The organism is Pseudomonas sp. GQ91, from assembly GCF_059758795.1.
In genome coordinates, this window is record NZ_JCAXED010000004.1 from 286,961 (window position 1) to 344,631 (window position 57,671).

General features: G+C 61.2%; 40 protein-coding genes and 1 pseudogene (2 of these 41 running past the window's edge). 12 read left to right on the plus strand and 29 right to left on the minus strand.

Translation table 11 applies throughout. The features are described 5' to 3' along the window. The 3 genes from AC6CIA_RS08210 to hglS all read left to right on the plus strand — a co-directional run. Positions 1–402, plus strand: partial view of a histidine phosphatase family protein gene (locus AC6CIA_RS08210; RefSeq protein WP_339532325.1) — the 3' portion only. 309 nt of this gene lie to the left of the window's left edge; the window shows 402 of its 711 coding nt (coding positions 310–711); its start codon lies beyond the left edge, outside the window; its stop codon occupies positions 400–402. A 56-nt stretch (positions 403–458) separates the two neighbouring features. Then, entirely contained in the window at positions 459–773 is a 315-nt protein-coding gene (locus AC6CIA_RS08215; RefSeq protein WP_084380048.1) for an SCP2 sterol-binding domain-containing protein, read from the plus strand. A 193-nt stretch (positions 774–966) separates the two neighbouring features. After that, positions 967–2,337: a 2-oxoadipate dioxygenase/decarboxylase HglS gene (gene hglS / locus AC6CIA_RS08220; protein WP_498311433.1), complete on the plus strand. Its 1,371-nt coding sequence runs from the start codon at positions 967–969 to the stop codon at positions 2,335–2,337. 192 nt (positions 2,338–2,529) lie between these two features. Here the strand turns inward: hglS and AC6CIA_RS08225 are convergent, their stop codons facing one another. The 7 genes from AC6CIA_RS08225 to AC6CIA_RS08255 all read right to left on the minus strand — a co-directional run bounded on the left by AC6CIA_RS08225 (position 2,530) and on the right by AC6CIA_RS08255 (position 10,428). Beyond that, positions 2,530–2,757 carry a DUF465 domain-containing protein gene (locus AC6CIA_RS08225; RefSeq protein WP_498311434.1) on the minus strand — a complete coding sequence of 76 codons (228 nt, stop codon included), beginning with the start codon at positions 2,755–2,757 and terminating at the stop codon, positions 2,530–2,532. A 113-nt stretch (positions 2,758–2,870) separates the two neighbouring features. After that, positions 2,871–5,969, minus strand: a complete 3,099-nt coding sequence (locus tag AC6CIA_RS08230; protein ID WP_498311435.1) for an error-prone DNA polymerase — start codon at positions 5,967–5,969, stop codon at positions 2,871–2,873. After that, the gene (locus AC6CIA_RS08235) at positions 5,945–7,360 is read right to left on the minus strand and encodes a Y-family DNA polymerase (protein ID WP_498311436.1); all 1,416 of its coding nucleotides are present in this window, start codon (positions 7,358–7,360) and stop codon (positions 5,945–5,947) included. Before AC6CIA_RS08235 ends, AC6CIA_RS08230 begins: the two co-directional genes overlap by 25 nt. A gap of 7 nt (positions 7,361–7,367) precedes the next feature. Then, the gene (imuA, locus tag AC6CIA_RS08240) at positions 7,368–7,985 is read right to left on the minus strand and encodes a translesion DNA synthesis-associated protein ImuA (RefSeq protein WP_498311437.1); all 618 of its coding nucleotides are present in this window, start codon (positions 7,983–7,985) and stop codon (positions 7,368–7,370) included. Beyond that, the gene (gene lexA, locus AC6CIA_RS08245) at positions 7,985–8,602 is read right to left on the minus strand and encodes a transcriptional repressor LexA (protein WP_498311438.1); all 618 of its coding nucleotides are present in this window, start codon (positions 8,600–8,602) and stop codon (positions 7,985–7,987) included. Before lexA ends, imuA begins: the two co-directional genes overlap by 1 nt. Positions 8,603–8,679: 77 nt before the next feature. Further along, positions 8,680–9,648, minus strand: a complete 969-nt coding sequence (locus tag AC6CIA_RS08250; RefSeq protein WP_498311439.1) for a Gfo/Idh/MocA family protein — start codon at positions 9,646–9,648, stop codon at positions 8,680–8,682. Positions 9,649–10,098: 450 nt separating this feature from the next. Then, positions 10,099–10,428: a hypothetical protein gene (locus AC6CIA_RS08255; RefSeq protein ID WP_498311517.1), complete on the minus strand. Its 330-nt coding sequence runs from the start codon at positions 10,426–10,428 to the stop codon at positions 10,099–10,101. A gap of 168 nt (positions 10,429–10,596) precedes the next feature. Between AC6CIA_RS08255 and AC6CIA_RS08260 the strand changes: the two genes are divergently transcribed. Next, positions 10,597–11,142, plus strand: a complete 546-nt coding sequence (locus tag AC6CIA_RS08260) for a hypothetical protein (protein ID WP_498311440.1) — start codon at positions 10,597–10,599, stop codon at positions 11,140–11,142. A gap of 48 nt (positions 11,143–11,190) precedes the next feature. On the opposite strand, the gene AC6CIA_RS08265 is transcribed toward AC6CIA_RS08260, so the two are convergent. The 6 genes from AC6CIA_RS08265 to AC6CIA_RS08290 all read right to left on the minus strand — a co-directional run bounded on the left by AC6CIA_RS08265 (position 11,191) and on the right by AC6CIA_RS08290 (position 17,531). Beyond that, positions 11,191–11,829, minus strand: coding sequence for a hypothetical protein (locus AC6CIA_RS08265; RefSeq protein ID WP_498311441.1), 639 nt, complete (start codon positions 11,827–11,829; stop codon positions 11,191–11,193). A gap of 120 nt (positions 11,830–11,949) precedes the next feature. Next, on the minus strand, positions 11,950–14,442 hold the full coding sequence (locus AC6CIA_RS08270) for a TonB-dependent siderophore receptor (RefSeq protein WP_498311442.1): 2,493 nt from the start codon (positions 14,440–14,442) through the stop codon (positions 11,950–11,952). 90 nt (positions 14,443–14,532) lie between these two features. Further along, a complete protein-coding gene (locus tag AC6CIA_RS08275) occupies positions 14,533–15,492 on the minus strand; it encodes a FecR family protein (RefSeq protein ID WP_498311443.1) in 960 nt (319 codons plus the stop codon). Then, entirely contained in the window at positions 15,489–16,031 is a 543-nt protein-coding gene (locus AC6CIA_RS08280; RefSeq protein ID WP_498311444.1) for a sigma-70 family RNA polymerase sigma factor, read from the minus strand. Before AC6CIA_RS08280 ends, AC6CIA_RS08275 begins: the two co-directional genes overlap by 4 nt. A gap of 144 nt (positions 16,032–16,175) precedes the next feature. Continuing rightward, positions 16,176–16,595, minus strand: a complete 420-nt coding sequence (locus tag AC6CIA_RS08285) for an SRPBCC family protein (RefSeq protein WP_498311445.1) — start codon at positions 16,593–16,595, stop codon at positions 16,176–16,178. Between the two features lie 162 nt (positions 16,596–16,757). After that, entirely contained in the window at positions 16,758–17,531 is a 774-nt protein-coding gene (locus AC6CIA_RS08290; protein WP_498311446.1) for an L-iditol 2-dehydrogenase, read from the minus strand. Between the two features lie 277 nt (positions 17,532–17,808). Here AC6CIA_RS08290 and AC6CIA_RS08295 point away from each other — a divergent pair, with 277 nt between their 5' ends. Next, positions 17,809–18,756 (plus strand): helix-turn-helix domain-containing protein, encoded by a 948-nt coding sequence (locus tag AC6CIA_RS08295; protein ID WP_498311447.1) that lies wholly within the window; start codon positions 17,809–17,811, stop codon positions 18,754–18,756. On the opposite strand, the pseudogene AC6CIA_RS08300 reads toward AC6CIA_RS08295, so the two are convergent. Next, positions 18,726–18,892, minus strand: a pseudogene (locus AC6CIA_RS08300) (aminoglycoside phosphotransferase family protein); the annotation flags it as partial. The gene AC6CIA_RS08295 and the pseudogene AC6CIA_RS08300 sit on opposite strands and share 31 nt — an antisense overlap. A 396-nt stretch (positions 18,893–19,288) precedes the next feature. Between AC6CIA_RS08300 and AC6CIA_RS08305 the strand changes: the two are divergent. Continuing rightward, positions 19,289–19,564, plus strand: coding sequence for a hypothetical protein (locus AC6CIA_RS08305; protein ID WP_498311448.1), 276 nt, complete (start codon positions 19,289–19,291; stop codon positions 19,562–19,564). A 44-nt stretch (positions 19,565–19,608) separates the two neighbouring features. On the opposite strand, the gene AC6CIA_RS08310 is transcribed toward AC6CIA_RS08305, so the two are convergent. The 3 genes from AC6CIA_RS08310 to AC6CIA_RS08320 form a co-directional block, all read right to left on the minus strand. Next, entirely contained in the window at positions 19,609–19,779 is a 171-nt protein-coding gene (locus AC6CIA_RS08310) for a metallothionein (RefSeq protein WP_084380072.1), read from the minus strand. 86 nt (positions 19,780–19,865) lie between these two features. Next, entirely contained in the window at positions 19,866–20,324 is a 459-nt protein-coding gene (locus AC6CIA_RS08315; RefSeq protein ID WP_498311449.1) for a DMT family transporter, read from the minus strand. A 3-nt stretch (positions 20,325–20,327) separates the two neighbouring features. Beyond that, positions 20,328–20,825: a DMT family transporter gene (locus AC6CIA_RS08320; protein ID WP_498311450.1), complete on the minus strand. Its 498-nt coding sequence runs from the start codon at positions 20,823–20,825 to the stop codon at positions 20,328–20,330. A 115-nt stretch (positions 20,826–20,940) separates the two neighbouring features. On the opposite strand from AC6CIA_RS08320, the gene AC6CIA_RS08325 reads away from it, so the two are divergent. Further along, positions 20,941–21,873, plus strand: coding sequence for a LysR family transcriptional regulator (locus tag AC6CIA_RS08325; RefSeq protein WP_498311518.1), 933 nt, complete (start codon positions 20,941–20,943; stop codon positions 21,871–21,873). A gap of 1 nt (position 21,874) precedes the next feature. Here AC6CIA_RS08325 and AC6CIA_RS08330 read toward each other — a convergent pair whose 3' ends face one another. Then, positions 21,875–23,194 (minus strand): Nramp family divalent metal transporter, encoded by a 1,320-nt coding sequence (locus tag AC6CIA_RS08330; protein WP_498311451.1) that lies wholly within the window; start codon positions 23,192–23,194, stop codon positions 21,875–21,877. Between the two features lie 38 nt (positions 23,195–23,232). Continuing rightward, entirely contained in the window at positions 23,233–24,789 is a 1,557-nt protein-coding gene (locus tag AC6CIA_RS08335; RefSeq protein ID WP_498311452.1) for a DUF726 domain-containing protein, read from the minus strand. Positions 24,790–25,108: 319 nt separating this feature from the next. On the opposite strand from AC6CIA_RS08335, the gene AC6CIA_RS08340 reads away from it, so the two are divergent. Continuing rightward, positions 25,109–26,917: a monovalent cation:proton antiporter-2 (CPA2) family protein gene (locus AC6CIA_RS08340; protein WP_498311453.1), complete on the plus strand. Its 1,809-nt coding sequence runs from the start codon at positions 25,109–25,111 to the stop codon at positions 26,915–26,917. A gap of 72 nt (positions 26,918–26,989) precedes the next feature. Continuing rightward, positions 26,990–27,571 carry a DcrB/PsbP domain-containing protein gene (locus AC6CIA_RS08345; protein ID WP_498311454.1) on the plus strand — a complete coding sequence of 194 codons (582 nt, stop codon included), beginning with the start codon at positions 26,990–26,992 and terminating at the stop codon, positions 27,569–27,571. A gap of 5 nt (positions 27,572–27,576) precedes the next feature. Here AC6CIA_RS08345 and cobF read toward each other — a convergent pair whose 3' ends face one another. The 8 genes from cobF to AC6CIA_RS08385 form a co-directional block, all read right to left on the minus strand. Beyond that, the gene (cobF, locus tag AC6CIA_RS08350; RefSeq protein ID WP_498311455.1) at positions 27,577–28,335 is read right to left on the minus strand and encodes a precorrin-6A synthase (deacetylating); all 759 of its coding nucleotides are present in this window, start codon (positions 28,333–28,335) and stop codon (positions 27,577–27,579) included. Positions 28,336–28,382: 47 nt separating this feature from the next. Further along, positions 28,383–28,949, minus strand: a complete 567-nt coding sequence (locus AC6CIA_RS08355; protein WP_498311519.1) for a histidine phosphatase family protein — start codon at positions 28,947–28,949, stop codon at positions 28,383–28,385. A gap of 117 nt (positions 28,950–29,066) precedes the next feature. Next, the gene (locus tag AC6CIA_RS08360; protein WP_498311456.1) at positions 29,067–29,534 is read right to left on the minus strand and encodes a chemotaxis protein CheY; all 468 of its coding nucleotides are present in this window, start codon (positions 29,532–29,534) and stop codon (positions 29,067–29,069) included. Positions 29,535–29,679: 145 nt separating this feature from the next. Next, a complete protein-coding gene (locus AC6CIA_RS08365) occupies positions 29,680–33,318 on the minus strand; it encodes a transporter substrate-binding domain-containing protein (protein WP_498311457.1) in 3,639 nt (1,212 codons plus the stop codon). A gap of 1 nt (position 33,319) precedes the next feature. Continuing rightward, a complete protein-coding gene (locus AC6CIA_RS08370) occupies positions 33,320–33,946 on the minus strand; it encodes a response regulator (protein ID WP_498311458.1) in 627 nt (208 codons plus the stop codon). Between the two features lie 329 nt (positions 33,947–34,275). Next, positions 34,276–34,992 (minus strand): MgtC/SapB family protein, encoded by a 717-nt coding sequence (locus AC6CIA_RS08375; protein WP_498311459.1) that lies wholly within the window; start codon positions 34,990–34,992, stop codon positions 34,276–34,278. 1,757 nt (positions 34,993–36,749) lie between these two features. Next, positions 36,750–38,087 (minus strand): lysine N(6)-hydroxylase/L-ornithine N(5)-oxygenase family protein, encoded by a 1,338-nt coding sequence (locus tag AC6CIA_RS08380; RefSeq protein ID WP_498311460.1) that lies wholly within the window; start codon positions 38,085–38,087, stop codon positions 36,750–36,752. A gap of 124 nt (positions 38,088–38,211) precedes the next feature. Beyond that, entirely contained in the window at positions 38,212–38,694 is a 483-nt protein-coding gene (locus AC6CIA_RS08385) for a sigma-70 family RNA polymerase sigma factor (RefSeq protein WP_498311461.1), read from the minus strand. Positions 38,695–39,009: 315 nt separating this feature from the next. Here AC6CIA_RS08385 and AC6CIA_RS08390 point away from each other — a divergent pair, with 315 nt between their 5' ends. Genes AC6CIA_RS08390 through AC6CIA_RS08400 form a run of 3 tightly spaced genes read left to right on the plus strand, consistent with a single transcriptional unit; the run spans position 39,010 to position 43,558 of the window. Further along, the gene (locus tag AC6CIA_RS08390) at positions 39,010–40,182 is read left to right on the plus strand and encodes an efflux RND transporter periplasmic adaptor subunit (protein WP_498311462.1); all 1,173 of its coding nucleotides are present in this window, start codon (positions 39,010–39,012) and stop codon (positions 40,180–40,182) included. Next, entirely contained in the window at positions 40,183–42,156 is a 1,974-nt protein-coding gene (locus AC6CIA_RS08395) for a MacB family efflux pump subunit (RefSeq protein ID WP_498311520.1), read from the plus strand. A gap of 7 nt (positions 42,157–42,163) precedes the next feature. Beyond that, positions 42,164–43,558, plus strand: coding sequence for an efflux transporter outer membrane subunit (locus AC6CIA_RS08400; RefSeq protein WP_498311463.1), 1,395 nt, complete (start codon positions 42,164–42,166; stop codon positions 43,556–43,558). Positions 43,559–43,645: 87 nt separating this feature from the next. Here the strand turns inward: AC6CIA_RS08400 and AC6CIA_RS08405 are convergent, their stop codons facing one another. Next, positions 43,646–44,605, minus strand: a complete 960-nt coding sequence (locus AC6CIA_RS08405; protein ID WP_498311464.1) for an alpha/beta hydrolase — start codon at positions 44,603–44,605, stop codon at positions 43,646–43,648. Between the two features lie 47 nt (positions 44,606–44,652). Further along, positions 44,653–57,671, minus strand: partial view of a non-ribosomal peptide synthase/polyketide synthase gene (locus AC6CIA_RS08410; protein ID WP_498311465.1) — the 3' portion only. The gene runs 1,912 nt beyond the window's last position; only the last 13,019 of its 14,931 coding nucleotides appear in the window; the start codon falls outside the window, past its right edge — the gene reads right to left on this strand; its stop codon occupies positions 44,653–44,655.

Sequence of the window (57,671 nt, forward strand, 5' to 3'; positions counted from 1 at the left end):
GAAGCCCTGGATATCCTGCGCAACGCCGCACAAAACCGTGGCGAATTTCAGCGCATCTTCGCGCTGATCATCGAGCGCTGGCTCAGCGGCACGTATGACACTCCGGGGCTGGAAAGCTGGCTGGGTTTTGTCGAACGGGTCCAGGGCGGCTTGCAACGCCTGCTCGAGACGGCCGACAGCACCCACAAGATCGCCGTGTTTACCTCCGGCGGCACCATCACCGCCCTGCTCCACCTGATTACCCGAATGCCTGCCACCCAGGCCTTCGAACTGAACTGGCAAATTGTTAACACCTCGCTCAACCACTTGAAGTTCCGTGGGCGCGAGGTGGCACTGGCTTCCTTCAACAGTCATACCCACCTGCAACTGTTGAAGGCGCCGCAGCTCATCACTTTTCGATGAGTTGCGGCCAACCGTGACCTCGAGGTCACTGGCACCACCCCTAAAAGGATCGAACCATGACTGACGTAGCTAAAGCCGTAGAAGCAATGAAAGCCAAATTCAACCCAGCCGCTGCTGACGGCCTGGACCTGGTGTTCGGTTTCCGTATCGATGACACCCAGAACTTCTCGCTGGTTGTTAAAAACAACACCTGCGAACTGCTGGAAGGCGAAAATCCTGACGCTCAAGTCACGCTGGTCATGGACGCTGACACCATGAAGGGCATCGTCAGCGGTGAAACCGACGGCATGCAGGCCTTCATGGGCGGCAAGCTGCGCACCGAAGGCGACATGATGCTGGCGATGAAGCTGAGCGAGCTGTTCCCGGCCTGATTCAGGGCAACCCTGGATCAACCAAATCCCGCCTGCCCAGGCGGGATTTTTTTTGCTGTCGAAAAACCTGCGAGCCTCACTCATTCATTTGCAGAATGAAGTCCAGAGGAATCTTCGTTTGCACCCAAAGGCGACGCCCAACAAAATCTGGCTGACGGCCCAATCCATCATTAGTGCAGCCAGGAATTTTTCTATGTCGACCTCTCGCCATGTCAGCCCCGACGACATTCGCAAAGGCTTCTCCAAAGCCATGTCCGACATGTACCGCGCCGAGGTGCCGCTGTATGGCGCGCTGCTGGATCTGGTGGCCGAAACCAATGCACAGGTACTGGCGACGGACACCGACTTGGCTCGGCAACTTCAGCGCAGCGGAGAAATCCAACGCCTGGACAGGGAGCGCCACGGCGCCATTCGCTTGGGCACCGCCTCTGAGTTGGCCACCATCAGTCGTCTGTTTGCGGTCATGGGCATGCAACCGGTGGGGTATTACGACCTGACGCCCGCCGGCGTACCGGTGCATTCCACCGCCTTTCGCGCCGTGCATGAAAACGCGCTACAAAGCAGCCCGTTTCGCGTCTTCACTTCGCTGCTGCGCCTGGAACTGATCGAAAACCTCGAGCTGCGGGCGTTCGCCCAGGCCGCTCTGGACCAGCGCTCGATCTTCACCCCGCGCGCCATGGCGCTGATCGAACAGGCAGAAACCGACGGCGGTCTCGACAGCCACGACGCCGATGAATTTATCCAGCAAGCACTGGAAACCTTCCGCTGGCATCACACCGCCACTGTCAGCGCTGCGCAGTATCAGCAATTGAGCGACCAGCACCGCTTGATCGCCGATGTCGTGGCGTTCAGGGGTCCGCACATCAACCACCTGACCCCACGCACCCTGGACATCGACCGCGTGCAAGCCGAGATGCCCGGCAAGGGCATCACCCCCAAGGCGGTGATCGAAGGCCCACCGCGCCGTCAATGCCCGATCCTGCTGCGGCAAACCAGCTTCAAGGCACTCGACGAAGTCATTACCTTTACCGATGCACAAGGCAGTCACAGCGCGCGTTTCGGGGAGATTGAACAACGCGGCGTGGCGCTTACCCCCAAGGGGCGGGCGCTGTACGACCAACTGTTAAATGCCGCACGAGATGAGTTGGGCGCCTTTCCCAATGAGGCCAACGCCGGGCGCTATACCGAGTTGATGGCGCAACATTTCCAGGCATTCCCGGATGATTATCGGTCAATGCGCGAACAAGGGCTGGCGTTCTTTCGCTACTTCGTCACCGACGCGGGCCGCGCCGCCCAAGGGCAACGACCGCGCAACCTGGACGGGCTGATCGAGGCCGGCCACGTGGATCTCGAACCCTTGGTATATGAGGATTTTCTGCCCGTCAGCGCAGCGGGAATTTTCCAGTCGAACCTGGGAGATACGGCGCAGTCTGACTATGGCGTCAAGGCCAATCAGGCCGAGTTTGAACACGCCTTGGGACGCCAGACAATCGATGAGTTGACGCTGTATGCAGACACTCAACAGCGCTCAATCGATACCTGCTTGAAAACACTGTTGGCGTAGCAGAAAAGAGTTCGCCCGACACCATTGCGCAATCCTTGCGCAGTCGACGTGCCCCAGGGTCGGGCGAACGGTGGGTATGATAGACAGCAGTAGCGCCGCTGTCCTTGTGACAATTCTGAACAAAACTGGGGGCTCCCCCCGTAGCCGTCACAGCGTATCGTTTCACTCGGTAGGCTACAGGGGAGAAGACACTCAGGCGCCGAGTTGATCGACGATCTTGTCTTTGATCAATAAGCGTTTCTTCTTCAGTTTTTCCACATCATCATCGTTGGCACTTGCGGATTCGGCCTCCACCACCTCCTTGTCGGCGGCATCGTATTGAGTGAGTAGCACATCCAAACGGCTGTTACTCATCCTGCGCTGCTGAACATCGTCTTTGTTCAACCCCAAATCCTGATACAGATCGTGTTTCACTGGCATGAAGTACCTCCGCAAGTGGCTCAATGACTGGTACAGGTTGAAGCTAGCCCATTCGACGGGTGCTTGTCATGTCCAGGGGCAATTCCTTTGCCCGCCCCTGCGTCGGGCCAGCCTCAGTGAAAATCCCGACTGCGCACATTGATCCCCGCCAGCAACGGCGTCAGGTCACTCAAGCGTCCGGCAATCAGGTGGCGAACCTCGCCCACCGCTTCCCAGCGACCCTCCACCTTGAGCAGACTCGAGCCCACCAGCACCTGGCGCTGACGTTCGGCCAGGTCGCGCCAGACCACCACATTGACGTTGCCGAATTCGTCTTCCAGGGTCACGAAGGTCACGCCGCTGGCCGTGCCGGGCCGCTGTCGCCCCGTGACCAGCCCGGCGACGCTGACGTTGCGGCCATGTTCCATCGTCAGCAGTTCCTGTGAACTGCGACAGCGCCTTGCCCGCAGCTCATCGCGCAGCAGCGCCAGCGGGTGTGGACCCAGCGTGGTCCCGACGCTGGCATAGTCGGCGCAAAGGTCTTCGCCCACGGTAGGTCGAGGCAGTTGGACCGGCGATTCCTCGGGGCTCGGCACCCCGGCAAACAGCCCCAGCTGTTTTTCCACGCCGGCCACTTCCCAGCGCGCCCGATACCGATGCCCGACCAACTCGCGCAAGGCACCGGCATCCGCCAATAACGCCTGGGCGCGCGCGTCCAGTTGCGCGCGTTCGCCCAAGTCCACAATGTGCCGAAACGCATAGGCCTGGCGGGCTTTTTCAATGCGCCGGGCATCCTCTTCGCGAAAGCCCGAGATCATCCGCAGCCCCATGCGCAGGGCCGGCTGCCGGCCCTCGAGCGGTTCCAGGCTGCAATCCCAGTCGCTGGCGTTCACGTCCACCGGGCGAATCTGCAAGTGATGACGGCGCGCGTCCTGCAGGATCTGGTCCGGGCTGTAGAAACCCATGGGCCAACTGTTGATCAAGGCACAGGCGAACGCCGCCGGCTCATGGCATTTGAGCCAGCAACTGGCATAGGTCAGCAAGGCGAAACTGGCGGCGTGGGACTCTGGGAAACCGTAGCTGCCAAAGCCCTTGATCTGCTCGAAGATCTGCGCGGCGAAGGCTTCGGTATAGCCATTTTTCAGCATGCCGGCACGCAGTCGGTGCTGATGCGGCTCCAGGCCGCCATGCCGTTTCCAGGCCGCCATCGAGCGGCGCAACTGGTCAGCTTCGCCAGGGCTGTAGTCGGCGGCGACAATCGCGATTTGCATTACTTGCTCCTGGAACAACGGAATGCCCAAGGTGCGCTCCAGCACAGTCTCCAGTTCGGGCGAAGGATAAGTGGCCAGCTCTTGCTTGTTACGCCGACGCAGGTACGGATGCACCATGCCGCCCTGAATCGGCCCGGGACGCACGATGGCGACTTGAATCACCAGGTCATAGAACTTTTGGGGCTTGAGTCGCGGCAACATGGACATCTGGGCCCTGGACTCGATCTGGAACACGCCAATGGTATCGGCGCGACTGATCATCGCGTAGGTCGCCGGGTCTTCCGCGGGCACCGTGGCCAGCGTCAGGTCGAGATTGCGATGCCGGCGTAGCAGGTCAAAGCAGCGGCGGATGGCGCTGAGCATGCCCAAGGCAAGGATATCGACCTTGAGCAGGCCCACAGCGTCCAGGTCATCCTTGTCCCACTGGATGATGGTGCGCTCGGCCATGGCTGCGTTTTCCACCGGCACCAGCGTGTCCAGCGGTTGCTCGGAAATCACAAAGCCGCCGGGGTGCTGGGACAGATGGCGCGGGAAGCCGATCAACTGCTGGGTCAGGCTCAGCACCCGTCGCAGCACCGGACTGTCGGGGTCAAAACCGCCTTCGCGCAGGCGCTCCAGGGGCGGCGCTTCATCGCTCCAGCGCCCGCAGCAGTCGGCCAGGGCGTTGACCTGATCCGGTGGCAAGCCCAGGGCCTTGGCCACATCGCGCACCGCGCCGGCGCCGTGGTAGCTACTGACCACCGCCGTCAGTGCGGCACGGGTCCGGTCATAGCGCTGGAATACGTATTGCAGCACCTCTTCACGGCGCTCGTGCTCAAAATCGACGTCAATATCCGGCGGCTCATTGCGCTCGCGAGACAGGAAACGCTCGAACAACATGTTCATCCGGCTCGGGTCGATTTCGGTGATGCCCAGGGCAAAACACACCACCGAGTTGGCCGCCGAGCCTCGTCCCTGGCAGAGGATCGAACGGCTGCGAGCAAACCGCACGATGTCATGCACGGTGAGGAAGTAACTTTCGTAACCCAGTTCGCCGATCAACGCCAACTCACTGTTGATCTGCCCAAGGGCCTTGGCATCAATGCCATCGGGCCAGCGCCGGGCGATGCCGACTTCGGTCAAGCTGCGCAGCCAGGACGCCGCTGTTTGTCCTTCGGGCACCAACTCCCTGGGGTATTGATAGCGCAACTGGCTGAGATCGAAACGGCAACGATGGGCAATTCGCGCCGACTCCTCGAGCAACTGCGGTGGATACAGTGCACGTATCGCCTCCAGGCTGCGCAAGTGTCGCTCGCCATTGGGGTACAGACGCTGGCCGGCCTCGGCCACCGGAACATGGTGGCGGATAGCGGTCATGGTGTCCTGTAAGGCACGCCTGCCCCGCACGTGCATATGCACATCGCCACAGGCCACGGCCGGGATTTGCAGGTGGGTGGCCAGGTCCAGGCAATGCGCCAGGCGGCGGGCATCGTCCTGGGCGCAATGCAGCTCCACCGCCAGCCACAGTCGATCGACAAAGGTCTTGCAGAGCCATTCGCTGTCGGCCTGGGTGTCCCTCTCCTCGGCCACCCACAGCACCAGCAGTCCCGGCACCGGGTCAAGAAAATCTTCGCGCAACAAACGATAGCGGCCTTTTTCAGCGCGACGACGGCCAAGGGTAATCAGCCGGCACAAGTGCTGGTAGCCCTCCAGACTCTCCACCAACAACACCAGTTTCGGGCCGTTTTCCACACGCACTTCGCTGCCGACGATCAGCTTCAGGTCGACGGCCTTGGCCGCCTGCCAGGCCCGCACAATGCCGGACAAGGTGCATTCGTCGGTGATTGCCAGGGCCTGATAGCCCTGCTGACTTGCGCGCTCGAACAATTCCCGTGCACTGGAAGCGCCACGCTGGAAGCTGAAATTGGACAGGCAATGCAACTCGGCATAGGGCTCGCTCATGCAAACCAGCCTTGCAGCCATAACCCGCTGTCTTCGCCCACGGTGCGGAAAGCCCAGCCCTGTTGACCGTTGCGGGTCTGGATCAGGTAATAGTCACGGCGTACATCGGCACCATCCCACCAACCTGACTCGATGCGTTCCGGGCCCATCAGGATTTGCACGCCCAGCTCGGCCAGCGCTGTCGGCTCGTTCAGCAGCCAACCGGGGCGCCGGACCTGGCTCAAGGGCTGACACGCACGGCTGTCGGCGCCAGGTTGCCAGGCGCACTCAGGACGATGGTCGGCGTGAAAGCGCACGCCCTGCACCGCCTCGTCCCCCAGGCGCGCCCGCAGGCGTTCGCGCAATTGCTCCCACGCCAGGGTTTGCTGCGCACGCGCGTCGAACAGGTCCTGGCGCTGGGGCACAAACACCGGCAGGTCCTCGGCCACCAGGCGCACGTTGCGCACCGGCGCGCTCACTTGCACCTGCTCCAGACGGCCACGGGCCAGTTCAAACAACATCGCCGGATCGCGCTCGGCACTCAGTAGGCCGACCTTGATTCGCGTATCCGGTGCTTGTGCATGCTCCAGGTGCAGATCAAAACGCTGCACGCCGCTGTCCCGACCGCAGAGAAAGGCTGCTAGATCGCCCGTCAAGCGACGCAAGGGAAACAACAGCGCCTGGTGCGACAGCACATCGAAATTCAGCTCGATGCGCAGGTCAAACCGCTCCGGCGGCTGGTAGAAGCCCAGGGCCAGGGGGCGCTGCCCGGATAACGCATCCAGATGCCTGAGCAACGTGGCGTCAAATCGCCGCGCCAGGGTATGCCGGGGCAACGCCTGCACCTGGGCCAGGGTGCGCAGCCCCATACGCGACAAGGCGCTGGCGATCTGCGGCTCGAGACCTGCGCGATCAATCGGGATGGGACCGAGGACTTGGCACAAACGCTGGTCGTCGGCCACGACAAGGCCATCGTAAGCGTTGGCAAGTACCCGTGCAGCCGCCGGATTCGGGGCCGCGACGATGCGATGGCGAAAGCCCAGCTCCGTCAGTTCCTTGCGCAACTGCGCTTCCAACAACGGCCAGGGTCCAAACAGGCCCAGGCTCGATTCGATTTCCAAGAGTAAGGCTCGCGGGTAAAACACGCTGACCTGAGAACTGAAACGATAGGCCCAGGCGGCAAGAAACTGCTGCCAGTGCTCGATGTCCACAGGGTCATATTCGGCACAGGCGAAGGCCTTGGTCAGGGCATGCGCCGCGGTCAACGACTGGCCGGGACGCAGGCCTAACGCCCGGGCGGCGTCATTGACGGTTTGCAACACCCGCCGCTGCGGAGTGCCGGCCAACAGCGCCAGCGCTTGATCCGGGTCGGGACGCAGGCGCTGCACGGCGTCCAGCGCCAACTGCGGGAAGACAATACACACCCAGCGCATGCCAACCTCAGTGCCCGCTAGCCAAGGCAATCGGCGCGGGATGCGCCAGGCCGCCCCGGCACTTGAGTATCCGCACCTGCGCAGGCCGAGCCTCGACAGCCAGGCGCAAGGCAGCCGGTGATGGGTTGAGCGCCTCGCTCATGGCACGCCAGGCAAAGGCCAGGGTCTGGCCGGTTTCGGCGGCCACCTGCAAACGACGCAGGGCTCGGTCATCGGCCTTGCGCGGCCAGCACAGCACCGCACCACAACTGCCAGAACGCAGGCATTGTTCCACAGCCCACAATGCCTCGTGCTCATCGGCCTGGATCAGCGCAAGCTGGCGCAAGTCCACCCCGGCGTTCGCCCAGGCATGGGGGTACGGAATATAAGGCGGGGCCACCAGCACAATCCTTTCTCCCGCCGCCGATAACCGCGCCAGGGTTGGCCAGACCAGTTGCAATTCACCCACGCCTTCCTGGTTGATCAGGATTTCACTCAACGCCGCTTCCGGCCAGCCGCCACTGGGCAACACTGCATCCAGGGCCGCCAGCCCGGTGGGATGAACGCTGGCCGGTGGCGCTGCCGGCCGGCCTTTCCAGACCCGGCCACCATTGAACAGCGAGTCCAGTGCAACCACGGCGCCCATCAGCCTTGCCTCACCAGGCCACAGAACACTCCTTCAATGGCCAGGTCCTGATCGGGGCCCACGACAATAGGTTGATAAGCGGGGTTGCGCGGCAACAGGCGAATCCTGGCGCCAGCCCGCTCGAAACGCTTGATGGTGACTTCGCCATCCAGACGGGCCACGACAATCTGCCCGTTCACCGCCTCGGCGCTGCGGCGTACGCCCACCAGGTCGCCATCGAGAATACCGTCCTCAATCATCGAATCGCCCTGGACTCGCAACAGGTAATCCGGCACCCGGGCGAACGTGGACGGGTCGAGCATCAGGCGGTCATGGACTTCGGCATCGGCACCGATGGGCGAACCAGCGGCCACCCGGCCCAGCACCGGAATGTCCAGCCATTGTGGCTGTAGCGGTTGGTTGAGCAAACGAATACCCCGTGCCTGGTTGGGGTTGACCTCGATAAATCCACCTTCGGTCAGGGCCAGCACATGCTTGCGGGCGACACTGCGCGAGGCAAAACCAAATGCCTCGGCGATCTCGGCGAGGCTGGGGGACTGACCGTGCAGCGCGATGCGCTCGCGAATGAAGGTCAGGATAGCGGTACGGCGGGGAGTCAGAGTGGTCATGGAGTACATTTGTACTCCTGCAAGGAATTTCTGACAATAGCCGCTAGTCGGCGCTGAGCTGGTTTCGCCCCCCGCTAAACCGACGGTTAAGGTTTACGCTGCAATACCCGATCCATGATCCGATCGGTCTTCAGCGCTTCAATCGCCAGCGCGGGATGCACGCTCTCACCGCGAATATGCGCGTTCATACCCAGCACATGGTGCCACTGAATATGCGGATGATTGGCAATCTCGAGGGTTTCGCTGATTTCACCCTCAAGCCGCAATGGCTGCTCCTCGAACACCGAAAAGCTGATGCGCCCCTGACTGCCAATCAGCTCCACCCGGTCCTCGCGTCGGTCGGCCACAAAGTTCCAGCAGCCCATGCCCAGCGCCCCCGAGGCAAAGCTCCAGCAGGCAGTGACCGCATCTTCCGCCGCATACCGACCGGCCTGACGCGCGGTATAACCCGCGACCTCGACAATATCCCCCGCCAAGTACTGGAACAGGTCGAACCCATGACTGGCGAGGTCGGCAAAATACCCACCCCCGGCAATCGCCGGATCGGTACGCCAGTTACCGGCTTGGGTATCCGTCGGCGCCGCAGGTTTGCACAAGGTCCAGCTCAAGTGACGCAACTCGCCGATGCGTCCTTCCTGCAGCCACGTGCGCACTTGCTGGAACCGGGGCAAGGAGCGCCGGTAATAAGAAACAAACAGATGCAACCCGGCTCGCTCGAACGTGCGTTGCATCAACGCGCTCTGTTCGGCATTCAGCGACATCGGTTTCTCGACACAGCAATGTTTGCCGGCCGCCGCGACCATCAGGCTGTATTCCAGATGACTGGCGGGGGGTGTGGCGATGTACACCGCGTCCACCTGGGGATCGTCGATCAGCGCCTGGGCATCGGTGTAATATCGCGCAATGCCATGCCGGGCCGCATAATCGCGCACCGCTGCTTCGCGACGCCCCATGACGGCCACCAGCGCTGAGCCTGGTGCTTTGTAGAAAGCCGGGCCACTTTTAAGCTCAGTGACACTGCCGCAGCCGATCATGCCCCAGCGGATAGTGCTCATCGGTCTCTCCTTCGTGGGTGTTTTTCAGTGGGGCAGTATCGGCGCTTTCCCGCCTCGCCTCCAGCGTGCCTGTCACAGACCGCACATGACGCATTCAAAACCCTGCAGCGAGACGTCCGTCATCAGCCTCATCGCACCTGATCTTGAGCCGGGACGCCACGACCAAAATGGACGTAAAGGTCAAATCGCAGGCAAAAAAAATCCCAAGTAGCTGATGGAAACCTGGGATTTAAAAATGCATAAACCGTGGGAGGTGAACGCCTGGCTATAGTAACGACTGAGCAAACTTGTAACAAGATAATTTGCAACCTTTCGTCAGTTAAAAGTATCGCTAAGTCATTCAATAACCACATGTTTTTTATGGTTCAAGGTAACTTTACTGCCACTTTTTGGTGCAGTTTTAGCCATTTCCAGTTTAATTCCACAATAAATATCAGGTTAATTAAGCGGTTATTTACGCGCCAATTTGTAACGCACGCATTCTTCGTAAAAACTCTGACGCACAGCGGACGGCTTGAGTCGTGACGGGCTGTTGTAAGTCTGCTCGGTGATCCCCATGGCCATCATGTGCATCCAGGATTTATTGAACTTGTACGTCTGAATTTTCTGTCGTGCGGCGTACAACGAAACACCTGACAGTTTCAGCTCCTGAGCCCTGGCCGCAGTACCGGCGCCCCAACTGCACATGAACCGATCGCCCTCGCGCAACGTTTTACCTTGGGCAGACACCGAACCGCTCGCCAGGGACAAAGCAATCAGCGTGACTTTTACATTGCGCATGTGCATTCAGCCTAACCACCTGAAAATAAAAGTGATTTTGACGAAACTTTTGTAAGCGCGGAGCCAGTAAATTGCCTTATCGGTGAATTGGCCGCGCCCGCGGTTGCCGCTGCGCCCTACCCTGACCATAATCGCGGCCCTCTCTCTCCCCTCACGCAAGGAAATGCCGTGAAAAAGCGTCTACTATTGGCTCCGTTATTCGCGCTGTTGTTGCAAGGTTGTGGCGTGACCATGACGCAATACGAACCCAACTTCGATAACGTCCAGCGCCTCAAGCAAACGCCACCGCTGCAACCTGTCAGCCAGGCCAACGTCACAGCCGCATCCGGCCAGGGTTCGCTGATGGTGCGGGCCAATCCAATCAGTTCACCCAACGGCAGCATTCCCGAACATGTCCAGGCAGCAATCACCCAAGAGCTCAAACTGGCAGGCCTGCTAAATCCGCAGGCTCCTCGCCGTCTCGACGTATTACTGGTCAAGAATGACCTGACAGCGGGTGTAGGCTCCGGCAACGGTACACTGGCCGCACGTTTTACCCTGCTTAAGGATAATGCGGTGGTGTACGACGCCACCAAGGAAGTGAGCAGCGTCTGGTCAAGTTCGTTCTTCGGACCAATTGCTATCCCGAACGCGGCAAATGCCTATAACCCGCTGGTGCGTGACTTGCTCAAGTCGTTGTACAGCGATCCGCTGTTCATCAAAGCGCTCAAGTAAAAAAAATGGGAGCCGGTTACCCGGCTCCCATTTTTTTACAGCGGGCGATCAGGCCCGTGGCACGCCGGCATCCAGCGCTGAGTACTTCAACTGTTTGCTATCGACCATCTGTTTGAGCAGCGCATTGACCTGGCGAGTGAAGGTATCGGTCACCGCTTCCTTGGGCGAGTTGCCCATCATCGGGATAAACCAGATACCTATCCAGGTATTGATTCCATCATGGTTACTGCCTTTGTTCAGCGCCTGGCCTTGTGAGTCCAGGGTTTCCAGGCTCATGGTGTACTGATCGGTACCCAGTGCCGGGATAATGGTAAAGGTGAGGCCGCTGATGAACGCCATCGCCATCTGACCACCGCTGGGTGGATGGTTGTATACCTTCAGGCGCAGGTTGTAGTCACCCGGCTGTTTCTGGAACTCATCCAGGGTCACGCGGCCGAACAGGCCTGAATCGGTGAGGATTTTTTGCAGTTGTGGCCGCAGCATATCGCGCGCCTGCGGCACTTCAGCTGCAGCGGCGTTAGTCGGTTCACCCTGATAGAAATCAAAGTCCACGTAGACGTTCGGTTTGTGGGCGAAGCTGGCCATCGATGGCAGGCTGACTGGCGCGACTTCGTCCTTGGTGAAGCTGGCGCAGCCACCCATACCCAACAGAATCAGGGCCAACCCCAGCATTTTTCCAATGTGCATTACGACTTCCTTAGTTGATGGAGCGTCTCCATGGCCGGAGTGCTGGGGGCGGATAATAGAGAGTCAATGGCCCGGATTAAAGGCCATTGCGCAGAAAACCTCTCAACCCTCTCGCTCACATCACCACTGATACGTCGCACTGGCCTGGACCGTGCGCTGCGAGCCATACCAGCACCAGGAGTAGGAATAGCACGAGGCGACGTACTCTTTATTCGCCAGGTTGGTGGCGTTCAATGCCAGGCGCAGGTTGTCGTCGAGGGTATTGATGTGGGGGATGTCATAGTGCACCGACGCATCAAACAAGGTGTAGCCCGGGACTTTCAGGGTGTTGGCGGTATCGCCCCAGGAAGAACCGACATAACGCGCGCCCGCGCCTACGCCGAAGCCCTTGAGGTTGCCGTCGTGCAAGGTGTAGTCCGCCCACACCGAGGCGGTATGACGCGGGACGCCGTAGGTGGTGGTGCCTTTCGTGGACACCGCCGGGCCTACGCCAATATCGGTGATCGGCGCATAGCTCACGGTGCTGTTGGACTTGCTGATGCGGTTATCGAGATAAGCGTAGGCCGCCGTGATGTCCAGGTTGTCATTGAGGCTGGCCTTGCCTTCCAGTTCAAAACCACGGGACTGCACTTCGCCGTCCTGGACCTGGCAGCGGCCGTTGCCGCACAGGTGGGTTGGGTCCGGGTCCATGGTCGGCACGTTGCTCTGGCGCAGATCGAAGATGGCGGCGGTGATAAAGCTGTTGCTACCGGGCGGCTGGTACTTGATACCGATTTCGTACTGCTTGCCTTCAGTCGGCTCGAACACCGTGCCGCCGTAGCCAGTCCCCGATTGCGGCGAGAAAGACTCCGAGTAGCTGGCGTACGGCGCCAGCCCGTTGTCGAACAGATAAACCACGCCCAGGCGGCCGGTAAAGGCTTTACTGTCCAGAGAAGACCTGGACTTGCTGTCGCTCTTCAAATTCAACGTAGTGTTGTCGGTGCTGGCCCAGTCATAACGGCCGCCCATCAACAGCACCCATTGGCCCCACTTCAGCTGTTCCTGCAGGTACACGCCGGTCTGTTCGCTGCGAGCGGTAGCGTCGGTGCCGAATGCCGGGGTCTCGACCGGTGCGCCGTACACCGGGTCGAAGATATCCAGGTCCGGGCCTCTGCCGTAGCCGGCCTTGGTGTCGGTGCTGGTGTTCTGATAATCGAGGCCCATCAACAGCGTGTGTTGCAGCGAACCGGTATCGAACTTCGCCTGCACCTGGTTATCGAGGTTGTAGGCATCCAGGTCGACGTCGGTGGCAATGGTCGAACGCGTGGAGGTGCGGTAGTCCGCTTGCAGATTGCTGTGGTAGATGCTGCGGTAAATGCCTTCACTGCGCATGTAGCGAGCGTTCTGACGCACAGTCCAGATGTCGTTGAAATGATGCTCGAAGGCGTAGCCGAGGGAGAAGTGTTCACGGTCACTCTTCTCGAAATTTTTCTCGCCGTCATAAAAATCGACATCAATGCTGCGCCCGAGCGGACTGTGCAGCACCGACCCCCAGGCCGGCATCGACCCGTAGGACGCACCCTTGGGGTCCTTCTGAAAATGCCCGAGCAAGGTCAGCGACGTCGCATCGCTCGGGCGCCAGGTGAACGCCGTGGACAATGACTGACGACGCGTCTCGGTATGTTCGACCTGGCCATCGGCATCATCGAACAAGCCGGCAACCCGATACGAATACACCCCTTGATCGTCCAGCGGGCCGCTCAAATCGAAGGTGGTGCGTTTTTTGTTGAAGGTGCCGTATTCGACACCGACTTCATGAAAAGGCGTGTCCAGCGGACGCTTGCTGACCAGGTTGATCACCCCGCTCGGGCTGCCCTGGCCATACAGCACCGAAGCCGGACCGCGCAGGACTTCCACGCGCTCCAGGTCGAACGCATCCTTTTGCGGCGAGGCATCGCGGCTTGAGGCCACGCGTAGCCCGTCGAGGTAAGTCACCGGGGCAAAGCCACGAATGGTCAACTGATCCAGCCGCGACGCGGTGGCGCCACGGGTTTCCGGGACCACGGCGGCGCTGTATCGCAGGATCTGGTTGAGGCTTTCGGCGTTCTGCGCGCGCATCTGGTCTCTAGTCACCACCGAGATCGACTGCGGGGTTTCGATCAACGCACTGTCGGTCTTGGTCCCGGACAGGCTGCGGGTGGCCACGTAGCCGGAGACCGGTCCGGTGGGGCTTTCGCTGCGGTACGCACCACTGATGGTGGTGGCTTGCAACTCCACGGCGCCCTCCGCCTGCGGGATCGCCTCGATGCGATAGCGCTGGGCGGACAAGGCCTCGGCACGCAAACCGCTACCGGCCAGCAATTGCGACAAAGCCACATCACGGCTGAACTGTCCGCTCAAGCCATTGCTGCGCTTACCCCGGGTCAGGGCCGGATCAAACGCCAACACCAGCCCGGCCTGCTCGGCAAAACCGTTGAGCGCCTGGCTCAAATCCCCGGCTGGAATCGAGAAGCTGTGGACCGCACTGCTGCGTTCATCAGCCCATGAGGCCTGCACGGTGAACAAGGGAATGGCGGCAAACGCCAACGCCACTGATAACGCCAGTGGATGCATCGGACGAACAAAGCGTGACATGAGAGGTCCTGGAAGATGGGGTTCTATATTCCATGACGGCCATGTCGGAAAATCGGGTATGAATGAGAGTGTTTTTTATTCAAGCCCGTATCAAAGCGGCTTGATCACCACCACCAGGTCGGTGAAATATTCCACCTTGATCGGCAGGTTATCCGCCAGTGTCGCCAGCGCCGCGTGCGTGTCATCGAGCTTGAACACCCCGGACACGCGCAGTCCTCGCAGTGCCTCGGGATCAAAGCGCACCACGCCATGCCGGTAGCGGGCCAGGGTCTGCAGCACTTCGCTCAGCGGCTGGTCATCCACCGTCAGCAGGCCCCGGGTCCAGGCGGCCGGGTCGCGGTTGCCAACCGGTTGCGCCGGTTGCGCGCGACCGTCCCGCAGGACCGACATGTTCCCGGCCGTGACTTTCACCTCATCGCTATGGTTGCCCTTGGCAGCCACGGTTGACTCGATCACCGTCACCCGCGTCGAACCATCCGCCACGCGCTGTACCAGGAAGCGCGTACCCAATGCGGTTGCCGTACCTTGATCGGTGCGCACCACGAATGGCCGCTGGGCATCCTTGGCCACCTCGACCCACATTTCCCCTTGCAGCAACTCGATCTCCCGCTGGTGGCCGTCGAACTTCACGTCCAGCGCGGAGTTGCTGTTGAGCTGCAACTGGCTGCCATCCGCCAGCAGCACCTGGCGCCGTTCGCCCACACTGGTGCGCTGGTCGGCCATCCATACCGGCAAGTGCTCAAGCCCCGCCCAACCGCAAATCAACAGCCCCAGCAGCGCAACAGCCTGGGCGCCACGGGCGGCATACCTCGGTTTGTGCGGGGTGAAGGCTTGACTCAATGCCTGGCGTGCCGGAGCAGCTGGCAACTCATCAAGGCTGCCCCACAGTGCGCGCATGCGTTCATACGCCACCCGATGCCGCGGATCGAGCTGGCACCAGTCTTCAAGTGCCGCGTGGTCGGTCGCGGTGACCGCATCGTCATGCAGCAACGCCAGCCAGCGGGCCGCTTCGTTGATGATCTGTTCGGAGGATGGGTCTTGGGCACTCACAGCGGATCTGCGCCGTGCAGGGTGTGGTAGCAGTGCACCAGCGCATGGGAAATATAGTTTTTCACGGTGCTCGGCGACACCTGGAGCTGAGTGGCGATTTCGCTGTAGGTCAAGCCGTCAAGGCGGCTGAGCAGGAACGCTTCGCGGACCTTTTCCGGCAGCCCGGCGAGCATCAGCGCGATCCGCTCCAGGGCTTGCAATGCCACATGAATGGCCGCCGGATCCGGCATGCCGGCATCCTGGCCCTGGATCGCCAGCGCTTCCATGTAGGCCTTCTCGATCTTGCGCCGCCGTGCGCCATCAATCAGCAAGCGCCCCGCGGTCGTCGCCAAAAAGGCCCGCGGTTCCTTGATGTTCTGTGGGTCGGCCAGCAACAACACGCGCACGAACGCATCATGGGCAAGATCCGCCGCATGTTGCGAGCATCCCAGCTTCTTGCGCAGCCAGCCATGCAACCAGGCATGATGATCGCTATAAAGCGTGGTGAGGGTCTGCTGGCGGCGGGCGCGTGTACGGTCGGCCACAGGAAAGTCATGCATGCGCAAAAATTTCTCAAATAAGAAAGATTACCAATCGCGCAAACGATGACAGTAAAACGATGGCGGGGCAAGGGTCAAAGCCAAGTCGGCTGAACAGGCGTCAGCCGCTAGCCGCTGTCGAGCCCCCGTTCGACGCTACCGAGGTCAATGGTCTGGGAAATTCCCGCGCAACGCTTCCAGGCCACCGCTGTAGACAACAGCAAACAACGCTTCCACGGTTTCATCCGTCACCCCGTTCTGCGGCGTAAACACACCGGACCAGGTGACTTTTGCCGAGCTTTCGGTCAGGGCTTCCACCTGCAAGGTGGCCAGGTACGCGCTTACCGGAAACGGTGACACCTCGATGGTGTAGCTGTAGGTGCGCGCCACGTTATCAAAGGTCTGCAGACGTTCCACAATCACCCCACCGTCGGCGGTTTGCAGATGACGTACGCGACCGCCCTCCGCGGGTTCACTCTTGGAGATAAGCGGCAGCCAGTCCGGCAGCGAGTTGAAGCCACCGACCAATTGCCAGACCTGTTCGGCCGAGACCGGGATTTCAATTACAGAAGATGCTGTTGCCATGGAAGCCTCCAGAAAAGTAGTCAGATCGCCATCCCGCAATACCAATGCGCTGATGCAATGTACGCCACCCGACTCGCCGCCGGCGCGGAAAAATACCGGGCTGATTGGCCAGACGCGCTGCCGAGCAGTCTTGAGACCGGTATTTTCAACGATCGTTTGGTCTCAACTCAGCCAATTCCCACCATCCACGTTATAGGTCTGCGCCACCACGTAATCGGCCTCTTTGGAGGCAAGAAAAATCGCCATTCCGGTAAGGTCCTGGGCGGTGCCCATCCGCCCGTACGGCACCTCGGCACCGACCCGCCTCTTCTTCTCGCCCAACGGCAGCCCTTCGTGCTTGGCAAACAATGCATCTACACCATCCCAATGCTCGCCATCCACCACGCCCGGGGCGATAGCATTCACATTGATCCCATGCTTGATCAGGTCCAGCCCGGCCGATTGCGTGAGGCTGATCAACGCCGCCTTGCTCGCGCAATACACCGCGACCAACGCCTCGCCCCGGCGCCCGGCCTGGCTGGCCATATTGATGACCTTGCCGCCATGGCCCTGGCGGATCATCTGCCGGGCGGCGGCTTGCAGGGTGAACAGGCTGCCAGCGACGTTGATCGAGAACAGACGCTCGAAACTCTCCCGGCTGATGTCGACAATCGGCGCCAGGTCGAACAGCGCCGCATTGTTGATCAGGATGTCGAGCTTGCCAGCCCGGGCAACCACGCTGGCAATCGCGGCGTCGATGGAAACTTGATCGGTCACGTCCATCGCTACCGCATAAGCCTGCGGGCCGAGTTGTGCTGCGCAGGCCTGAGCGCTTTGCAGGTTGATGTCGGCGATAGCCACAGTCGCCCCTTCGTCGATATAGGCCTGGGCAAAGGCTCGGCCGATGCCACGCGCAGACCCGGTGATCAGTGCGCTTTTACCTTGCAGTCGTTTCATTGAATGCTCATCCGCCTAGAAAAGTGATGATGTCGAATAATCCCTGCCGTTCTCCACGCCGCGACGTGGGTTGCGGGCGGTTTTGCGTTGTTCACGGATCGATTACAGCAGCTTGGCCTGGACCGGACAAACCCGTGGCGGATGTCGCCCCGGTACTTTTTTAACCGCCGGCCCCAGATCAAAAAAGTATCAGTCGCGGGTAAAAACGCTGCTAGCCGCCGGCCGCCGAATACGCGTATTTTGGTGTGATTCCAAGACCCAACAAGGGCTTAACCCCATGCCAGACAGCCGCAGCGCCCTGTTCGAGCAACGTCCCGCCGAGCTGGAGGTGATTCTTCCTGAACCCGAGCATGGCTTTCGCTGGTACGAACACGACTATCCCTATGCGCTCGCCCGCTGGAATCATCACCCTGAATTTGAAATCCACCTGATCCGCCAAGGCAGCGGCAAATTGGTGGCGGGCGACTATATCGGCGGGTTTGGCGCCGGCCATGTCGCGCTGATCGGCCCCGACCTGCCCCACGACTGGATCGGCGACCTGGCGCCCGGTGAATACCTGACAGGGCGCGATGTGGTCCTGCAGTTCGATGGCGCAGCGCTGTTGGGGTTACGCGGTACGCTGCCGGAGCTGGGGGATTTACAGGGGTTGTTTGAATGCGCCCGACGCGGCCTTGAATTCACCGGTGAAACCGCGCTGCGCGCCGCCGAGTTGCTTGAAGCGATTGGATTGGCGCAAGGCTTGAATCGCTTGATCCTGTTTATGCAATTACTGCAAACCCTGGCGCAGGCACCGGCACCGCACAGTCATATCCTGGCCAGCGCCTGTTACACCCCGAGCCTGGATGCCCGCAGCTGCGAACGCATTCACACAGCATTCGATTACCTGATGACAGAACTGACCGGCGATCTGCGCCTGTCGGTCATCGCCCAGCGTTTGAACATGAGCGAGCCAGGCTTTTCACGCTTCTTCAAGCGCGTCACCGGTCACGGTTTTATTGATCTGATGCGCAAGTTCCGGGTCCAGCGCGCGTGTCGGTTGTTACTGCAAACTGAAATGTCGGTGGCCGATATCTGTTTTGAAGTGGGCTACGCCAATCTGTCCAACTTCAACCGGCACTTTCGTATCGAAATGCACCAGACCCCCAGCGAATATCGACGGGAAACCGCGCTGTACCTGTTCCAGCGCAACGGTCATCAGGCGTTGCCATTTACCAAGGCCCGTTGAGCCAGGCGCGCCACGGCCAGGTCGTCATCCGCGCAATCGCGTTCACCGTCCTCCAGGAACCAGGCAGCCTGCAAATCAGGTTGACGTAGTCATAGCCTCGTTCGCCCATCACTCGTTTAGGATCGATGGCCAGCCAGCGTTACTTGCAGAACGGCGGCAACTGGCAGGCTTGAGCTCCGCCCCTCACCCTCTCCCAAAGGGCGTAGGTATTTACACAATTTTGCCTCAACGCTTAAATCCAAGCAGACAGGGCGGTTGTGGCGAGCGGGCTTGCCATAATGCCGTTCAGTTAAGAGCAAATAGCGGCCACTGTAGGCGCTCCCCTGCTCCTACAAAAACCTTAACTGAACGACATTAGGGCTTGCCACAAGGACATTCGTCAGTTTCTGCACGTTGTGTAGATAGCTATGCCCGAAGGGAAAGGGAACTGAGCGAAGTGTGCTGATCCGAATGAATTTCTACCGGGTCCGGGGATCACTTAAGGACACAAGGAGGGCCGGCGCGCCCTGGGTTCGGTGAGGGGATTATCAAGATGAACGACAGACAAGCGGTGCATGGCAAAGCACGGATCGACTACACCCAGGACACCTTGTTCGGACCTTTGGCCAAGCACGCGGAATGCCAGGTGAGCTTGCTTGAGGAGGCGCCGGGTAGCCTGGTGTTGCAGGTATTTCAGCCGTTTCCCGACGACCTTCAAGACGCACAAACGGTAGTGTTCGCCCTGGAGGGGCGCCGGACCAGCGGCGTAGTGCGTGCAACCCGGCGCCTGGCCGACGCTAGCCTCAGGCTCGCGCTGGAACCCCAATAGACCGCGACTCAGGGAGCTGGCGTGCCAGCCCCCCATTCTCGCGTTTAGCCATGAGCTGACTTGGCGCATTCACAGCCGGTCGCCGAAGCACACGGCTCGCCATGCGCATGCTGGTCGGCACAGCCCTGGCAGCAATAGCCCTTGCCGTCTTTCTGCACGGCGTCTTGCCCTAACACACAGTTGCAGTGCGGGCAGGCACAGGTTGGATCTGGCATGTTCAGACTCCTTTTCATGGTCGTCCCGGTGCGGCGGTCGCCAGCACCTTAAGCAGTGACTGCTGGCCAAGCCAGTAGGTTCAACCTCATTGGTCGGCCCGTCGGCTGTTGCTGCGGTACATGAACACCAGCGCTAGCGCCAGGCACAGCATTGCCAATATGCGGCTGCCAGAGAGCTCAATGGACGGGTTGCCCAACCAACCGAAGTTATCGATCAACATCCCCATGCCCAATTGCCCGACGATCACCGCGACCGTCGCCACTGCCGTGCCCACGACAGGCACCGCGCCCACCATCACGATCATGTACACCACGCCAAACAGCGCTCCAGTCAGTTGCCATTTGGGCACCTGCAACAGGCTGACGGTGTGGGCCGGCTCGAAAAACACAATCAACAGCCCGGTCACCACAGTGCCCACCGCAAATGTCAGCAGACTGCTGCGCAGCACACCGACGGTCTGTCCCAGGCGACCGTTGATCGCCGCTTGCACGCTCAATACCGCGCCCGCGGCGACCACCAGCATCAACAGAAAAATCAGATTCATCGTTTAACCCCGTGAAATCAGAACAAGCGCCACCACAATCAACAACAGCGCGATCCAGCGTTCGCCGTTGACCCGCTTGCGCGCGCCGCCGAACCAACCAAAGTGATCGATCAATACGCTTTTGCCGACCTGGCCCGAGAGAATCGCGATCATGGTCATGGCGATACCGATATGCGGCGTGGCCAAGGTCAGCACCACCACATACATCGGCCCCAGGAACCCGCCGATCAATTGCCAGCGTGGCAATTCAGTCAACGCCGGACCTTTTTGCGGGCCGCTCAATAACAGCAGCAGAAGCAGAATGGCCGCGCCGACGCCGAAGATACTCAAGGTGGCCCACAAGTGCCCGACCTGCTCGCCCAAAGGCCCGAGCAATCCGGCTTCCACCGACAACCCCATGCCGGCAAGGATGACCAGGGGCAAGAGTAAAAGCCTGAGGAGGGTGTGCGGTTTTGCCGGCGTCGGGGCCTGCGCCGCCGCGTCAATCGAAGAAGTCTGCATATACACCTGCGTGTCAGAGAAGAACCATGGCGCGCATTATCCGCTGGCACTGCTGTGCGATAAATGGGAGCATGCGGACAACACTTTTGCGCAATACGCACAGCATGGAGACCCGATGCAGGGCTTGAACGAGTTGAGTTTCAAGGCGCTACGCCTGTTTGTCGCGGTGCTGGACTACGGCAGCTTCTCCGAAGTCGCTCGTCGCGAAGGCTTGGCGCCCTCCTCCATCTCCCGGCAGATCCAGTTGATGGAGCAGGCGCTGAGGCAGCAATTGCTGTATCGCCACACCCGTGCCGTCAGCCCCACCGAAGCCGGGCGTTTGTTGGGCCAGCATGCGCGCGTGGTGTTGCAACAACTGGAAGAAGCCGGGCAGGCCCTGCAGGAACAGGAGCGTGAACCCAGCGGCCTGGTCAGGATCAACGCGCCGATGGTCTTCGGCCAGCGCCACTTGTCACCGTGGCTGGCGCCACTGTGTGAGCGCTATCCCAAGTTGCAGTTGGATATCCAGCAAACCGACACCTTCGTCGATCCACTGCAAGAAGGTGCGGACCTGTTGTTTCGGATCGGCGTGCTCAACGATTCCGGTATGCAAGCACGTATTTTCGCCCCTCAGCGGTACCGCATCGCCGCCAGCCCGGATTATCTCGCACGGCGTGGCACGCCACGGCATCCCGATGAGCTGGTCAACCACCAATGCCTGGCCTACAAAGGCGTCAATGGCCAGCAGCGCTGGTTTTTCCGCCGCGCCCCGGGCGACTGGACGCCCTACTCCGTCAAAGGTCCGATCACCGGCAACCACGCCGATACCCTCGCTCGCGCCGCCGAACAAGGCTTGGGGTTTGTGGTGTTTCCTTCCTGGTTGATTGGCGAAAGCCTGCGGGCTGGAACCTTGCGCGCGGTACTGACCGAGTATGAAGTGGCAACCACCCTGGAGCCCCAACAAATCGCCGCCCTGTGGCCGGGCAGCCGACGCTTGTCGGTGAAGGTACGCACGGTCATCGATTACTTTGTCGAGACGTTCGGAGCGGTGCCGTACTGGGATCGCTGAATCAGAACAGCCATTGGCCAATCAACCAGGCATTCGCCCCGCTGATCACCGCGAACAGCATCCACACCAGCAGACGCGTGTGCAGACGGTTTGCAAAAGGTCCCATCAGTTGCTTGTCACTGGTCATGCGAATCAATGGATACAGGGCAAACGGCAACTGCAGGCTAAGCACCACCTGGCTGAGAACCAGCAACTTGCCGATGGCGTCATCGCCCATCAACCACACCCCGAGAAACGCCGGGATCAGCGCCAGCCCGCGTGTGATCAGGCGCCGTTGCCAGCAGGGAATCCGCAGATTGAGATAGCCTTCCATGATCACTTGGCCGGCAATGGTGCCGGTGAAGGTTGAGCTCTGGCCGGACGCCAGCAAGGCAATGCCGAACAGCACGCTGGCAAACGCACCGCCGACCAGCGGATCCAGCAAATGGTAAGCGTCCTGGATTTCCACCACGTCGGTATGGCCGGTCTGGTGAAACGCCGCCGCCGCCAATACCAGAATCGCGGCATTGACCAGCAACGCCAGGGCCAGCGAGCCGATGGTGTCGATCCGCGCCAGCTTGACCGCATCCTGGCGACTGGCCAAATCCTTGCCGAACAACCGGGTCTGCACGATTGAACTGTGCAGATACAGATTATGCGGCATCACCGTGGCGCCCAGGATACCGATAGCCAGGTACAGCGGCGCGGCATCGCTGATGGCCGACAGTGACGGCGTGAAACCACGGAACACAGCGGGCCAATAGGGCTTGATCAACACCAGTTCGACAAAGAAACACACGCCGATGGTCGCCACCAGCGCCAGCATGATCGCTTCCAGACGGCGGAAACCACGGTTTTGCAGGGCCAGGATCAACAGCGTGTCAAACGCGGTGAGCACAATGCCGGTGGTCAAGGACACCCCGAGCAACAGGTGAAACGCCAGGGCGCAGCCGAGGACTTCGGCCAGGTCGGTGGCGATGATCGAGATTTCCGCGAGCCCCCATTGCAGGCGCGACGAACGCTTGCTGTAGCGTTCGCGGCACAATTGCGCCAGATCCTTGCCGGTCGCAATCCCCAGGCGCGAACACAGGCATTGCACCGCCATTCCCGCCAGGCTGGCCAACAACACCACGAACAACAGGCTGTAGCCGTAGCGTGATCCGGCCTCGATGGCCGTGGCCCAGTTGCCGGGGTCCATGTAGCCGATGGAGACCAACAAGCCTGGGCCCGCGAACTTCAACACGCGCTTGAAAAACGAAGCGCTGGCATCGACAGCGATGGTACCGGCGACTTCCGGCGGACAAAACGGCGCAGTAGCGATTTTCGGCAGACTGAATTTCACGCGGGGCACTCGGCAGACACACTCGACAGGCGCGCAGCTTAGCAGTCGGACGCGACCGTGCGCATCACCGTCTCCCGAGGCAGATCAAACGCCTCGACGACTTTCACCACCAGGTCCATTTCCTGATTCAACGCCTCCCGTTCCAGGCGCTGACGAATCACCCCCAGCACCAGCACCGCCAACGTCGTGATGGAGTACGCCGGCCCGGAAAAGGCGCGCACCCCGCTCACCACTAGCATCGCCGCCGCCAACGCCTGGCCCACCAGCGGAATCGCGGTGGCCGCGCCACGGCGCAGGATAAAGCCGGTCAAGCCGGCGAGCGCGGTGCCACTCAAGGCGGTTGTCGCCGTGCGCCCGACATCGAACCGATTGAAGAAACCCTGTTCCTTCTGCGCCGCGGCCTTGAGCTCCGCGTCGAAGGCCTGCCGGTCAGCCTGGCTGAGTTTGTCCTTGTATTGCTCGATCAACCGCTCGGCGACCTGGGCTTCCAGATCCGCCAGCGCCACCTTGTCGAGGGGCTGGTCGAACTTGATCCCCAGCCGCTGCGCCACATCCTGGGCCATTTCCCGATAGCTGATGCCATGCCCGCGTGCCAGGTTCATAAAGCTGTCGCCGCCCATGCGCTGCAGCTCGATAGCCAACTTCAGCGGCTCGCGTACCGTGGCGTCGATTGCCGCGCTGCGTTTCTGCGCCATCAATTCGGCGAGGAACTTCAACTCTTCCGGCCGCGCCTGCACCAGCAACGGAAACAGGTCGATGTCGTCCTCGGCAAAGCGGACTTCGCTGCTGCGCTGATCGGCGCGAATCATGCCGCGACGCTCCTGCAACAGGTCGGTGTATTGCACCACCGTTTTCAACTGAGGCCAGTAGGCAGCATGGTCGAAGGTGGCCAGATGCACATTCGCCACTTTGGCCTTGAGCGCCGGGGTGACGGGGATCGCGTAGCGACCGATGCAGCGCTCGCTGTCCGGCTTGAGCGCCAGCGCCCAGTCCTTGCTGGAGTGACAGTTGATCACCCGGCCCTTGAGGGGCGCCGAAACTTCATCCCATGGGCTGGAAGTGCAAATTGCGCCGCCCATCAACAGCAGATTGTTCAACGGCAACTCTCGGGCCGTTTCGGGAGTCGCCAACAGGCTCTTGACCAGAATCCGCGCGCCCAGGGAATGGCCGATCAGGTTGATCCGCTGTACGTCAATGGATTCGCGATGCAGATAATTGGCCAGCTCAGGCAGCAGGCTCTTCGCCACCTCGTCGACCCGCGCCTCGACACTTTTGTAATGGTCGAGGAAATAAGCAATTGCCTTGCCCAGGCCGATCGTCGCCGCGCCCAGGGTGCCGCCGCCGAGCATCGAACCGATCACGTCCTTGAACGGAGCGAACAGGTTTTCCAGGAAATGCCCCGCCGGCCAGAACAGCATCAGGTTGGTCGAACCTTCGATGCTCGCCAGTTGGTGCTTGAAGTTGCCCAACTGTTGCTGATTGAAGAACGCCGAATAACCGTGAACGTAGAGATTGAGCACCTCCCCTTGGGGTTCGCCACACAGGACGAACGTGGGCTTGCGGGTGCGGTGCATTTCCTCCCACTGGTGTTGCATGAGGCGCTGACTCCTGGACGATGGAGGCCGATAGTAGCAAAGGGTGAGCACCGAGACCGTGAAAAATCCACTACCCGTGGCGAGGGGGCTTGTCCCCCGTTGGGCTGCGCAGCAGCCCCAATAAAGAGGAATGCGGCGTATCAGGCATTCCTCAGCGGCTGGTTTGGGGCTGCTGCGCAGCCCAACGGGGGCGATACGGCGCTCCGGCAAGCCCCCTCGCCACAGGAGGGCGGTTCTTCGCAAAAAATTCAGATTCCCCCAATGCAAAAAAGCGCTCTAATAGCGCCCTGTTGATTCGCTAAAAACCCTGGAGTAAGCGATGCCCCATGAAGGCAACCTGTTACAAGCAGCCGTGGTTTTCCTGTTTGCCGCCGTGCTCACCGTGCCCCTGGCCAAGCGTCTGCAACTGGGGGCCGTACTCGGCTATTTGCTGGCCGGTGTGATCATCGGTCCCTCGGTGCTGGGATTGGTGGGCAACCCGCAGAGTGTTGCGCAGTTTTCCGAGCTGGGTGTGGTGTTGCTGTTGTTCATCATCGGTCTTGAACTGTCGCCAAAACGCCTGTGGGTAATGCGCAAGGCGGTGTTCGGCGTCGGTCTGGCCCAGGTGCTGTCGACCGCGATGGTGATGGGCGCTGTGGCCCTCTGGGCGTTTGACCAGTCGTGGAACAGCGCGATCGTGCTGGGCCTGGGTCTGGCGCTGTCCTCCACCGCCTTTGGCCTGCAAAGCCTGGCTGAACGCAAGGAGCTGAACAGCCCTCACGGGCGCCTGGCCTTCGCCATTTTGCTGTTTCAGGACATCGCGGCTATTCCGTTGATCGCCATGGTGCCGCTGCTGGCCGGCAGCGATCACACCACCACCGCCGCCCAGGACCTGAACCATGGGCTGCAGGTATTGGGCAGTATCGCGGTGGTGGTCATCGGCGGTCGCTACCTGTTGCGCCCGGTGTTTCGCATCGTCGCCAAGACCGGCCTGCGCGAAGTGTCCACTGCCACCGCGCTGCTGGTAGTGATTGGTACCGCCTGGCTGATGGAACTGGTGGGTGTGTCCATGGCTCTCGGCGCATTCCTCGCGGGCTTGCTGCTGGCCGATTCGGAATACCGCCACGAACTGGAATCCCAGATCGAACCGTTCAAGGGCCTGCTGCTGGGGCTGTTTTTTATCAGCGTCGGCATGGGCGCCAATATCAGTCTGTTGTTCAGCACACCTTTCGTGGTGCTGGGGCTGACGCTATTGCTGATCGGCATCAAGTTGCCACTCCTGTATGGCGTGGGCCAGATGGTCGGCGAGTTGAACCGCGAAAGCGCGCTGCGCCTGGGTGTCGTACTGGCCGCAGGCGGGGAATTCGCCTTCGTGGTGTTCAAGATCGGACGCGATCAGGGCCTGTTCGAGCCGCACCTGTATGACATTCTGGTGCTGGCCATTACCTTGTCCATGGCCCTGACACCCTTGCTGTTGCTGCTGTGCCCGAAATTGTTCAAGGCCAAGAGCAAACCGGTGGAGGTGCCAGAAGAGTACCGCGCCATCGACAGTGATGCGCCACGGGTGGTCATCGCCGGGATGGGCCGCATGGGGCAGATCGTCGCGCGGATCCTGCGGGCACAGAACATCCCGTTTATCGCCCTCGACACGTCGGTGGAAACCATCGAGCTGACGCGCAGTTTTGGTGATATGCCGGTGTTCTATGGCGACCCTCAGCGTCCGGAAATCCTGCATGCGGCGAAGGTCGATCAAGCGGAGTACTTCGTGATCGCCATGGATGATCCCGAAATCAACATCAAGACCGCCGAGCTGGTGCGCAATCTCTACCCGCACATGAAGATCATCGCTCGCGCCCGAAATCGCCAGCACGTGCATCGCCTGGTGGACCTGGACGCCGCGCCGGTGCGGGAAACCTTCTATTCCAGCCTGGAAATGAGCCGGCAGACCCTGGTCGGCCTGGGCCTGAGCCAGGCCCAGGCCGACGCCCGGATCAACCGCTTCAAGCTTCACGACCTGCACCTGCTGGCGGCCCAACACGCGGTGTACGACGACGCCGCCAAGGTGATGCAGTCTGCCCAGGAAGCCCGCGCTGAACTGGCGCGTTTGTTTGAGATGGACCGCCTCGAGGAAGAGTCCAACAAGGCCTGAGGGGAGAGATGAACGAATTTGCGAATTTTCTGACAGAATACGCCGCAAATTCGTTCTTTTCTGGAGAGCTTCATGGCCACCCTCAGCAAAACCGCTGCCTTTCTGGCCCTCGCGCTGACCGCCGGCTTCGGCGCCAGCCACGCGGTAGCGGCCACCAAGCCCGCCGCGCAGAAAGCCGCCAGCCAAACCATCTCCACCCTGGACGGCAAGTTCACTTTCCACCTGCCAAACGCCTATATCGCCGACGCCCTGCCCTCAGGTGACGAAGCGCAGGGCACCGCCGGCACTCACGGCACGATGTACACCAATCAGGCCGGTAAAAGCGTGGTGATCGTGGCCGAAACGGTGCGCAATGACGGCATCACTATCAAGGACAACGACTCACAGTTTCTCGATGGCGCCGTGGCCGGTTTCATCAAGGACCAAAGCGCCGCGTTGCCTGACTTCAAGCAGCAGAAAGAGCGAAAACTGACGATCAAGGGCCTGGGTCTGCGCCAAGTAGACAGCACCGCGACCATGGGCGGCGGCAAGACGTTGAACTCAACCTTCCTGGCCGGTTCGGGTGATCGCTTGCTGGTGATCCAGGCCATTTCCCGCGCCGATGATGCGAAGGGTCACGGCCTGTTGGTGAAACAGATTACCGGCGGCAAGTAGCGGTCCTAGGGCTTGCGCAACAGATAAGTGTCCATGATCCAGCCATTGGCCTGGCGCGCGGCCTTGCGTACCCGCTCGATTTCCTCGGCCACCTCCGCCACCTTGCCGCTGATCAGAATTTCGTCCGGCGTGCCGAGATAAGCGCCCCAATAGATGTCCATGTCCTGATCGGCGACGCTGCGGTAGGAATCCTCGGCATCCAGCATCACGACTAGCGTGTCGGCATCGCTCGCCTGCCCCGCTGCCAACCGGCGCCCAGTGGTGATTTCAATCGAGCGCCCGATGCGGTTCAACGGCACTTTATGCTGGGCGGCCAGCGCCTGGACGCTGGTGATGCCGGGAATGACCTCAAACTCGAACGCGCAGCGACCACTGGCGAGAATCGCCTGCAAGATGCGAATGGTGCTGTCATACAACGCCGGATCGCCCCAGGCCAGAAACGCCCCCACTTCACCCTCGGCCAACTCCTCGTTGATCATTCGCTCAAACGTCTGTTGTTTGTCCCGATTGAGATCCTGGACGGCAGCGGTGTAGTCGATCTCACCGCGCACTCGCTCGGGGCAATCGGCTTCAACGAATCGATAAGCATGATCGGCATTGATATAGGTCGCGCAGATTTCCCGGCGCAGGTCGATCAGCTTGTCCTTGCTCTGGCCCTTGTCCATCAGGAAAAACACATCGGTACGGTTCAGCGCCTTCACCGCCTGCATCGTGATGTAGTCAGGGTTGCCGGCGCCAATGCCGATGATCAGGATTTTCTTCATGACGGAGTTCTCAATGCGGGGGGCGGATTCTGCCATGTTCACGCGGGTCAGGTCTCGCGCGTGTCCAGGCGCAGGCGCCATACGTGGTTGAAGCGCAGCTCGGTGGAGGACAGCGGCTCCACATCGATCCTGTTGAACTGCGCGGGCGGGCATTGCATGACGTGCAACAACGCGGCGCGGATGATAAAGGGATGAGTGACCGCCAGCACATGCCCCGGCGTGCGTTCCAGCGACTGTAACCACTGCCCGACCCGCTCGCATAGCTGCGAAAGCGATTCGCCGCCATGGGGCGCGACCGTGGGATCGGTCAACCAGGCCTGTAACGCCTCGGGCTCGGCCTGTTGAATCTGCTCGATTGCCACGCCACGCCAGCGGCCCAGGTCGCAATCGCGCAGCGCCTCTTCAACCGTGGCTTCGCGGCTAAACAAGGTTGCGGTCTGCCGGGTCCGGGTTTCTGGTCCACACAGCACCCGTGGCAGGTGCTTGAAGCGCGGAGAGAAAGACTGCGCCGCGTTCTGCCAGTCCATTTCCAACGGCTCATCAAGTGCAAAACAACCGCGCTTTTGAGCACGGGTGCCGGCATGACAAATCAGGGTCAAGCGGGTGGCTTGCATCATCAGTCGCTCGAGCCTCAAGAGGGAAAAACGCCACCGGCAAAGCGGGCTCGATATATTACAGCGATCCCCAACGCGCCAGGTAGAGCATCTCGACCGCTACCCGGCGGAGGTCGACTACTTCCACCCCGTCACATTTTTATGGCGAACCCTCTTGCTTCGCGCAGGCTTGCGGGCCAGTTCCCGTAGCCACGGCAAGACCCGCAGGCCAGACGTCGGCGAGGGCGGGTCGATGATCTCCATGAAGTGCTCGAGGGTAATGCTGTCCGGCGAACCCGGCAACCGCATCAGCGCCGACTGCGTCAGGGTGATGCTCGGCCCCAGTTTCTGATCGTCGTAGACCAGCACGTGGCGCACCCGCGGGTGCTGTCGCAGCGTCAGGCTCCCGCCAGCCGCGACCAGGCCGGCATTGATGATCAGCACATCAAAAGGCTCGGCCGGTATGTCGATGAGGATTCGCACTTCTTCGAAGCTCTGCACCGGAACGATACGGTGGTAACCCAGCAGGTTGAGCATTTTTTCGATATACAGCCGTTGCAGGTGATGTTCGTCGGCAATCAGGAGGGTCAATGAGGCGTTTGGCATGATAAACCCTGAGCAAGCAGCGCTCGCGAAAGGAGAAGAGTGGCCTACTTTTCCAGACATATCTCGACGACAAAATCAGCGTTGTACCTACTTGATGTAGGAGTTATCCCAAAGCTCCAATCCGCCCTCCTGAATGGCAAACCACTCAAGCGCTGTGGCAATAGCCCGCCAAGGTCTGATGCAGGGAATCAATGGCGTCGCGCATCTCGCCGACTGCCGTGACCAATGCGTGAGGATCACGCTGTTCGCTCGCCCACTCCAACGCCTCGCAGCAACTTATCAAGGTCCGAGCATCGACCAGGCGGGCCCCGCCCTTGGTTCTGTGAGCCAGGTTATGCAACTCGGCGTAGTCCTTTTTATCCAGCAAGATCGCCAGTTGCGAGCGGTCGGTTTCCAGGCTGGCAAGCAACGGCGTGAGCAATTCCTTGAGGGCGTCGAGGTCGTCGCCCGTCAACTTCATCAACCGACTTAAATCGACCCCTGAACTTGACCCGGACACCACGCGCTCGCGGACTGACGGCGTGGCGGTGCGTAAAGCCAGCGCGGCATGCAAATCCTCAAGCCCCGTGGGCTTGAACAAGCAGCCGTTCATGCCCGCCTGCAGGCAGCGTTCGGTTTCTTCCGGTTGAGCATTGGCGGTGAAACCCAGCAGCAGGCAGGGTGGCAAGCCGCGAGCCTGTTCATCGGCACGAATGTCCCGGGCCAGTTCATAGCCATTTTTCAACGGCATATTGCAGTCGGTGATCACCCCGTCGAAGCGCTCGGCACGCCATCGTTCCAGCCCCTGCTCGCCATCATCGGCAGTGCTGATCCGATGCCCCAGAAAGCTCAGTTGCCGAGCGAGCAGCAGGCGGTTGGCGGGATAGTCGTCTACCACGAGGATATTCAGCACATGGGCTGGCGGCGCCTCCAACGGCGCAAGTTCGGCCCGGACGAAGTTTGACTCGGCCACCGCCAGCGCCAGCGTCACTTCTACCCGCGTGCCCTGCCCGACGACACTTTTCAATTTCAACTGGCCGCCCATCATTTCGCACAGGTTGCGGCTGATCACCAGCCCGAGGCCAGAACCGCTGCGGGCCGATTGCTCGGTATTACGACCTTGCATAAAGGGGTTGAACAGGTGCTTCTGGTCCTCGTCGCTGATACCGATCCCCGTGTCCTCCACCAACAGACGCAGGCTCAGGTAACCGTTGGCGGTCGTGGGCGAGCCACTGGCGCTCAATCGCACCTGGCCGCTGGAGGTGAACTTGATGGCGTTGCTCAACAGATTGGAGACCACCTGCTTGAACCGCAGCGGATCAATCAGTACATGGCGATCGATCAACGGCTCAAGCTCGACCCGCAGCGTCAGCCCCTTGGCCCGCGCCAACCCTTCGAAAATCCGCGCCACGGACGCGAGCAGTTCACGCAGGTTCGAAGGCTCGAGTGTCAAGGACAGGTGGCCGGACTCGATACGGGCGATGTCGAGAATATCGCCAATCAATTCCAACATGCCTCGGGAAGCGTCGGAGGCCACTTCCAGCGCATCGTGATCAATCCGCCCCTGCTCGGCATTTTTCAGCGCCAGTTCGATCATGCCGATCACGGCGTTCATTGGCGTGCGGATCTCGTGGCTCATGGTCGCCAGGAACGTCGTCTTGGCGCGGTTGGCAGCGTCGGCATCTTCCTTGGCTGCCTGCAATTGCGCGAGCAAATGCTGGCGCTCGCTCACATCCACCCAGCCGGCAATCATGCCCACGACCTTTTCGTCACCGTCACGGTACGGCAGCATCCAGTGGTAGATGGTCAAGGTCAATCCGCCCGGCGCCTTGAGCACACGGTCGTGAATCTGCGGCTCGCCCCGTTCCATCAGGCGTAAATAGTCTTGATGGTAGGACTGGGCCTGGGGCAGATTACCGGTATCAGTCTCGACCACGGTCTTGCCGATCACCTCTTCGAGCTTGAAGCCGAATACATCCAGGTAGGCATTGTTGCAGGCCATCAAGCGTCCCATGCGGTCACGCACGTAAATCGGATGGGGTGTGCCATCGATCAATACGCTCATGAACCGCATCTGGTCGCTCAGCGCACGTTCGGCCTGGGTACGCTTGCGAATCAGGCTGCGCAGGTACATCGCCCAACCCAAGGTGATCAGCAGCAGCAGCGCCGCCAGCACGAACCCCTGGATGATGGTGGTCCGGTTGCGGAGCCAGTAGCTGTCGTCAATGACCACTTCATTGCGCCAGTGATTGGCCAACTCATCCATTTCCTGCGGGGTGATACTCAACAGTGCCTTGTCGAGGATCGAGAACAACTCCAACTGGCTACGGTTGACGCCGAAGGAGATCCGCGCCGGCAAGGGACCGACGGTGCTGGTCACGCGCAAACGGTCGCGGTACTCGTGGGTAATGATGTAGCGCGCCATGATCAGTGCGTTGACCGCGGCGTCAGCTTCCCCGGTTGCCACCATCGCCAAGCCCTGGGCAGTGTTATCCACCTCCGTTATCGCAATATCGGGGTAGTTGCGGGCGATACTGCCACGCAGGGCATTGCCGCCGATCAGCACCAGGCGCTTGTCGGCCATGTCTTCAAGGGTGTTCGGCGCCCCCTCTTCGTTGCGCGTGACCAGCACGAAGGGGCTGGTCAGGTACGGTCGGGTAAAGCGGATTTTGTCTTCACGCTCAACGCTTGGGGTAACCACCGCCACCATGTCGATGTCGCCCGCGCCAGCCTGGTCGACCTGAATCGGCAACGAACTGCCGCGCATCACGTCAAACTTCAAGCCGGTCCGCAGACTGATCTGCGCCAGTACTTCGGCGCTCATGCCGACAAACTGGCCTTTCTGGTTGAAAAATGACAGGGGCAGGAGTTTGTCACTGACCGCCACTTTCACTACGGGATGCTTGTCCAGCCAGCGCTGCTCACTGGCGCTGAAGCGCAGGCGATCCCGGCCGGCGAAGCCGAGATTGCCGGCGCTCCAGCGCCGCAGGATTTCCATCTGCTCGCTGGCCGGGATCGCCGCCAGGGCAGCGTTGACAATGCGCAGCAACCGCGCGTTGTCCCGATCCAGCGCGAACGCAAAAGGGCTGACTTCCATGCTCGAAAAATCAGCCATGCGCACGTTATTCAGATAGTTTTTTGTGATCAGGTAGTTGGCGCTGATCGCATCGCCCAGATAAACGTCCGCCTGGCCGAATGCCACGGCGCCGATCGCCTCGATCGTCGAAGGGAACAGTTGCAGCGACGCCTCGGGATAGAACGCAGCCACCGTCTCCGGCTGCATGTAGTGAGACAGCATGGCCAGCCGCTTGCCGGCCAGGTCGGCCGGAAGAGCCTGGCCTTCGCCAATACGCGTCACCAGCGTCGGCTGGTCATTGGCGTAGGAACGCGACAATATCAGTTGCCGGTCACCCGCCTCATACCCATTGGACGATCCCAGCAGGTCTATCTCGCCGCGCTTGAGCGCCGCGATCACCTCGTCTCGGTCGCTGTAGCGGCGCACCTGGACCGTGACGTTCAACAGTTGAGCAAGCAGCGCGGCGTAATCGGCCGTGATCCCCTGCAGCTCGTCGTTATTGTTCACCAGATCGAACGGCGCGTATTCCGGGGTAGACACCCCCAACAACAACGTGCGGCGCTCGCGCAGCCAATGCCAATCGGCTCCATCCAGTTTGAGGTGCGCCTCTTCAAGGCTGGAATGGCCCAGCAGGCGCATCGGCTGGGGTTCGCCACGGGCCCCATCCACGGTGAGTGACAGGCCCGCCAGACAGATTGCCGCGAACCACTTCCCAAGAGGCGCCGGCATGTCAGATCAGATGGTTGCGCTGAGCGAACTTGGATAAATGTACGACGGATGACATGCGCAGCTTTTCCTTCAACCGGGTTTTATAGGTGCTGATGGTTTTGTGGCTCAACAGCATGTCTTCGGCAATCTGATTGTTGCCCAAGCCCAGCGCGAGCTTTTGCAGGACCGTCAACTCCCGGTCTGAAAGCGCTGCCACCAACTCCTGCTCGGTGGTCTGCAAGTCATCTCGGCGCACGGAGCTGGTGGGTAGGCTGGGAAAGCAACTGTAATTGGACATGACGGCTTTTATGGCCTTCTGCAACTCATCCAGCTCGCCGGTCTTCGCGACGAACCCCATTGCACCGGCACGCATGCAACGGGCCGAAAAAAACACCGCCAGATACGAGGTCAGCACCAGGATTTTGCACGGCAAGCCAAGTCCCTTGATCCGGCTGATGACCTCCAACCCACCCAACTTCGGCATCGCCAGATCCAGAATGACCAGGTCTGGCCGTTCTTCCCTGACGATTTGCATCGCATCAGCGCCATTACTGGCTTCGAAAATCGGCTCGAAGCCTTCCTGGCGCAGCAAGTATTTGACGGTTGCACGAATGAACGGATGATCATCCACTATTAACGCTTTGCTCATGCGACTCCCCTGGGAAGGCACCACGACTGGTTGACTGCTTCACTGGCGGCTCATCGTTTCCTCAAGACGCCAATACCCTTACATACCGCACAGAGCTCAAGCACCTGTGAGAAATCACAGTTCCGACGAGCGGTACTCCGTAGCCGGGAACGACGAAAATGCGCCTGGCCCTGTGCGTTAAACAGCAGCACCGTCAATAGTGACTAGCCGCAGCGGCGCAACCTTAACAACGGAAGGATGCCGTGACCGAAGGGAATGTCCGGCAGCTTTGTAGGATTAATCCTCATCTCGTCATGAACAAAAAATGCCGTCTTGCACCGGGAGTCGATTCAGTCGGTGGTACTGGGGCTCCAGAAGGCTTGCACCACCAGGCTCGATTGGGAGATTCGCGCGACCAGGGCATCCAGCTCGTCACCGTCGACGGAAGTCACCGCCAGCGTCGCCTCGACTTCCACTTCATCATTGCCAAAGGGCCGCACATCGACATCACTAGCAGGATAGTTGCAGCGCGCCAGTTCCGCCTCCAACAACGCCAGGACGGCCTTTTGCTGAGTACGATGGGTGATCACATAGAGGATGTTGGTGACTTCGGCGGACACTACGTCCAGAGGCTGGCGATTGATGTTATTGACGATAGGCCGCAACAGGGTGTTGGCCGCCAGGACAAACAGCGTGCCCAGCAAGGCTTCAAGGATCAGGTCGGCACCGGCGCACGCACCCACGGCCGCCGAGGCCCACAGGGTGGCGGCGGTATTGAGCCCGCGCACATTGCCCTCCTCGCGCATGATGACCCCGGCCCCGAGAAAACCGATGCCGGACACCACGTACGCCACCACCCGTATTGCGCCTTCGGCGCCACCGAGACGGTTGGCCATGTCGACAAAAATCGCCGCGCCCACGGCTACCAACACATTAGTCCGGAGCCCGGCCGTGCGTTGGCGATATTGCCGCTCATAGCCAATCAGCCCACCGAGGATGAATGCGGCGCTGAGACTGACCAGCGTATCGATCAAGGAGTCGAGGTTGATGTTGTTGATGGCTTGCATGAAATACGTCCCTTTGTGACCTGCGGGATCCGCAACAGGCATGCTTGATTCAGCGACGGCAACCCAGGGGTCACGGGCTGTTGGGCATCAAGCCAAGGGGACTTCGGGACAGGACCAGAACTGGCCGCTGCCGGAATGCCGCCTCTCGCTTTATCAGCGAGATAACGGCGGGAAAATGCGCGTTAACTTGCCGAAAATATGCCGTTGACCGTGACCGGCCGACCACTGTGGCTCGAACAAGTACCCATTGAGGGGCTCCGCTATTGATGAAAACGCGCGAAGTTTACGTTGGGCTTTCAGGAGAGTAAATCGTCGGGAGGATTCTGGGCGGGGAAATAAGAGGGTTCTTCAGGAAGGGTTCAGGGCGGGAGGGATCTGCCAACGAAGTGAAACCATTGAGAGAGTTGCCGAGCTTAAAAAGTGCGGCGTTGGCCGTAAGATAATGGACAGTCTTGAGGACCACCCCTCACCCTAACCCTCTCCCGGAGGGAGAGGGAACCGACCGAAGTGTGCCGAGAAAATGGGCGACCTGAAAAACTGTTTTGAGTGTGGATTCAAAGCCGATCTTTCAGGTCGCAAGGTATCTGAAAATATCCCCCATTCAGTTCCTTATCCCCTTTGGGCATGGCCCGGAGGGAGAGGCAACCGACCGAAGTGTGCCGAGAAAATGGGCAACCTGAAAAACCGTTTTGAGTGTGGATTCAACGCCGATCTTTCAGGTCGCAAAATATCTGAAATATCCCCCATTCAGTTCCTTATCCCCTTTGGGCATGGCCCGGAGGGAGAGGCAACCGACCGAAGTGTGCCGAGAAAATGGACGACCTGAAAAACCGTTTTGAGTGTGGATTCAACGCCGATCTTCCAGGTCGCAAAATATCTGAAATATCCCCCATTCAGTTCCTTCTCCCCTTTGGGCATGGCCCGGAGGGAGAGGCAACCGGCCGAAGTGTGCCGAGAAAATGGGCGACCTGAAAAACCGTTTTGAGTGTGGATTCAACGCCGATCTTCCAGGTCGCAAAATATCTGAAATATCCCCCATTCAGTTCCTTCTCCCCTTTGGGCATGGCCCGGAGGGAGAGGCAACCGACCGAAGTGTGCCGAGAAAATGGGCGACCTGAAAAACCGTTTTGAGTGTGGATTCAACGCCGATCTTCCAGGTCGCAAAATATCTGAAATATCCCCCATTCAGTTCCTTATCCCCTTTGGGCATGGCCCGGAGGGAGAGGCAACCGACCGAAGTGTGCCGAGAAAATGGACGACCTGAAAAACCGTTTTGAGTGTGGATTCAACGCCGATCTTCCAGGTCGCAAAATATCTGAAATATCCCCCATTCAGTTCCTTCTCCCCTTTGGGCATGGCCCGGAGGGAGAGGGAACCGACCGAAGTGTGCCGAGAAAATGGACGACCTGAAAAACCGTTTTGAGTGTAGATTCAACGCCGATCTTCCAGGTCGCAAAATATCTGAAATATCCCCCATTCAGTTCCTTCTCCCCTTTGGGGAGAGGGTTAGGGTGAGGGGTGGATCTCAAGCCAGACACTGCAAGCACTATCCCTTGCAGATCAAAAAAGCGCCTCAGCTTGCTGCATGACAGCACCCGCACGCCCACAAGCGAGGCGCCGTCTTCTGTATGAGCGAGGGGGCGCTTCGGGGTGCCAGATTGCCCGCGTCATCGTTAACGGCCTTCGCGAGCAAGCTCGCTCCTACAGGTGGTGAAGGCGTTCACACCAATCTGCTTAGCTGATTTCAGGCACCCCTTTCAGCTGGCGGTAGCAAGCAACACATCGCGCACCGGGCGACCCTGTCCACGGCTACGGTCATGCTCATGCAACGAAGCGGCAATCTCATCCGCCCGAATCGGCAGGATCGACAGCAAGGTATCGCTCAAACCATGGCTCGCCTGGCTGAAGCCCTGCATGTAAATGCCGGCCTTGCAGCGCTCATCCGTCACCACGCGATAGTCGCGAGTCACTTCAAAATCCCCCATGTACGCCTCGAGCGGCGCCAGCAACTGGCGGTGCATCTGGCGTTCATACCCGGTGGCCAGGACCACCGCGTCGTAATGGTTGATCACGGTTTCACCGGTGGCGTTATGCCGCACCAGCAACTCTATACCCAATGGCCCGGCGCTGGCTTTTTCCACCGTGGTCAGGGTCCGGAATGCATGACGGGCGATACCTGAGACTTTCTGACGATAAAAAATCCCGTAGATACGCTCGATCAGATCCAGGTCCACCACCGAGTAGTTGGTGTTGTGATACTCGTTGACCAGACGCTCGCGCTCACTGCTGGCTTGCTGGAAGACCAGGTCAGTGAACTCCGGGGAAAACACTTCGTTGACGAACGGACTGTCATCGGCGGGCTTGAGGGCCGAGCCGCGCAGGATCATGTCCACCTGTACCGAAGGGAAGCTGTCATTGAGGTCGATAAAGGCTTCTGCGGCACTCTGCCCTCCCCCAATGATCGCAACGCGCATCGGCTTGTTCTCGACACACGGCTGCTCGGCCATCCGCGCCAGATATTGCGAGTGGTGAAACACGCGCCCGTCATCCTTGAGCGCCTTGAAGGCCTCGGGAATCCGTGGCGTGCCACCCGCACTGACAACCACCGAACGCGTGGTGCGCACCAGTTGTTCGCCGTGGGCATCGCGTGAAATCACCCGCAGCGCCTCGACCTGCTGTTGCTGCAGGATCGGCTCGATGGCCAGCACTTCCTCGCCATAGCGGCTCTGCTCGGCAAACTGCCCGGCGACCCAACGCAGGTAGTCGTTGAACTCCATGCGGCACGGGTAGAACGTGCCCAGGTTGATGAAGTCCACCAGGCGCCCGTGGACCTTGAGGTAATTGACGAATGAGTAAGGGCTGGTGGGATTGCGCAGGGTCACCAGGTCCTTGAGGAAGGAAATCTGCAATTCACTCTGGCTCACCAGGGTGTTGCCGTGCCAGCGGTAGTCGGCCTGCTTGTCGAGAAACAGTACATCGAGCTTGCCCTGGGCTTTCTCGCGCTCCTGCAGGGCGATGGCCAACGCCAGGTTCGAAGGACCAAAACCAATACCGATCAGGTCGTGAACCGCGGGCGATGCAATTGCCTGTGTCATTCCAGTGTCCTCTGGATAAGCCCCGTGGCAGTGGGGCGAAAAAGCCTGGGCGACCTGCTGAACAACAGGTCATGTGTTGATAGGAGACGAGGACAATGAAAAAAAATTTAAGCAGGCGGTGGCATCAGTGACGGTCCCACTCGCGCATCCGTACCCGGCAATGCTTCATCGCATTGACGATGTGTTTCTCCACCATGCTGCGAGAGATGTTCAAGCGTTCGGCGATTTGTGGATGGGACAAACCTTCGACTTTGCGCAGCAGGAAACTGTCACGGCAGGCTGGCGATAATTCGGCCAGGGCGCGACCGAGCATGTCCAGGCGTTGGCGGTGATCCAGGCCGGCCTGGGGCGAAGGGCTGAAGAAACGCTCTTCGCTGTCCAGCACCTCCAGCGGTTCGACCCGACGCAAGGTGTTGCGTCGATGGCCGTCAATCACCAGGTTCAGGGCGGTGCGATAAAGAAAGGCGCGAGGTTGCTCGATCGGCGTATTGCTGGCGCGCTCCAGCACCCGGACATAGGCGTCATGCACCACATCCTCGGCCACCTGACGGTTGCCCAGCTTGGCGTTGAGGAAACATACCAACTCGCGATAGTAGCTTTCCAACATGACTCCCGACCGCATTTTATGACGGCTTATGACCCTTGAGCGCCCAGACAGCTGCCGAGGATATAGAGTGATGGCAGATTGAACTAGCGTAATTTATAGTAATTCTCATATAGATTTAAAGAAAACTTACACCAACAGCCAGATAGCTGTCTTTCCGCGCGCTGTAACGGCATGGATCAGCGCCTAAATTTCCGGGCTAACCTCTCGTTTACCTGACAGTTCTCCCGCTTCTGTCGTCGCTCGACAGCCCTCATATCCGCCGCCTGCTGCGCGCGATTGAGGCGCGGCCCGATCTTTCCTGGCTGGAAACCGTGCATGAAACGTCCTCGTCACACCCTGCGCGCCTGGCTGGCAGCACTTTGCTTGATTCCCGTCGTGGCTTTCGCCGCCTGGCAACTGACCCCGCCCGGCCGGGACAGATTTGCCACCCTGGAAGTACGCCGGGGCGATATAGAAAGCAGCGTCACGGCCCTTGGCACTCTGCAGCCACGACGGTATGTCGATGTCGGCTCCCAGGCATCGGGGCAGATCCGCAAGATCCACGTCGAGGCAGGCGCCCAGGTCAAGGAAGGCGACCTGCTAGTGGAGATCGACCCCTCCACCCAGCAAGCCAAACTCGATGCCACGCGCTTCTCCATTGCCAACCTGCAGGCCCAACTGCAAGAGCAGCGCGCACAAAACCAACTGGCCCGCCAGAAGTACCAGCGCCAGCAACGCTTGGCCGCCGGGGGCGCCACCCGTGATGAAGACGTGCAGACCGCACGCGCCGAACTGCACGCCACCCAGGCACGCATCGACATGTTCAAGGCGCAGATCAGCCAGGCCCAGGCCAGCTTGCGGGTCGACCAGGCAGAACTGGGTTACACCCGCATTTATGCACCGATCTCCGGCACCGTCGTCGCCCTCGATGCGCGTGAGGGCCAGACCCTCAATACCCAGCAAACCACACCGCTGATCCTGCGCATTGCCAATCTGTCGCCAATGACCGTCTGGGCAGAGGTTTCGGAAGCCGATATCGGCCATGTCAAACCCGGCATGCAGGCGTATTTCACCACATTGAGCGGCGGCAACCGGCGCTGGACCAGCACCGTACGCCAAATTCTGCCGGTACCACCCAAACCCCTGAACGAAGCCAGCCAGGGCGGAGGCAGTCCCAGCAGTTCCGGCAAGAGCGGCAGCGGCCGCGTGGTGCTCTACACCGTGCTGCTGGATGTGGATAACGCCGACAATGCGTTGATGGCGGAAATGACCACCCAGGTATTTTTCGTCGCCAACCGCGTCACCAATGCACTGACCGCGCCGGTAGCGGCCCTGCAAGGCAGCACTCGCGCCGACACTCAGCTCGCACGGGTGGTCACCCAGGACGGCAGTATCGAAGAGCGCCAAGTGCGGGTCGGCATCAGTGATCGCCTGCATGTCCAGGTCCTCGACGGTCTCGTCGAAGGCGACCATCTGCTGATCGGCCCGGTCGACAGCAGTGGAGATTGAATCTTGACGCCGCTGATCGAACTCAAGGGCATCGGTAAATCCTACGGCGGCGGCGATTCGCCGCAAGTCGATGTACTGCGCGGGATCGACCTGTCGATCCACACCGGGGAATTCGTGGCGATTGTCGGGGCCTCAGGCTCCGGCAAATCGACCTTGATGAACATTCTCGGCTGCCTCGACCGCCCCAGCACGGGTGAATACCGGTTCGCCGGGGAGAACGTCGCGCACCTGGGCACCGATGAACTGGCCTGGCTGCGTCGCCAAGCCTTTGGCTTCGTGTTCCAGGGCTATCACTTGATCGCGTCCGGTTCGGCCCAGGAAAACGTCGAGATGCCCGCCATCTACGCAGGGCTTGCGGCCGCCGAACGCCACACCCGCGCCGCCGCCCTGCTGAATCGCCTGGGACTTGCCGGACGCACCGGCAATCGCCCGCATCAACTCTCCGGCGGTCAACAACAACGGGTATCGATTGCCCGCGCCTTGATGAACGGCGGCCATATTATCCTGGCTGACGAACCGACCGGCGCCCTCGACAGCCACAGCGGCGCCGAAGTCATGCTGCTGCTGGACGAACTGGCCGCACAGGGCCACGTCGTGATCCTGATTACCCACGACCGGAAGGTCGCGGCGCGGGCCAATCGCATCATCGAAATCCATGACGGCCTGATCATCAGCGATACGCCAAACGGCACCGGGCAAGCACCTGTCGAAGCCGGCCCAGGCGCCTTGCAAGCCGTCGACTTGCGCCAGCGCCTGGTCGACGGCGCGGAACACAACGGCGCCTGGAAAGCCGAACTGCTGGACGCCGTGCAGGCAGCCTGGCGCGTGATGTGGGTCAACCGCTTCCGCACCGCCCTGACCTTGCTCGGAATCATTATTGGCGTCGCCTCGGTGGTGGTCATGCTCGCGGTGGGCGAAGGCAGCAAACGCCAGGTCATGGCCCAGATGGGCGCGTTCGGCTCCAACATCCTTTACCTGGGTGGCTCGGCGCCCAATCCGCGCACGCCGCCGGGCATTATTACGATGAGCGACGTCGCGGCCATCGCCACCCTGCCCCAGGTCCAGCGCATCATGCCGGTCAACGGCTCGGAGGCCGGGGTACGCTTTGGCAATGTCGATCACATGGCCTATGTCGGAGGCAACGACACCCACTTCCCGGCGATTTTCAACTGGCCGGTGGCCGAGGGCAGCTATTTCACCGAAGCCGACGAGCGCGCCGCCGCCACCGTCGCGGTGATTGGCAAACGGGTGCGTGACAAGCTGTTCAAGGACCTGCCCAGTCCCATTGGTCAATACATCCTGATCGAAAACGTGCCATTCCAGGTAGTCGGCGTGCTGGCGGAAAAGGGTTCCAGTTCCGGCGACAAGGACAGCGACGACCGTATCGCCATCCCCTACTCCGCCGCGAGCATTCGCCTGTTCGGCAGCTACAACCCCGAATACGTGGTGATCGCCGCCGCCGATGCGCGCAACGTGCAGGCAGCTGAAAAGGCCATCGACCAGTTGCTGCTGCGCCTGCACAACGGCAAGCGTGATTATGAACTGACCAACAACGCCGCGATGATCCAGGCCGAGGCACGCACCCAGAACACCCTGTCGCTGATGCTCGGCTCGATTGCCGCCATCTCGCTGCTGGTGGGCGGCATCGGCGTGATGAACATCATGCTGATGACCGTGCGCGAACGGACCCGGGAAATCGGTATCCGCATGGCCACCGGTGCCCGGCAGCGGGACATTCTGCGCCAGTTCCTGACTGAAGCGGTGATGCTGACGATGGTCGGCGGCCTCGCCGGGATCGGCCTGTCCCTGCTGGTGGGCGGCGCATTGACCCTCAGCAGCGTGGCCGTCGCCTTCTCGTTGCCCGCCGTCCTTGGCGCGTTCGCCTGCGCCCTGGTCACCGGCGTGATCTTCGGCTTTATGCCGGCCCGCAAAGCCGCCCGGCTTGACCCAGTCACAGCCCTTACCAGTGAATGATCGCCCTATGAAAGCGCACTTGACCCTCGTCGCCGCCAGCCTGTTGCTGGCGGCGTGCAGCAGCCCGGCGCAACGCCCGGACAGCGGCCTGCAAGCCCCGGCCACCTGGGACACGGCGAGCACGGCCGGTGCCCGGCAAGTCAACCAGCAATGGTGGACGACCTTCGGCAGCCCACAACTCAACCAACTGATCGAACAGGCCCGCACCGGCAGCTACGACCTCGCCAGTGCGCTGGCGAGGGTGCGCCAGGCCCGGGCAGGCGTGGTGGTCGCCGGCGGGCCGCTGTTGCCTGAACTCGCTGGAGGGCTCAACGCCAATCGCCAAAAACTGCTACGCGGCAGCGGCTACAGCGAACTGGATGCCGACCGCAACAACGACGCGGTGGACTACTTCAATGCCAGCCTGACGGCTACCTACGAAGTCGACTTCTGGGGTGGCAAGCGTGCCGCCCTCGACAGTGCGGAGCTGGCGGCACGTGCCAGTGAATTCGAACGTGCCACCGTGGAACTGAGCCTGCTCAGCAGCGTGGCCACGGCCTACACCCAGTTATTGGCACTGCACGAGCAACAGCGCATCGCCGAACTGAACCTGGCCAATGCGCGGAACGTCCTCAAGCTGGTACAAACCCGTCATGCCGCCGGCTCCGCGACCCAATTGGAACTGGCGCAGCAAAAGAGTCTGGTGGCCGCGCAACAACGACAATTACCGCAAGTGCGCCAGCGCGCCGAAGAGGCCCGGATCACCCTCGCCGCCTTGCTCGGCCAGCCGGTACAAGCACTGCAACTCAATACTCAAGCGTTTGCCACCCTGCGCTGGCCGTCCATCGCCAGCGGTATACCCAGCGACCTGTTGAACCGCCGCCCGGACATCGCCCGCGCCGAAGCACAGCTGGCCGCCGCCCAGGCCGACGTCATTGTCGCCCGCGCCGCGATGCTGCCCAACGTAACCCTGACCGCCAACCTCGGCTCCGGCGCCAACCGGGCCGTCGATATGCTGCGTAACCCCTTCTACAACCTGACGGGCGGATTGGTCGCGCCCATCTTCAACAACGGCCGCCTCAGCGCCGAACGCGACCGGGCCACGGCACGCCAGGATGAGCTGCTGCAAACCTATCGCGAGGCGATCATCAATGGTTTCGCCGATGTGGAAAAAGCCCTGAGCGCGGTCCGTCGCCTGGACGAACAGCGCCAGTGGCAGCATGAGGAATTGAGCCAGGCCCAGAGCGCATTCCGCATCGCCCAGAGCCGGTATGAGGCAGGCGCGGAAGACTTGCTGAGCGTCCTGGAAACCCAGCGCACGCTGTATGCCGCCCAGGACTTGAACGTGCAACTGCGCCAGGCGCGACTGGGGGCGAGCATTGCGCTGTACAAGGCCCTGGGCGGTGGCTGGCAGGTACAGTAGGCGTCGGGATCTACACCTCTTTGCTGGTGGGCATGCATATCCGTTGCTGCGGTAATGACCAGGGGATTGCGCCCTTAGCGCACTGAATCAGGGCCGTGCAAACACCACTCGCAACGATTCGGCGATCCACTCCAGGGCCTCTTCCGCCTCGTCGATAATCGCCCCCATGCGCATAAAGTCATGGGTCATCCCCGCATACACCTTCATATCGACTTCCACACCGGCCTGTTTCAAGTGAGCGCCATACGCCACTCCTTCGTCATGCAGCGGATCGCACTCAGCCACCGCCAGCAGCGCCGGCGCCACGTTATATGGAATCTGCGCCAACAGCGGCGAAAAGCGCGGATCCAGCCGATCACCGTGCTCGCCGGCGTAATGCTGATAGAACCAGCTCAACGTATCCTTCTCCAACAGATAGCCCGAGCCATAACGTTCCAACGACGCTGTCGGGCGGCTCGCGTCCGTCACCGGGTAGATCAACACCTGCAAACACGGCTGGACCTGGCGCGGATCGGCCGCCAGCTCGTTGCAAAGAACCGTGGCCAAGCTCGCGCCGACACTGTCGCCGGCTACCGCCAGACGCGTCGGATCGAGCCCCAGCGCTTCAGCCTCCTGTACCAACCAGTGCCAGGCATCCTGCGCATCATGCACCGCCGTGGGAAACCTCCACTCCGGGGCCAGTCGATACCCCACGGAAATCACCCGGCAACCGGCCCGGGCCGCCAGTGAACGGCACAGCCCATCGTGCGAATCGAGACTGCCGACCACGTAGCCGCCACCATGGAAATACAACAAGGCGCCACGGCTAGAGTCCGGCAGCGTAGCGCTGTACAAGCGGGCTTCCAGGTGGCTGCCGTCACGCACCTCGATCGACAGGGTTTCAACCCGTGGCAGCGCCTCGCAGTCAGCCATCATTAACTGTGAGGATTGATCAAACTGTTCACGAGCAGCGTGTGGGGTCAACTGATGCATGGCCGTGCGCTTGCCGCTGTCACGACCGGCGCCGACCAGTTCCAGGAATGCGGCTATATCAGGGTTTAACGACATGAAACAACTCCATACTGGCCGGGGGATTCGCCCGGCCAGGTTCAGGTTCAAGCGCTGATCGAGGTCAGCAAACGGGTAAGTGCCTGGTCCAGGCTTTCAAGGAAATGCGGATTGTGGGGCACCTCGAAGTGCCCGCAAGGCAAGCTCGGCCCCGCGGCGTCCTGGCCTATTTGCACATGAAGCGCCTGGGCCGCCGCTGCATGGCCGGCGGCCCACCAACAATGCGGCGCCGCGTGGATCTGCGGGCAACGGGCCAGCGCCAGGGACAAACGCTTGAGACGCCGTGCCACGCTGAAGATGTGCCCCAGTTCATCCGCCCCCAACGCCTGGGACAATGAGCCCGCGACTACCGTCTGCCGTGCCAGCAAGCCGGCGAACAGTTGACGCAAGCCCGCCGGGCTCTCATCCAGCGTGACCGGCAGTGGCGCGTGCACACCCGGCATCATCACCTGGATAAACGCTTGCAGATCCTCCAGACCGTCATCCATCTCCGCACCCGGCTCGCTGCCCGGCACGAAACTGTCCATCAGGCCGAGGAATTCGACCTGCTGGCCCTGGCGCTCGAGTTCCGCCGTCATCAAGATCGCCAGCGTCCCGCCCAGCGACCAGCCCAGTAAATGGTAGGGCCCATGGGGTTGCCGGGCGCGCAGGTCATCGACGTAATCCACGGCCATGCGCTCCAGCGACTGATCCTGCCAGTTGGCGTCAAGCAGCATCCGGCACTGAATCGCCTGGACCGAGCGGCGCCCGGCCAGCAACCGGGCGACGGGCTCGTAATCGAATACCGTGCCAAACCCGGCATGTACACAGAACAACGGGGCCAGCTCGATCCCTGCCTGATTCATCGTCAGTATCGACGTGGGTTTCGCCGCCAGCGCCGGCCCCTCACGGCTGCCGGTCAGTTCGCCAATCGTCGGCTTCTGCATCAAGTCACGCAGTTTCAGGCTGAAGCCATGCACTTTCAGCGCTCGCGCCTTGGCCACGACTTGCAGGCTGAGGATCGAGTCGCCACCCAGCTCGAAGAAGTTGTCGTCCAGCCCGACCTGCTCGACGTTGAGCACGCTCTGCCAGATCTGCGCCAGGGCTTTGTCCAGTTCGGTGCGCGGTGCTACGTGAGCGCGTTGCTGCTGATTGACATCAGGCGCTGGCAGGCCTTTGCGGTCGAGCTTGCCATTCGGGGTCAGCGGCATACGCTCCAGCGCCATCAAATGCGCCGGAACCATGTAGTCCGGCAGCTCGCCCCGCAGTTGTTCGCGCAGGCGATCACACCAGCCGCTGTCAACGCCACTGTCTTGGGCCACCACATAACCGACCAGTTGCTTGCCGCTGCCACCGTCACGGGCGACCACCACGGCGTCGCGCACCCCGGCACAGCCCTTGAGGCGTGATTCGATCTCACCCAGCTCGATCCGGAATCCGCGGATCTTCACCTGATTGTCGATACGCCCCAGATAATCGAAGACGCCATCCTGACGTTCGCGCACCAGGTCACCGGTGCGGTACAAGCGTCCACCGTCAAGGCTGAACGGATCGAGGACAAACCGTTCGGCGGTCAGTCCGGCACGGTCCAGGTAACCCCGGGCCATGCCATGACCGCCCAGGTACAGCTCACCCGCAACGCCTTTGGGCAATGGATTCAGGTCGCTGTCCAGGACATAGGTGCTGCGCGCGCCGACCTTGCTGCCAATCGGCGCGTAGGCGGCGCCACATGTGTCGTCGGGCCCAGCCTTCCAGATCAGCGGCGTGACCACGGTTTCGGTCGGGCCATAGCCGTTGATGATGAACTGGGGTTGCAAGGCGCGTTGCGCCAGAGCCAGGCTGGCCTGCGGTACCGCATCGCCGCCGAAGCAGTAGATTCGTACCGGCGGCGGGTTGCCTTCACGCTCGGCGTGCTCGGCCAACTGTTGCAGGTAGACCGGTGGAAACGCCGCGACTGTCACACCGTGCTGGTGCAAGGCCTCAAAGGTCTGCTCCGGCGTCCACAGGGTGTCATCGCGAATCAGCAGGCGCCCGCCATGGGTCAGCGTGGTCAGCCAACGCTCATGGGCGCCGTCGAAGGCAAAGGACATAAACAGCAACTCGCAATCCTCAGGGCTCATGCTGTAGCGCTCGCCGATCGCCCGACAATGCATGGCCAGCGGACCATGCGCCACCGCCACGCCCTTGGGTAGACCGGTGGACCCCGAGGTGTAGATCACGTACGCCAGGTTTTCCGCGTGCAGCCGCACCTGCGGGTCTGTCACAGGCTGCTCGGCGAGGTCCAGTCGATCGAGTTCCAGCACCCGCAAATGCGCCAGCGTCGGCAGGGTCTCGCGCAACGAGGTGTCAGTCAGCAGCAAGGCAATACCCGAGTCTTCCATCAGGTAGGTCAAGCGGTCCTTCGGATAACCGGTGTCCAGCGGCACATAAGCACCACCGGCCTTGAATACGGCGAGCAAGGCCACGATCAACGCTTGGCCGCGTGGCATCGCCACGCCCACTCGAACTTCCGGCCCCACGCCTTCGGCGATCAACAGGTGAGCCAGGCGGTTGGCGGCGGCGTCCAGCTCGGCGTAGGAACACACCGTCTGAGCAAACAGCACGGCGGGCTGCTGCGGCGCCTGGACGGCATGCCGGGCAATGCGCTGGTGAACATACAAGCCATCGAAGGCAGGACCGGCCGGCTGAGCCTCGGCAGTCAGTGCCTCAGGCAGACCAATATTGCCCAAAGGCTGATGCGGATCGCGCGCCAGTTGCTCCAGCAGCCCTTCCATGTTGCGGCGAATGCTCTGCACCGCGGCTTCGTCAAACTGCTCCTGCAAGTACATGTACTCGATGACCAGACCGTCGTCGAGCGTCACCATCAGGTCCATCGGAATGTTGGTACGCCCGTAACTGCCGGTTTCACCAAAGCGCAGCAGTGGATCGTCGACCTCATCAAGAGCCTGATCGACCGGATGGTTTTCAAACACGATGATGCTGTCGAACAAGGCCTGGCCACTCTGGCCGGCCCAGCGTTGCACATCGGACAGCGGCGTGTACTCGCGCTCACGCAGTTGCAGGTTGTACTCCTGAATATCGCGTAACCAGTCACCCAGTTGGCGCGACGGGTCGATCACTTGAATCACCGGCAGGGTATTGATGAACAACCCAAGCATGCGCTCGGAATCGGCCAGTTCAGCAGGACGCCCAGCGACCGTGGCGCCGAAAGCCACGCTGCTCTGGCCGCTGTAGCGACTGAGCAACATCAGCCAAGCGGCTTGCACCAGGGTATTGAGCGTGACGTGCTGGGTTTGCGCAAACCCTTTCAAGCGTTCGGTCGCGACCTCGCCCAGGCGGCTGTACAGCGCATGATGGCCTTGGCCGCGTGGCTGGGCCGCAAACGCGTTGGCCAGGTAGGTCGGCTCCTCCAGCCGCGACACCTGCTGGCTCCAGAACGCCTGACTGGCCTGCGGGTCTTGCTGGCGCAGCCAAGCGATATAATTGCGGTAGGCCACGGGCGCCGGCAACGATGCGCCCGCGTAGTGCTGCAAGATTTCGCCCAGCAGTTGCGACACACTCCAGCCATCGATCAGCAAGTGGTGATAGGTCCAGATCATCTGGTAGCTGTCCGCCCCCAGCTGTACCAGGACAATCCGCTGCAACGGCGGTCGCTCCAGCTCGAACCCACGCTCACGCTCCTCACGGGCCAGTCGTTCCAGGCGTTGCGGCAAGTCGTGGGTCCCTTGCAGGTCCAACTCGACCAATGGCAGCTCAAGACAATCCATGACAAATTGCAGGGGTTGCTCCAGGCCTTGCCAGACAAAACCGGTGCGCAGAATGGCATGACGTTCACAGGCCACGCTCCAGGCGCGCTTGAAGCGTTCGACATCCAGTCCTTGCACCGGAATGCTCAACTGGTTGATGTAGAGCTCGGCATCCGGCGCGTTCAGGCCGAGGAACAACATGCCCTGCTGCATGGGCGACAACGGATACAGATGCTCGACCCGCTCCAGAGGCAGCCCCAGGCTGTGCAACTGCGCATCATCGAGCCCATGTAACGCTTGCTCGCTGAACCTGGTATCAGCGGCAATAGCTGGCACAGCCCAACGGCTATGCCGGGCCAGGGTCTCGAGAGTTCGGTGCTGGAAAATATCCCGTGGGCTCAGCTCGAGGCCGGCCTGACGCGCACGGCTGACCACCTGGATCGAGCTGATGGAGTCGCCACCCAAGGCAAAGAAGTTATCGGTTAGCCCGACCTGGCGGATCCCCAGCACGCCTTGCCAGATAGCGGCCAGGATCCTTTCAACCTCGGTGACTGGCGCTACGAAAGCCGGTTGGGCGAATGCCTGATCCGGCGTCGGCAGCGCCTTGCGGTCCAGCTTGCCGTTGGGCGTCAACGGCATGCGGTCGAGCAGGACCAGGGAAGACGGCACCATGTAATCGGCCAGGTTGATGCTCAATTGTTCGCTCAATTGGCTGACGAAATCCGCCTGGCGCGACAGTTCGGCCTCCAGCAACGCGCGGTCCTGAGGCACCACATAGCCCACCAGGCGCGGCCCGGTGGGGCCGGGCACAGCAACCACCACCGCCTCGATGACACCGGCGTGCTCCAGCAAGCGCGCCTCGATCTCGCCCAATTCGATACGGAAACCGCGGATCTTCACCTGGTGGTCGATCCGGCTGAGGTAGTCGATCACCCCGTCCGCGCGGTAGCGCGCCAGGTCGCCGGTACGGTAGAAGCGCCCTCCCGGCTCACCATACGGGTTGGGCAGGAAACGCTCGGCGGTCAGTGCCGGGCGCTCGAAATAGCCCCGCGCCAGGCCATCGCCACCGATCAGGAGTTCACCGGCGACCCCCACCGGGTTGGCCGACAGGTCTTCACCGAGGATGTACAGCGAGGTGTTATTGATCGCCTTGCCCAGGTGCGGCTGACTGTGCTCGCTGTCCAACGCCTGCAAGGCCGACCAGATGGTGGTTTCGGTCGGGCCGTAGAGGCTCCAGGTTTGCGCCCCCAGCGCGGTCATGCGCACCGCCAATTCATCGGCCAACGCTTCACCGCCGCACAGCAGACGACGGCCCGCCAGGACGCCAGCGTTGGGGCTTTCCAGCAGCATGCGCCAGGTCGACGGCGTGGCTTGCAACACGCTGATGCCCTGCGCTTGAACCTGCTTGAGGATCAGCTCCGGATCGCGCTGGGTAGCCTGGCTGGCCAGGACCACACGGCCACCGACCATCAACGGCGTGTACAGCTCCAGGCCGAAGATGTCGAAGGAGAACGTGGTCAGCGACAGCAGGCGATCCTGCGCGTCGATCCCCGGCGCGGCGGCCATGCTCACGATAAAGTTGGTCAGGGCGCCATGGCGCACCATCACGCCTTTGGGCTTGCCAGTGGAGCCGGAGGTATAGATCGCATAGGCGAGGTTTTCCGGGTCCAGCGTCACTTGCGGGTTCGCCGTGCTGTAGCCGCTCAAGGCCTGGCCCAGGTCCAGCGCCTGCACATGGGGCGCGATCGGCAGGGCCAAGTGAGCCTGGGTCAGCAGCAGCTTGAGGCCACTGTCGTCGATCATGTAGCCCAGGCGCTCTTGCGGGTACTCCGGATCCAACGGCACATAGGCGCCACCGGCCTTGAGCACCGCCAACAACGCGATGACCATTTCCAGCGAGCGCTCAACCGCCACGCCCACCAGCACATCCGGACCGACGCCCAGCTCCAGCAGGAGGTGCGCCCATTGGTTGGCCCGGGCATTGAGTTCGGCGTAGCTCAGTTGCTGCTCAGCAAACACCAGCGCCAGCGCTTCCGGAGTGCGCGTCGCCTGTTCCTCGATCAACTGCTGGATGCACCGTTCGGCCGGGTAGGCCACGGCGCTACGGTTCCAATCATGCAGCATTTGCTGCTGGTCGGCCTCGAACAGCTTGAGCGCGCCCAGCGGACTGTCCGCCGCCACCTCAAGCATCTGTTCGAGCACGACTATCAGTTGCTCGCTCACCTGAACAATGGTCGACGCCGCGAAGTGTGCACACTGGTAACTGAAGTTGAACGCCAGGGTCTGGCCGACGCCAATCATCACGGTCAACGGATAGTTGGTCCTTTCGAAATAACTGACGTCCTTGAACACCAGCTCCCGCGGCGCTTCCTGCTCCAGCACCTCGGACACCGGGTAGTTCTCGAACACCAGCAGGCTGTCGAACAGGTCACCACCGTCCTGCGCGGCCCAGCGCTGGATGTCGAACAACGGCGTGTATTCGTACTCACGCAGGCGCAGGTTCAACTGCTGCACGCCCTGCAACCAGCTTTCCAGGCTCTGTTCAGGTTGTGGGCTGGCAATCACCGGCAGCGTGTTGATGAACAGACCGATCTGTTGTTCGACCCCCTTGAGGTCCGCTGGACGCCCGGACACTGTGGCTCCGAACGCCACGCTCGAGTGACCGGTGTAACGCCTCAACAGCAACAGCCAGGCCGCCTGGACCAAGGTGTTGAGGGTGACTTTATGCGCCTGGGCCAGGCTGCGCAGACGCTGGGTGATGGATTCGTCCAGGACTTGGCGCTGCTCGCCATACAGCGCCTGCAAACCGGCGACTGGCGTGTGTGCGATAGCGCGGGCCAGATGAGTCGGCTCATTGAGTGCCAGCAGTTGCTCTTTCCAGAACCGTTCGCTGGCCTCGGCATCCTGGCGTTGCAGCCACTGGATGTAGTCACGATAGCGACCGGCATTCAACGCCAACGTTTCACCGCTGTAGCGCTGCAACACCTCACCCATCAATTGCGAGGCGCTCCAGCCGTCCATGAGGATGTGATGGTTGGTGTAGATCAAGTGATAACGCAGTGCATCGACGCGTATCAGCACCAGACGCAAGAGCGGCGCCTGCGTCAAATCAAAACCCTGCTCCCGTTCGGCCAAGGCCCTGGCGTCCAGCTCCGCCACGAGATCGTCGCGGCCTTGCCAGTCCAGTAGCGCGAACGGCACGCTGATGTGGGGGTGAACCACCTGCACCGGATGCTCCAGGCCCTGCCAGACAAAACTGCTGCGCAATACCTCGCGAGCATCCACCGTGGCTTGCCAGGCGGCCTGGAAACGTTGCGGGTCGAGCCCCTCGACATCCAGCCGTACCTGATTGGTGTAACTGCTGCCCTGTGGCTCATACAAGGTATGAAACAACATGCCGCGCTGCATCGGCGACAAGGCGTACACATCATCAATCGCGCAGGCGCTGACCGGCAATTCGTCGAGCTGCTGCTGGCTCAGATTCGCCAGCGGGAAGTCCGACGGTGTCAGGCCGCGATGCTGCGGCTGGCAGCAATGCTCAATCAGTTGCTCAAGCTCGCTGGCGTATTCATCGGCCAGACGCTGAATCACCGGTTCACTGAACATCTGCCCACTGAAGGTCCACCCCAGGGTCAACTCTGCGCCATACACTTGGCCATTCAGCGACAACCAGTTGCCCAATGACGCCAGCGGACTGTGCTCGGCACCCTTGGCTTCACTGGCCGGGACAAACAGTGCACCGTCCTCGACATCGAAGCTGCCGTCGAACTGCCCGAGGTAGTTGAAGGTAATGCGCGGCACTGCGCGTTGACTCAGGACCTGGCGCGTCGGCTCATCGCCCAGGTAACGCAACAGGCCAAAGCCGATCCCGCGATCCGGTACCGCGCGCAACTGCTCCTTGATCTGTTTGATCGAGTCGGCGATCCCGGCGGCTGGCGTCAGGTTGACCGGGAACATACTGGTGAACCAGCCCAGGGTGCGGGTCAGATCCAGCTGTTCGACCAATTCTTCACGACCATGGCCTTCAAGTTGGATCAACGTTGAGTGCTGTCCGGTCCAGCGGCAGATCACCCGCGCCAGAGCGGCCAACAACAGGTCGTTGATCTGGGTCCGATAGGCCGCGGCTGTGTCTTGCAACAACTGACGGGTCAGGGTTGCATCCAGACGCGTGTAGACCGTCTGGGCGTGGCGGTTTTGCAGCGAGCCTTGCGGATTGTCGCAAGGCAGTTGCGCGGCCTCGGCGATCCCCTGGGCCTGCCAGTACGGCAACTGGCGCAGTAGAGCGGCGCTCTGGCTATAAGCCTGCAAGTGCTCGACCCAGCGTTTGAATGACACTGTCTTCGGGCTGAACGTAATCGCCTGCCCGGCCAACAGTTGCTTGTAGGCATCCTGCAGGTCCTCCAGCAAGATGCGCCAGGACACACCGTCCACCACCAAGTGATGCACCACCAGCAACAGGCGCTGTTCGGCATTGGGCAACTCGAAGAGCACCGCCCGCACTAACGGCCCCTGCTCCAGGTCGAGACTGCTCTGGGCCTGATCGGCCAGACCCTCAAGTTCGTCCAGGTCCGCCACTGTTTTGTGCCAGAGCGGCGCTGGTAACTGCTGCTGTTGCTCCAGGGCGCGATAACTTGCCGTCAAGCTCTGCGGATCAAAGCTCAGGCGCAAGCCGTCGTGATGACTGATCAGCGCCTGCAATGCCTGTTCAAGGCGTTGCGGGTGCAGAGGGTTCAAGGGTTTGAGCAAGACCGATTGATTCCAGCGCTGGCGTTCGGGAATTGCCTGCTCGAAGAACCAGTGCTGCACCGGCGACAGAGCGCTGACTCCGCTTACCAGACCTTGTTCACCGAGCCCATCCGGTTCGCCGACCTCGGCCACCCTCGCCAGGCGCTGTACGGTTTGTTGTTGGAACAAATCCTTAGGGGTAAAGCGGATGCCCGCCTGACGGGCTCGGCTGACCACCTGGATCGAGATGATCGAGTCACCCCCCAGGGTAAAGAAGTTATCGGTGACCCCCACCTGCTCAAGCTTGAGGATCTCCTGCCAGATCGCCACCAGTTGGGATTCCAGCGCATTACTCGGGGCAAGATAAGCCCGCGGGTGCTGGTTCAGGTCAGGCAACGGCAAGGCCTTGCGGTCGAGCTTGCCATTGGGCGTCAGCGGTAACTGGTCGAGGAACACCACGTGCGCCGGCACCATGTACTCCGGCAGATGCGCCTTGAGCTGCGCCTGGATCGCCTCGCCCTGGGCCGCTTGCCCTTCGCTGACGCTGACGGATGCCACCAGGTAGGCCACCAACTGCTGGCCGCTGGCCCCTTCGATCGCCAGTACCACGCCTTCGCGCACTGACTCAAGGGCCAGCAGCCGCGCCTCGATTTCGCCCAGCTCGATACGGAAGCCACGCACCTTCACCTGATGGTCGATACGCCCAACGTATTCGATCACGCCATCGGCGCGGTAACGGGTCAGGTCGCCGGTACGGTACAGACGCTCGCCCGTGCTCGAAAACGGGTTGGGGACATAGCGTTCGGCAGTCAGGCCCGGGCGGAACAGGTAGCCACGGGTAATGCCTTCACCCGCCAGGTACAGCTCGGCGGCGACCCCCACCGGCACGGTTTGCAGTTGTGGGTCCAGCAAGTAGCTGGCGGTGTTGGCGAGGGGCCGGCCAATAGTGGCCGACATCCCGCTGGCACGCCGGGTCCAGGTCGAATAGGTGGTGTCTTCCGAAGGACCGTACAAGTCGTAGACATGCTCCACCGTGGGCTGCGCGTAGAGGACTTCCACCAGCGACTGCTTCAGCGGTTCACCGGCCAGGTTGATGATGCGCACACTCGCGGGAATCTGCCCGGCCCGTTGCAGGGCGGCAATCGCCGATGGCACGGTATTGATCAGGCGTACTTGATCGCGGGCCGCCAGCTCGGGCAACTCCAGGGCATTGCGCGCCATGACGATTGAGCCGCCACTGGCCAGGGTGACAAAAATCTCCCAGATCGACAGGTCGAAACACACGGAGGTCGAGGCCAGGACACCTTGCAGGTCATCCTGGCTGTATACCTGCTGCGACCAGTGGATCAACGCCAACACGTTACGGTGGGTAATCGCCACCCCCTTCGGCTTGCCAGTGGAGCCGGAGGTGTAAATCACATAGGCCAGGTTCGACGACTGCCCACGGCACCCCGGATTGTGCTCAGGGTACCCGGCAAACGCATGGCCGCCGGCTTCCACCAGCAGTACCTGGGCGTCGCCCTGCGGCAGTTGTTCCAGCAAGCTGGCCTGGGTCAGCAAGACCTTGGCCTGGCTGTCTTCAAGCATGTAGGCCACGCGGTCCCGCGGGTAATCCGGGTCCAGCGGCACATAGGCGCCACCGGCCTTCAGCACCGCCAGCAAGGCAATCACCAACTCGCTGGAGCGTGGCATCGCCACGCCCACCCGGACTTCCGCCGCGACGCCCAACTCGATCAGGTGGTGTGCCAACTGGTTGGCCCGTGCATTGAGCTGGCCATAGCTCAGGGTTCGCTCGCCCGACACCAGGGCAAGCGCATTCGGCTGTTGTGCGGCGCGCGCTTCGATCAGATGCGCAATGCCCGGCTGATCGGCAAAGGTCGAACCGTTGGCATTCCAGTCGTAGGTGATCAGTTGCGCCTCGCGGGCACTGAGTAGCGGCAGCTCGGCCACCGCTTGCCGCGGATGACTGACGATACCCTGCAACAGGGTTTGCCAATGCATGGCCAGGCGTTCGATGGTCGCTGCTTCGAACAGGTCAGTCGCGTAAATCAGTGACGCCGACACCCCGTCCTCGGATTCGAAGGTATTCAAGGTCAGGTCGAGTTGCGCGGTGGTGCTCTCCCAGCTCAAGCTTTCGACGCGCAACGCCCCCAGTTGAGTGCTGATAGGCTGGGCCCGAGGGTCCTCGCTCTGATGATTGAACATCACCTGGAACAACGGGTTATGGCTCAGGCTGCGCTCGGGTTGCAGACGATCCACCAATTGCTCGAACGGCAGGTCCTGCCAGGCCTGGCCGGCCAGCGCGGCGCTGCGCACCTGGCCCAGCAAGTCGCGGAACGACAAGCCTTCGGTGAATTCCGCCTTGAGCACCTGGGTATTGACGAAGAAGCCAATCAGGCGCTCGGTCTCCAGGCGGTTACGGTTGGCGATGGGCACGCCGACACGAATATCGTTTTGCCCGCTGTAGCGATGCAACAGCGCCTGGAACGACGCCAGCAACAGCATGAACAGCGTGACCTGCTCGCGCTGGGCCAACTGCTTCAACGCCACGCCCAGCTCGGGGCTCAACGGGATGTGTATTTGCGCGCCACGGTAACTCTGCTGGGCCGGACGGGGATGATCGGTCGGCAACTCCAGCACCGGCTGTTCACCGCCCAGTTGCTCCAGCCAATACGCCAGTTGACGCTCGCGCTCGCCGCTGTCCATCCACTGCCGCTGCCAGTGGGCATAGTCGGCGTACTGGATCGGCAAGGCCGGCAGTTGCACGTCTTGGCCCTGGCTGTAGCCGGCATAGAGTTCGATCAACTCATCCACTGTCACTTTCATCGACCAGCGATCAGACACAATGTGGTGCTGGGTCACGATCAGCACGTAATCATCGGTCGCCAACTGCAGCAGTTTGGCGCGCAGCAACGGGCCTTGGCGCAGATTGAACAGCTGGCTGATTTCCGCGTCGACCCGGGCCTTGAGCCGGGCATCGAAATCCACTGCCGGCCCGAAGGGTTCGACAGCGAGGGTCAGGCTCATCGCGGGCTGAATCACCTGCACGGTGCGCCCATCTTCCTCGATGAACTGCGTGCGCAGGCTTTCATGGCGCGCCAGCAGAGCGTTGAAACTGCGTTCCAGGGCAACCACATTCAGTTCGCCGCGCAGGCGCAACGCCGCCGGGATATGGTAAGCCGTGCTGTCCGGGTCCAACTGCCAGAGGAACCATTGCCGCTCCTGGGCGTAGGACAGCGATAACGATTGATTGCGCTCGATCCGGGTCAACACCGGGGCCTGCGCGTTCGACGCTTCTGGCTCCAAGGCCTGGACAAAAGCCTGCAAGGTGCTGTGTTCAAACAAGGTACGCAGCGGTACTTCAGCATTCAGCAACTGCCGTACCCGCGACATGACCTGGGTGGCCAGCAACGAGTGCCCGCCCAGTTCGAAGAAGTTGTCCGCCAGTCCCACCCGCTCCAGCTTGAGCACTTCTTGCCAGATCTGCGCGACTTGTCGTTGGCGTTCGGTGCTCGGCGCCATGTAGCTCTTTTGCACCTGGCTGGCGTCCGGCTTGGGCAGGGCCTTGCGGTCCAGCTTGCCGTTGGGCGTCAGGGGCAGGCGCGCCATGAACAGCCAGTACTGCGGCACCATGTAATCCGGCAATTGTTGCTGCAGGCTGTGTTTCAACGCTTCACGCAAGCTGTCTTGTGCAGCGTCAGGCGCCACCAGGTAACTCACCAGCACCGGGCCTTGCGCACCGTCCTGGGCCACCACCACGGCTTCGCGCACCTCGGCGTGTTCCAGCAGGCGCGCTTCGATCTCGCCCAACTCGATACGGAAACCGCGGATCTTCACCTGATGGTCGATCCGGCTGATGTAGTCGATCACCCCATCCGCACGGTAACGCGCCAGGTCGCCGGTACGGTAGAAGCGCCCTCCCGGCTCACCATACGGGTTGGGCAGGAAACGCTCGGCGGTCAGTGCCGGGCGCTCGAAGTAACCTCGCGCCAGGCCATCGCCACCGATCAGGAGTTCACCGGCGACCCCCACCGGGTTGGCCGACAGGTCTTCACCAAGGATGTACAGCGAGGTGTTATTGATCGCCTTGCCCAGATGCGGCTGACTGTGCTCACTGTTCAACGGCTGCAAGGCCGACCAGATGGTGGTTTCGGTCGGGCCGTAGAGGCTCCAGGTTTGCGCCCCCAGCGCGGTCATGCGCACCGCCAATTCATCGGCCAACGCTTCACCGCCGCACAGCAGACGACGGCCCGCCAGGACGCCAGCGTTGGGGCTTTCCAGCAGCATGCGCCAGGTCGACGGCGTGGCTTGCAACACGCTGATGCCCTGCGCTTGAACCTGCTTGAGGATCAGCTCCGGATCGCGCTGGGTAGCCTGGCTGGCCAGGACCACACGGCCACCGACCATTAACGGCGTGTACAGCTCCAGGCCGAAGATGTCGAAGGAGAACGTGGTCAGCGACAGCAGCCGATCCTGCGCGTCGATCCCGGGCGCGGCGGCCATGCTCACGATAAAGTTGGTCAGGGCGCCATGGCGCACCATCACGCCTTTGGGCTTGCCGGTGGAGCCGGAGGTATAGATCGCATAGGCGAGGTTTTCCGGGTCCAGCGTCACTT

What these genes read in the sequence shown, in the direction of transcription:
- AC6CIA_RS08215 (WP_084380048.1), top strand. Translation starts at nt 459, where the DNA reads ATGACTGACGTAGCTAAAGCCGTAGAAGCAATGAAAGCCAAATTCAAC.
- hglS (WP_498311433.1), top strand. Translation starts at nt 967, where the DNA reads ATGTCGACCTCTCGCCATGTCAGCCCCGACGACATTCGCAAAGGCTTC.
- AC6CIA_RS08225 (WP_498311434.1), bottom strand. Translation starts at nt 2,757, where the DNA reads ATGCCAGTGAAACACGATCTGTATCAGGATTTGGGGTTGAACAAAGAC.
- AC6CIA_RS08230 (WP_498311435.1), bottom strand. Translation starts at nt 5,969, where the DNA reads ATGGCTGCAAGGCTGGTTTGCATGAGCGAGCCCTATGCCGAGTTGCAT.
- AC6CIA_RS08235 (WP_498311436.1), bottom strand. Translation starts at nt 7,360, where the DNA reads ATGCGCTGGGTGTGTATTGTCTTCCCGCAGTTGGCGCTGGACGCCGTG.
- imuA (WP_498311437.1), bottom strand. Translation starts at nt 7,985, where the DNA reads ATGGGCGCCGTGGTTGCACTGGACTCGCTGTTCAATGGTGGCCGGGTC.
- lexA (WP_498311438.1), bottom strand. Translation starts at nt 8,602, where the DNA reads ATGTACTCCATGACCACTCTGACTCCCCGCCGTACCGCTATCCTGACC.
- AC6CIA_RS08250 (WP_498311439.1), bottom strand. Translation starts at nt 9,648, where the DNA reads ATGAGCACTATCCGCTGGGGCATGATCGGCTGCGGCAGTGTCACTGAG.
- AC6CIA_RS08255 (WP_498311517.1), bottom strand. Translation starts at nt 10,428, where the DNA reads ATGCGCAATGTAAAAGTCACGCTGATTGCTTTGTCCCTGGCGAGCGGT.
- AC6CIA_RS08265 (WP_498311441.1), bottom strand. Translation starts at nt 11,829, where the DNA reads ATGCACATTGGAAAAATGCTGGGGTTGGCCCTGATTCTGTTGGGTATG.
- AC6CIA_RS08270 (WP_498311442.1), bottom strand. Translation starts at nt 14,442, where the DNA reads ATGTCACGCTTTGTTCGTCCGATGCATCCACTGGCGTTATCAGTGGCG.
- AC6CIA_RS08280 (WP_498311444.1), bottom strand. Translation starts at nt 16,031, where the DNA reads ATGCATGACTTTCCTGTGGCCGACCGTACACGCGCCCGCCGCCAGCAG.
- AC6CIA_RS08285 (WP_498311445.1), bottom strand. Translation starts at nt 16,595, where the DNA reads ATGGCAACAGCATCTTCTGTAATTGAAATCCCGGTCTCGGCCGAACAG.
- AC6CIA_RS08290 (WP_498311446.1), bottom strand. Translation starts at nt 17,531, where the DNA reads ATGAAACGACTGCAAGGTAAAAGCGCACTGATCACCGGGTCTGCGCGT.
- AC6CIA_RS08295 (WP_498311447.1), top strand. Translation starts at nt 17,809, where the DNA reads ATGCCAGACAGCCGCAGCGCCCTGTTCGAGCAACGTCCCGCCGAGCTG.
- AC6CIA_RS08305 (WP_498311448.1), top strand. Translation starts at nt 19,289, where the DNA reads ATGAACGACAGACAAGCGGTGCATGGCAAAGCACGGATCGACTACACC.
- AC6CIA_RS08310 (WP_084380072.1), bottom strand. Translation starts at nt 19,779, where the DNA reads ATGCCAGATCCAACCTGTGCCTGCCCGCACTGCAACTGTGTGTTAGGG.
- AC6CIA_RS08315 (WP_498311449.1), bottom strand. Translation starts at nt 20,324, where the DNA reads ATGAATCTGATTTTTCTGTTGATGCTGGTGGTCGCCGCGGGCGCGGTA.
- AC6CIA_RS08320 (WP_498311450.1), bottom strand. Translation starts at nt 20,825, where the DNA reads ATGCAGACTTCTTCGATTGACGCGGCGGCGCAGGCCCCGACGCCGGCA.
- AC6CIA_RS08325 (WP_498311518.1), top strand. Translation starts at nt 20,941, where the DNA reads ATGCAGGGCTTGAACGAGTTGAGTTTCAAGGCGCTACGCCTGTTTGTC.
- AC6CIA_RS08335 (WP_498311452.1), bottom strand. Translation starts at nt 24,789, where the DNA reads ATGCAACACCAGTGGGAGGAAATGCACCGCACCCGCAAGCCCACGTTC.
- AC6CIA_RS08340 (WP_498311453.1), top strand. Translation starts at nt 25,109, where the DNA reads ATGCCCCATGAAGGCAACCTGTTACAAGCAGCCGTGGTTTTCCTGTTT.
- AC6CIA_RS08345 (WP_498311454.1), top strand. Translation starts at nt 26,990, where the DNA reads ATGGCCACCCTCAGCAAAACCGCTGCCTTTCTGGCCCTCGCGCTGACC.
- cobF (WP_498311455.1), bottom strand. Translation starts at nt 28,335, where the DNA reads ATGAAGAAAATCCTGATCATCGGCATTGGCGCCGGCAACCCTGACTAC.
- AC6CIA_RS08355 (WP_498311519.1), bottom strand. Translation starts at nt 28,949, where the DNA reads ATGCAAGCCACCCGCTTGACCCTGATTTGTCATGCCGGCACCCGTGCT.
- AC6CIA_RS08360 (WP_498311456.1), bottom strand. Translation starts at nt 29,534, where the DNA reads ATGCCAAACGCCTCATTGACCCTCCTGATTGCCGACGAACATCACCTG.
- AC6CIA_RS08365 (WP_498311457.1), bottom strand. Translation starts at nt 33,318, where the DNA reads ATGCCGGCGCCTCTTGGGAAGTGGTTCGCGGCAATCTGTCTGGCGGGC.
- AC6CIA_RS08370 (WP_498311458.1), bottom strand. Translation starts at nt 33,946, where the DNA reads ATGAGCAAAGCGTTAATAGTGGATGATCATCCGTTCATTCGTGCAACC.
- AC6CIA_RS08375 (WP_498311459.1), bottom strand. Translation starts at nt 34,992, where the DNA reads ATGCAAGCCATCAACAACATCAACCTCGACTCCTTGATCGATACGCTG.
- AC6CIA_RS08380 (WP_498311460.1), bottom strand. Translation starts at nt 38,087, where the DNA reads ATGACACAGGCAATTGCATCGCCCGCGGTTCACGACCTGATCGGTATT.
- AC6CIA_RS08385 (WP_498311461.1), bottom strand. Translation starts at nt 38,694, where the DNA reads ATGTTGGAAAGCTACTATCGCGAGTTGGTATGTTTCCTCAACGCCAAG.
- AC6CIA_RS08390 (WP_498311462.1), top strand. Translation starts at nt 39,010, where the DNA reads ATGAAACGTCCTCGTCACACCCTGCGCGCCTGGCTGGCAGCACTTTGC.
- AC6CIA_RS08400 (WP_498311463.1), top strand. Translation starts at nt 42,164, where the DNA reads ATGAAAGCGCACTTGACCCTCGTCGCCGCCAGCCTGTTGCTGGCGGCG.
- AC6CIA_RS08405 (WP_498311464.1), bottom strand. Translation starts at nt 44,605, where the DNA reads ATGTCGTTAAACCCTGATATAGCCGCATTCCTGGAACTGGTCGGCGCC.